This is a genomic window from Vibrio sp. Vb1018, from assembly GCF_033338775.1.
GTDB classification, from domain to species: domain Bacteria; phylum Pseudomonadota; class Gammaproteobacteria; order Enterobacterales; family Vibrionaceae; genus Vibrio; species Vibrio alginolyticus.
The window spans coordinates 1-57,671 of record NZ_JAWOTI010000021.1; the positions used below are offsets into that span (position 1 = coordinate 1).

General features: G+C 44.1%; 46 protein-coding genes, 1 tRNA gene and 1 other RNA gene (1 of these 48 running past the window's edge). 28 read left to right on the forward strand and 20 right to left on the reverse strand.

Translation table 11 applies throughout. The annotated features are described in order from the left end of the window. A tRNA-Tyr gene (locus tag R7Z10_RS18870) sits at positions 1-67 on the reverse strand. 292 nt (positions 68-359) lie between these two features. Between R7Z10_RS18870 and R7Z10_RS18875 the strand changes: the two genes are divergently transcribed. Both R7Z10_RS18875 and vmeF read left to right on the forward strand, forming a co-directional pair. Next, positions 360-1,454, forward strand: coding sequence for an efflux RND transporter periplasmic adaptor subunit (locus tag R7Z10_RS18875; RefSeq protein ID WP_318105631.1), 1,095 nt, complete (start codon positions 360-362; stop codon positions 1,452-1,454). Then, positions 1,454-4,567, forward strand: a complete 3,114-nt coding sequence (gene vmeF, locus R7Z10_RS18880) for a multidrug efflux RND transporter permease subunit VmeF (RefSeq protein ID WP_064353731.1) — start codon at positions 1,454-1,456, stop codon at positions 4,565-4,567. Before R7Z10_RS18875 ends, vmeF begins: the two co-directional genes overlap by 1 nt. An 80-nt stretch (positions 4,568-4,647) precedes the next feature. Here the strand turns inward: vmeF and R7Z10_RS18885 are convergent, their stop codons facing one another. Beyond that, entirely contained in the window at positions 4,648-5,223 is a 576-nt protein-coding gene (locus R7Z10_RS18885; RefSeq protein ID WP_033905033.1) for a porin family protein, read from the reverse strand. Positions 5,224-5,437: 214 nt separating this feature from the next. On the opposite strand from R7Z10_RS18885, the gene R7Z10_RS18890 reads away from it, so the two are divergent. Beyond that, entirely contained in the window at positions 5,438-5,755 is a 318-nt protein-coding gene (locus tag R7Z10_RS18890) for a DUF1244 domain-containing protein (protein ID WP_005378586.1), read from the forward strand. A gap of 61 nt (positions 5,756-5,816) precedes the next feature. On the opposite strand, the gene R7Z10_RS18895 is transcribed toward R7Z10_RS18890, so the two are convergent. After that, entirely contained in the window at positions 5,817-6,911 is a 1,095-nt protein-coding gene (locus R7Z10_RS18895) for a PLP-dependent cysteine synthase family protein (RefSeq protein WP_005389952.1), read from the reverse strand. A gap of 140 nt (positions 6,912-7,051) precedes the next feature. Here R7Z10_RS18895 and R7Z10_RS18900 point away from each other — a divergent pair, with 140 nt between their 5' ends. After that, on the forward strand, positions 7,052-7,516 hold the full coding sequence (locus R7Z10_RS18900; RefSeq protein WP_025998626.1) for an Lrp/AsnC family transcriptional regulator: 465 nt from the start codon (positions 7,052-7,054) through the stop codon (positions 7,514-7,516). A 456-nt stretch (positions 7,517-7,972) separates the two neighbouring features. Then, positions 7,973-11,014, forward strand: coding sequence for a cadherin repeat domain-containing protein (locus R7Z10_RS18905; protein WP_318105634.1), 3,042 nt, complete (start codon positions 7,973-7,975; stop codon positions 11,012-11,014). 68 nt (positions 11,015-11,082) lie between these two features. On the opposite strand, the gene tesB is transcribed toward R7Z10_RS18905, so the two are convergent. Then, positions 11,083-11,943 (reverse strand): acyl-CoA thioesterase II, encoded by an 861-nt coding sequence (gene tesB, locus R7Z10_RS18910; protein ID WP_005378575.1) that lies wholly within the window; start codon positions 11,941-11,943, stop codon positions 11,083-11,085. 240 nt (positions 11,944-12,183) lie between these two features. Between tesB and R7Z10_RS18915 the strand changes: the two genes are divergently transcribed. After that, the gene (locus R7Z10_RS18915) at positions 12,184-12,618 is read left to right on the forward strand and encodes a YbaY family lipoprotein (protein WP_005378572.1); all 435 of its coding nucleotides are present in this window, start codon (positions 12,184-12,186) and stop codon (positions 12,616-12,618) included. Positions 12,619-12,648: 30 nt separating this feature from the next. Here R7Z10_RS18915 and R7Z10_RS18920 read toward each other — a convergent pair whose 3' ends face one another. Further along, positions 12,649-12,951: a DNA base-flipping protein gene (locus tag R7Z10_RS18920; RefSeq protein ID WP_005378570.1), complete on the reverse strand. Its 303-nt coding sequence runs from the start codon at positions 12,949-12,951 to the stop codon at positions 12,649-12,651. Positions 12,952-13,208: 257 nt separating this feature from the next. On the opposite strand from R7Z10_RS18920, the gene R7Z10_RS18925 reads away from it, so the two are divergent. The 7 genes from R7Z10_RS18925 to udp all read left to right on the forward strand — a co-directional run bounded on the left by R7Z10_RS18925 (position 13,209) and on the right by udp (position 21,505). After that, the gene (locus R7Z10_RS18925) at positions 13,209-13,952 is read left to right on the forward strand and encodes a hypothetical protein (RefSeq protein ID WP_318105637.1); all 744 of its coding nucleotides are present in this window, start codon (positions 13,209-13,211) and stop codon (positions 13,950-13,952) included. Positions 13,953-14,104: 152 nt separating this feature from the next. Further along, on the forward strand, positions 14,105-16,108 hold the full coding sequence (locus R7Z10_RS18930; RefSeq protein ID WP_138940035.1) for a GGDEF domain-containing protein: 2,004 nt from the start codon (positions 14,105-14,107) through the stop codon (positions 16,106-16,108). Between the two features lie 137 nt (positions 16,109-16,245). After that, an RNA gene (gene ffs, locus R7Z10_RS18935) (signal recognition particle sRNA small type) lies at positions 16,246-16,342 on the forward strand. Between the two features lie 212 nt (positions 16,343-16,554). Continuing rightward, positions 16,555-17,289 carry an RNA methyltransferase gene (locus R7Z10_RS18940; protein WP_005378485.1) on the forward strand — a complete coding sequence of 245 codons (735 nt, stop codon included), beginning with the start codon at positions 16,555-16,557 and terminating at the stop codon, positions 17,287-17,289. Positions 17,290-17,533: 244 nt separating this feature from the next. Next, on the forward strand, positions 17,534-17,953 hold the full coding sequence (locus R7Z10_RS18945) for a CBS domain-containing protein (RefSeq protein ID WP_005378483.1): 420 nt from the start codon (positions 17,534-17,536) through the stop codon (positions 17,951-17,953). A 172-nt stretch (positions 17,954-18,125) separates the two neighbouring features. Beyond that, positions 18,126-20,432 carry a zinc/cadmium/mercury/lead-transporting ATPase gene (locus tag R7Z10_RS18950; protein WP_318105641.1) on the forward strand — a complete coding sequence of 769 codons (2,307 nt, stop codon included), beginning with the start codon at positions 18,126-18,128 and terminating at the stop codon, positions 20,430-20,432. Positions 20,433-20,746: 314 nt separating this feature from the next. Then, a complete protein-coding gene (gene udp / locus R7Z10_RS18955; protein WP_005378479.1) occupies positions 20,747-21,505 on the forward strand; it encodes a uridine phosphorylase in 759 nt (252 codons plus the stop codon). Positions 21,506-21,661: 156 nt separating this feature from the next. On the opposite strand, the gene R7Z10_RS18960 is transcribed toward udp, so the two are convergent. Then, complete coding sequence (locus R7Z10_RS18960) at positions 21,662-22,822, reverse strand: DUF1887 family protein (RefSeq protein WP_005378476.1); 1,161 nt, start codon at positions 22,820-22,822, stop codon at positions 21,662-21,664. 163 nt (positions 22,823-22,985) lie between these two features. After that, positions 22,986-24,977 (reverse strand): methyl-accepting chemotaxis protein, encoded by a 1,992-nt coding sequence (locus tag R7Z10_RS18965; protein ID WP_005378474.1) that lies wholly within the window; start codon positions 24,975-24,977, stop codon positions 22,986-22,988. 269 nt (positions 24,978-25,246) lie between these two features. On the opposite strand from R7Z10_RS18965, the gene hinT reads away from it, so the two are divergent. The 7 genes from hinT to R7Z10_RS19000 all read left to right on the forward strand — a co-directional run bounded on the left by hinT (position 25,247) and on the right by R7Z10_RS19000 (position 31,460). Then, on the forward strand, positions 25,247-25,597 hold the full coding sequence (gene hinT / locus R7Z10_RS18970) for a purine nucleoside phosphoramidase (RefSeq protein ID WP_005378473.1): 351 nt from the start codon (positions 25,247-25,249) through the stop codon (positions 25,595-25,597). A 69-nt stretch (positions 25,598-25,666) separates the two neighbouring features. Then, positions 25,667-27,064 (forward strand): COG3014 family protein, encoded by a 1,398-nt coding sequence (locus R7Z10_RS18975; protein WP_025766940.1) that lies wholly within the window; start codon positions 25,667-25,669, stop codon positions 27,062-27,064. Further along, positions 27,064-27,456, forward strand: a complete 393-nt coding sequence (locus tag R7Z10_RS18980) for a YcfL family protein (protein ID WP_005378469.1) — start codon at positions 27,064-27,066, stop codon at positions 27,454-27,456. Before R7Z10_RS18975 ends, R7Z10_RS18980 begins: the two co-directional genes overlap by 1 nt. A 66-nt stretch (positions 27,457-27,522) precedes the next feature. After that, entirely contained in the window at positions 27,523-28,113 is a 591-nt protein-coding gene (gene lpoB, locus R7Z10_RS18985; protein ID WP_005378467.1) for a penicillin-binding protein activator LpoB, read from the forward strand. Between the two features lie 24 nt (positions 28,114-28,137). Further along, a complete protein-coding gene (gene thiK / locus R7Z10_RS18990; RefSeq protein WP_318105643.1) occupies positions 28,138-29,019 on the forward strand; it encodes a thiamine kinase in 882 nt (293 codons plus the stop codon). Between the two features lie 75 nt (positions 29,020-29,094). Then, the gene (gene ycfP, locus R7Z10_RS18995; RefSeq protein ID WP_318105645.1) at positions 29,095-29,637 is read left to right on the forward strand and encodes an alpha/beta hydrolase YcfP; all 543 of its coding nucleotides are present in this window, start codon (positions 29,095-29,097) and stop codon (positions 29,635-29,637) included. Between the two features lie 533 nt (positions 29,638-30,170). Then, positions 30,171-31,460, forward strand: a complete 1,290-nt coding sequence (locus tag R7Z10_RS19000) for an NAD(P)/FAD-dependent oxidoreductase (RefSeq protein WP_005378463.1) — start codon at positions 30,171-30,173, stop codon at positions 31,458-31,460. A gap of 76 nt (positions 31,461-31,536) precedes the next feature. Here the strand turns inward: R7Z10_RS19000 and R7Z10_RS19005 are convergent, their stop codons facing one another. The 4 genes from R7Z10_RS19005 to R7Z10_RS19020 form a co-directional block, all read right to left on the reverse strand. Then, positions 31,537-32,085 (reverse strand): GNAT family N-acetyltransferase, encoded by a 549-nt coding sequence (locus tag R7Z10_RS19005; protein ID WP_005387823.1) that lies wholly within the window; start codon positions 32,083-32,085, stop codon positions 31,537-31,539. Positions 32,086-32,245: 160 nt separating this feature from the next. Further along, a complete protein-coding gene (locus R7Z10_RS19010; RefSeq protein ID WP_080773703.1) occupies positions 32,246-33,013 on the reverse strand; it encodes a peptidoglycan binding protein CsiV in 768 nt (255 codons plus the stop codon). A 7-nt stretch (positions 33,014-33,020) separates the two neighbouring features. After that, on the reverse strand, positions 33,021-36,482 hold the full coding sequence (gene mfd, locus R7Z10_RS19015) for a transcription-repair coupling factor (RefSeq protein ID WP_053303252.1): 3,462 nt from the start codon (positions 36,480-36,482) through the stop codon (positions 33,021-33,023). 5 nt (positions 36,483-36,487) lie between these two features. After that, the gene (locus tag R7Z10_RS19020) at positions 36,488-37,057 is read right to left on the reverse strand and encodes a PilZ domain-containing protein (RefSeq protein WP_318105648.1); all 570 of its coding nucleotides are present in this window, start codon (positions 37,055-37,057) and stop codon (positions 36,488-36,490) included. Positions 37,058-37,306: 249 nt separating this feature from the next. On the opposite strand from R7Z10_RS19020, the gene lolC reads away from it, so the two are divergent. The 3 genes from lolC to lolE are packed head-to-tail and all read left to right on the forward strand — an operon-like array spanning position 37,307 to position 40,462. Continuing rightward, positions 37,307-38,515: a lipoprotein-releasing ABC transporter permease subunit LolC gene (gene lolC, locus R7Z10_RS19025; protein WP_025998625.1), complete on the forward strand. Its 1,209-nt coding sequence runs from the start codon at positions 37,307-37,309 to the stop codon at positions 38,513-38,515. Beyond that, entirely contained in the window at positions 38,508-39,215 is a 708-nt protein-coding gene (gene lolD / locus R7Z10_RS19030) for a lipoprotein-releasing ABC transporter ATP-binding protein LolD (RefSeq protein ID WP_005378457.1), read from the forward strand. The genes lolC and lolD overlap by 8 nt, the downstream gene beginning before the upstream one ends. A 2-nt stretch (positions 39,216-39,217) precedes the next feature. After that, a complete protein-coding gene (gene lolE, locus R7Z10_RS19035; RefSeq protein ID WP_025766930.1) occupies positions 39,218-40,462 on the forward strand; it encodes a lipoprotein-releasing ABC transporter permease subunit LolE in 1,245 nt (414 codons plus the stop codon). A gap of 148 nt (positions 40,463-40,610) precedes the next feature. On the opposite strand, the gene R7Z10_RS19040 is transcribed toward lolE, so the two are convergent. Beyond that, on the reverse strand, positions 40,611-41,120 hold the full coding sequence (locus tag R7Z10_RS19040; RefSeq protein WP_005387834.1) for a DUF2062 domain-containing protein: 510 nt from the start codon (positions 41,118-41,120) through the stop codon (positions 40,611-40,613). A gap of 8 nt (positions 41,121-41,128) precedes the next feature. Here R7Z10_RS19040 and R7Z10_RS19045 point away from each other — a divergent pair, with 8 nt between their 5' ends. Genes R7Z10_RS19045 through kdsB form a run of 5 tightly spaced genes read left to right on the forward strand, consistent with a single transcriptional unit; the run spans position 41,129 to position 47,092 of the window. After that, the gene (locus R7Z10_RS19045; protein ID WP_318105653.1) at positions 41,129-43,384 is read left to right on the forward strand and encodes a DNA internalization-related competence protein ComEC/Rec2; all 2,256 of its coding nucleotides are present in this window, start codon (positions 41,129-41,131) and stop codon (positions 43,382-43,384) included. 31 nt (positions 43,385-43,415) lie between these two features. Further along, a complete protein-coding gene (gene msbA, locus R7Z10_RS19050) occupies positions 43,416-45,164 on the forward strand; it encodes a lipid A ABC transporter ATP-binding protein/permease MsbA (RefSeq protein WP_042522131.1) in 1,749 nt (582 codons plus the stop codon). A gap of 5 nt (positions 45,165-45,169) precedes the next feature. Then, positions 45,170-46,177, forward strand: a complete 1,008-nt coding sequence (lpxK, locus tag R7Z10_RS19055) for a tetraacyldisaccharide 4'-kinase (protein ID WP_047100862.1) — start codon at positions 45,170-45,172, stop codon at positions 46,175-46,177. Continuing rightward, a complete protein-coding gene (locus R7Z10_RS19060) occupies positions 46,158-46,337 on the forward strand; it encodes a Trm112 family protein (protein ID WP_005378451.1) in 180 nt (59 codons plus the stop codon). The genes lpxK and R7Z10_RS19060 overlap by 20 nt, the downstream gene beginning before the upstream one ends. Further along, complete coding sequence (gene kdsB / locus R7Z10_RS19065; RefSeq protein WP_318105656.1) at positions 46,337-47,092, forward strand: 3-deoxy-manno-octulosonate cytidylyltransferase; 756 nt, start codon at positions 46,337-46,339, stop codon at positions 47,090-47,092. The genes R7Z10_RS19060 and kdsB overlap by 1 nt, the downstream gene beginning before the upstream one ends. Positions 47,093-47,171: 79 nt before the next feature. Here kdsB and R7Z10_RS19070 read toward each other — a convergent pair whose 3' ends face one another. The 8 genes from R7Z10_RS19070 to pflB all read right to left on the reverse strand — a co-directional run. Then, on the reverse strand, positions 47,172-48,731 hold the full coding sequence (locus R7Z10_RS19070; RefSeq protein ID WP_005378449.1) for a SpoVR family protein: 1,560 nt from the start codon (positions 48,729-48,731) through the stop codon (positions 47,172-47,174). Between the two features lie 11 nt (positions 48,732-48,742). Then, entirely contained in the window at positions 48,743-50,014 is a 1,272-nt protein-coding gene (locus R7Z10_RS19075; RefSeq protein ID WP_005378448.1) for a YeaH/YhbH family protein, read from the reverse strand. Between the two features lie 47 nt (positions 50,015-50,061). Next, on the reverse strand, positions 50,062-51,996 hold the full coding sequence (locus tag R7Z10_RS19080) for a PrkA family serine protein kinase (RefSeq protein WP_005378447.1): 1,935 nt from the start codon (positions 51,994-51,996) through the stop codon (positions 50,062-50,064). Positions 51,997-52,490: 494 nt separating this feature from the next. Then, entirely contained in the window at positions 52,491-52,991 is a 501-nt protein-coding gene (locus R7Z10_RS19085) for a YfbU family protein (RefSeq protein ID WP_005378446.1), read from the reverse strand. A gap of 136 nt (positions 52,992-53,127) precedes the next feature. After that, positions 53,128-53,793 carry an energy-coupling factor ABC transporter permease gene (locus R7Z10_RS19090; protein WP_064353743.1) on the reverse strand — a complete coding sequence of 222 codons (666 nt, stop codon included), beginning with the start codon at positions 53,791-53,793 and terminating at the stop codon, positions 53,128-53,130. Between the two features lie 154 nt (positions 53,794-53,947). Beyond that, on the reverse strand, positions 53,948-54,688 hold the full coding sequence (pflA, locus tag R7Z10_RS19095; RefSeq protein ID WP_005378444.1) for a pyruvate formate lyase 1-activating protein: 741 nt from the start codon (positions 54,686-54,688) through the stop codon (positions 53,948-53,950). A 211-nt stretch (positions 54,689-54,899) separates the two neighbouring features. Then, complete coding sequence (locus tag R7Z10_RS19100; protein ID WP_005387855.1) at positions 54,900-55,877, reverse strand: lipid A deacylase LpxR family protein; 978 nt, start codon at positions 55,875-55,877, stop codon at positions 54,900-54,902. A 153-nt stretch (positions 55,878-56,030) separates the two neighbouring features. Next, on the reverse strand, positions 56,031-57,671 hold the 3' portion of the coding sequence (gene pflB / locus R7Z10_RS19105; RefSeq protein ID WP_005378442.1) for a formate C-acetyltransferase. Its footprint extends 636 nt past the window's final position; 1,641 of the gene's 2,277 nt are visible here — the last part of the coding sequence; its start codon lies beyond the right edge, outside the window — the gene reads right to left on this strand; the stop codon is at positions 56,031-56,033.

The following is a 57,671-nucleotide window of genomic DNA, read 5'->3' on the forward strand; positions in this document are numbered from 1 at the left end:
GGACGGATTCGAACCATCGAAGGCAGTGCCGGCAGATTTACAGTCTGCTCCCTTTGGCCACTCGGGAACCCCTCCAGAGGATTTTTATACTTAGTAAGATGTTTTCCCAACTCATCTCCCAAGTGCGGAGCGAATCATAGCAAACTCGCTCAGGCTGTAAAGCGTTTTTCTTACGTTTTTACGTTGAATGCTGTCTTTTTGGGCAAAGATGGTAGAAAGTCAGCGTTTTGTTTGTCCTTTGAACAGAAGAGAAGCGCGCTTTTTACTTGAATTTACACTACTTGACGTTAAACACCGTATCTACTGATAAACTGTAAGCAGTTTAATGACATAAGTTTATTCGTTTAGAAGTCAATATCATGAGCATGAAAGCCACGTTATCGTTATCTGTTTTAACGCTTTCTATATTACTGAGTTCTCCATCGGTTTGCGCTGTGATGCGAGGAGGCTCAGCGGTTACCGTTGTGACTGAACAAGTAGAAACGCACGAGATCAATCAATCCTTAACTCTTATCGGCAAATTAAAGGCAGCGGAGTCTGTGGTTGTCGCATCGGAAGTCGCCGGCAAAGTGAATCAAATCGCTGTTAAAGCGAATCAAAATGTCCAGCAAGACCAGCTATTAATTAAGTTAGATGACGATAAGGCTCAAGCCGCTTTGATTGAGGCAAAGGCGTACCTTAAAGATGAACAGCGTAAGTTAAAAGAGTTCCAACGTTTGGTTAAGCGGAATGCGATTACTCAAACTGAAATCGATGCACAAAAAGCCAGTGTTGAAATAGCACAAGCGAGGCTTGATGCTGCTCAAGCCAATTTAGCTGACCTCCATATTACTGCCCCATTTTCTGGCACTGTTGGTTTTATCGATTTTAGCCGCGGCAAAATGGTCAGTGCGGGTACTGAACTTTTGACGTTGGATGATCTTTCCGTCATGGAACTGGATTTACAAGTACCGGAGCGCTATTTATCGATGCTTTCTATTGGTATGGAAGTCATCGCTAAAACCAGTGCATGGGGTAGCCAGACCTTTACTGGTCAAGTCACAGGTATTGATACGCGGATCAGCGCCGAAACACTGAATCTTCGCGTGCGTATTGAGTTTGATAACCCAGAAAATCAATTGAAGCCGGGCATGTTGATGAACGCTTCACTAGCATTTCCTGCTATTAAGGCGCCAATCATTCCTGTTCAAGCACTTGAATACTCCGGAACTAAACGTTTTGTATATGTAATTGATGAAAATAACAAAGCTACTCGTCAAGAAGTGTCGCTAGGTGCTCGTGTTGGTAACGAGGTGGTGATCGAATCTGGTGTTGAGATTGGTGACAAGATTGTGGTTCAAGGCATTGTTAACATGCGTGATGGTGTCGAAGTGAAAGAAATTGTCGCGCCACTAAAAGCGAACACCACGGATGTGACACGCAATGACAGTGAATCGGATGAGGAAGAAAACTAATGTTACTGTCCGACGTTTCAGTTAAACGCCCTGTCGCGGCGTTGGTTCTGAGCATGCTGTTGTGTGTGTTTGGCTTTGTGTCATTCACCAAATTAGCCGTTCGTGAAATGCCTGATATAGAAAGCCCAGTCGTTTCTATCAGTACGCGTTATGAGGGTGCATCGGCGACTATTATTGAAAGCCAAATTACCTCTGTTTTGGAAGACCAGCTTTCTGGGATCAGTGGAGTTGATGAAATTAGCTCCACTACTCGTAACAGCATGTCGCGTATCACGATCACGTTTGAGTTAGGTTACGATCTCAACACAGGTGTGAGCGACGTGCGTGATGCCGTAGCTCGTGCTCAGCGCTCGCTACCTGATGAAGCGGATGACCCTATTGTTTATAAGAACAATGGCTCGGGAGAGGCGTCGCTCTACATCAATCTCAGTTCTGCAGAGATGGACCGTACTCAATTAACCGATTATGCCGAACGTGTATTGATGGACCGCTTTAGCCTGATCTCTGGGGTTAGCTCCATTGATCTCTCCGGTGGTTTGTACAAGGTCATGTACGTGAAGCTTAAGCCAGAACTAATGGCTGGACGTTCAGTTACAGCTTCGGACATTACATCAGCTTTACGAAGTGAGAACCTAGAAAGCCCAGGTGGTGAAGTTCGCAACGACTCAACAGTAATGTCCGTGCGTACGGCTCGTACTTATAACACGCCTGAAGATTTTCAATATCTTGTCATTAAACGCGCAAGCGACAATACACCTATCTATTTAAAAGATGTAGCAGATGTCTTCATTGGTGCAGAAAACGAAAACTCAACCTTCAAAAGTGATGGTGTAGTAAACATCAGTCTTGGTGTGGTACCGCAGTCAGACGCAAACCCGTTAGAAGTAGCGAAGCTGGTTAGGTCTGAAGTCGATAACATCCAGAAGTTCTTACCAGAAGGTACACGTCTTGCGATAGATTACGACGCGACAGTGTTTATCGAGCGTTCAATCGAAGAGGTGTACAGCACGCTATTTATCACGGGCGGCTTGGTGATTTTGGTATTGTACATTTTTATCGGCCAAGCTCGTGCAACCTTAATTCCTGCGGTTACGGTACCTGTTTCTCTGATTTCTTCGTTCATTGCCGCGTACTACTTTGGGTTTTCTATCAACTTGATCACCTTGATGGCGTTGATATTATCGATTGGTTTGGTGGTGGATGACGCAATTGTGGTTGTAGAGAATATCTTCCACCATATTGAACGCGGTGAATCGCCATTACTCGCCGCATATAAAGGCACAAGAGAGGTTGGTTTTGCTGTTATAGCAACAACATTAGTGCTGGTGATGGTGTTCTTACCGATCTCTTTTATGGATGGCATGGTAGGTCTACTATTTACAGAGTTTTCTGTATTGCTGGCTATGTCGGTCATATTCTCCTCTTTGATTGCCCTGACGCTGACTCCTGTATTAGGTAGTCAGATTTTGAAAGCGAATGTAAAACCAAATCGATTCAATGAAGCGGTTGATCGCTTGTTTAGCAAGCTTGAGAGTGGCTATCGCGCATTATTGAAAGGTGCATTGAAAGTACGTTGGGCTGCTCCGCTGGTGATTCTAGCTTGTTTGGGCGGTAGCTATTTCTTGATGAATCAGGTACCGGCCCAGCTGACCCCACAAGAAGATCGCGGTGTGATATTCGCGTTTGTGCGCGGTGCAGACGCTACGTCATACAATCGTATGTCAGCCAATATGGATATTGTCGAAGACCGATTGATGCCATTACTAGGGCAAGGTTATCTGAAGTCATTCAGCATCCAAACGCCAGCGTTTGGTGGCCAGGCAGGAGACCAGACAGGCTTTGTGATCATGATTCTAGAAGATTGGAACGAACGTGATATCACGGCTCAGCAAGCCCTTAACAAAGTACGGAAAGAATTGGCAGGTATCCCAGATGTTCGAGTGTTCCCATTTATGCCAGGTTTCCAAGGTGGTTCGAGTGAGCCAGTTCAGTTCGTATTAGGCGGCTCTGATTACGATGAGCTCGTTGTTTGGGCTGAAATGCTAAAGAACAAAGCAGAAGAATCACCAATGATGGAAGGAGCAGAGATAGATTACTCGGAAAAAACGCCTGAGTTATTGGTTACAGTTGACCGACAGCGTGCCGCAGAGCTAGGAGTCAGTGTTAAAGACATTTCTGACACCCTAGAAATCATGCTCGGTGGTAAAAGCGAAACGACTTATGTTGAACGTGGCGAAGAGTACGATGTGTATCTTCGCGGTGATGAAAATAGCTTTAATAATGCTGCAGATTTAAGTCAGATTTATCTGCGCACGAATAGCGGTCAGCTAGTGACGTTAGATGCGGTCACAAAAATTGAAGAAGTGGCGGCCTCTATTCGTCTTTCTCACTACAACAAACAGAAGTCCATCACTATTACTGCCAACCTGTCGGAAGGTTATACATTAGGAGATGCGCTGAATTACCTAGACCAGGAAGCCATCGACAACTTACCGGGTGACATTTCGGTGAGTTATTCGGGGGAGTCGAAAGACTTTAAAGAGAACCAAGCGAGTGTTGCTGTTGTGTTTGCATTGGCACTACTAGTGGCGTATCTCGTGTTGGCGGCTCAGTTTGAAAGCTTCGTAAACCCGTTAGTGGTCATGTTTACGGTGCCGATGGGTGTATTTGGTGGCTTCCTTGGTTTGGTTATTATGGGCCAAGGTATGAATATTTATAGCCAGATCGGCATGATCATGTTGATTGGTATGGTGACGAAAAACGGTATTTTGATCGTAGAATTTGCCAATCAGCTACGTGATCGTGGCGTTGGGTTTGAAAAAGCGATCATTGATGCAGCTGCGCGACGTCTACGTCCAATCTTGATGACTGCGTTTACCACACTTGCTGGCGCAATTCCGTTGATAGTATCGACAGGGGCGGGTTATGAGAGCCGTATTGCCGTGGGTACGGTAATCTTTTTCGGGATGGGGTTTGCGACATTGGTGACCTTGTTTGTTATCCCGGCAATGTACCGATTGATTTCGGCGAAAACACAAGCACCAGGTCATGTAGAAGCAGAGTTAAAAAAAGCAATTAGCCATGATACGAAGGGCCGTATAGCGCACCCTTAAATCAAACGTTAAAACATAAAAGCCGAGGTAATAACCTCGGCTTCTCTTTATCGGTTTAAAGTTAGCTCGGAAGCGTTCGATTAGAAGCGTTTCCCTAGGCTGATTTGTACACCTTCGTAGCTGTCGTAAAAATCTTCAAAACCCATATCCGCGACATTATAAATGTACTCTGCGCGTAACCAGATATCTGTACTCATATCCCAATGGACACCAGCACCGATGTTGAATAGTGCGCCTGAATCATCTGTGACTTTTTGTTCGTTTGGTACGTACATTTCGGCTTGAGTGCCAAGCGCTGTTACGCGACCGAATAGTGATAGTGGCGTATCGCCTAAGTCATCACTCGTTACAACAGCAGACATACCTGCTTGGTAATAGTGAAGATCTAAGTCAGTTTTTAGAGCATCGTTCTTAAGTTCATTTTGTGAATAGCGCAGAACCCCTTCAAACGCGAGGTATTGGTTTACATGGTAACCCCAGCCAACTGTGATATGTGGTGTTGACCACTCATTGTCTCTATCCGAGCCGAAATACGGTGTATCAAAACCAACGTTACCAGTACCCAGATAAAAATAAGATTGATGAGCTTGTTCTTGAGCAGCTAAAGTTGGCACGCTAATGGTCAAGGCAGACAATAATAGAATGGCGTTTTTCATAACTAGACGATAACCTTGGTAAAAGACCGTTGTAATGATTTGTTTAAATGTTAATTTAATCAATAGGATGGATGGTAATTATCATATCAGCTTTTATCAAAGGTAGTGATTTTAGAATGGGAATTGTTGCGCTAAAGCATACTTATTACTCATGACTACCGACTAACTAGATATGGTGACGAAAGCTAGCTAAAGAAGAGAGAAGGAAAGGAAAGTGGCTGAATTCAAATACAAAAACTTGACTCAAGAAGAACAAGATAAGTTAGACGCGGCGACATTTCGCCGTTTATTGGCGCATTTAGATGCCAACAAAGACGTACAAAACATCGACCTGATGATCCTTGCGGGCTTCTGTCGCAACTGCTTTAGCAAATGGTATAAATCTGAGGCTGAAAATCTCGGTTTGGATTTAGATATTGATGACGCTCGCGAACGTGTTTACGGCATGACTTACGATGAATGGAAACAAAATCATCAACCAGCGGCAACGCCAGAACAATTGGCTGCGTTTGAAGCGCGCCAGAAAAAGTAAAACCCAACGATAAAAACAGCCCGCATGAAGTTGGGCTGTTTTTTAAAGTCCAGTTTGCACGTTAAGCGTTAGTTGAGCCGCAACAAGCTGGCTCAACGCAACCTTTTGCTTGAATGACTTCGAGTTGAGCTAAGTAAGGTTGAATATCGCCGATGTTCTCTTTTACCCATGTTAAGTCATAATACGTATCTAGGTAACGCTCTCCAGAATCACATAGAAGCGTCACGATAGAACCCTTCTCACCGCGTTGTTTCATCTCACAAGCCAATTGCAGCACACCGTAAAGATTGGTGCCTGTTGATGCGCCGACTTTACGCCCAATCAGCTGAGATACCCAATGGGCGGTTGCCACACTGGCTGCGTCTGGAATTTTGCGCATTTCATCAATGACACCAGCAATAAAACTTGGTTCGACACGTGGTCGCCCGATACCTTCAATTTTGCTGCCAGTATCGCCTTTCAATGAGTGATTTCCTGACTGGAAAGCATCGTAAAACACTGAGTTTTCAGGGTCTACCACGCAAAGCTTAGTGTCGTATTTTTGGTAACGAATAAAACGGCCAATGGTTGCTGATGTGCCGCCTGTTCCAGGACTCATCACTACCCAGCTAGGAATCGGGTGATCTTCTAACTCCATTTGGCTAAAGATAGAGTTCGCGATGTTGTTGTTACCGCGCCAGTCAGTAGCACGTTCAGCATAAGTAAACTGGTCCATGTAGTGACCATTTAGCTCTTGAGCCAAGCGTCGAGACTCGTCATAAATCTGATCTGATCGTTCAACAAGGTGCGCTTTACCACCGTAAAATTCAATTTGTTCGATCTTTTTACGTGCAGTGGTTTTCGGCATAACAGCAATGAACGGTAAGCCAAGTAAACGCGCAAAATACGCTTCCGAAACGGCAGTGCTGCCTGAGGACGCCTCGATTACAGTGGTTTCAGGACCAATCCATCCATTACAAATAGCATAAAGAAACAATGAGCGCGCCAATCGATGCTTAAGAGAGCCTGTAGGGTGCGTACTCTCATCTTTTAGATAGATATCGATACCATCAAGAGAAGGTAGTTCGAGTTTAAATAAGTGAGTATCAGCAGAACGTTGGAAGTCTGCTTCAATTTTACGCACTGCATTGTTGATCCAATTGTGGTCAGTACACATGGCGTCTCTCCTTGGGAAATCGATAGATAAGTATTAGATAGGGATAATTTATCTATAATTTCCGAGAAAAACTTTGCTATTGTTACTCTTAATAAAGATTTTTGTAGAAAAAATTTCTACATTTTATGGGTTTTATGGAAATGAGTTTAGATCGAATAGATAAGCAGCTGCTTGCTTTACTACAAACCGACAGCACCTTGTCATTAAATGACGTGGCTGAGCGAGTCAATCTTACTACAACACCATGCTGGAAGCGCTTGAAAAGGTTGGAAGAAGAGGGCTACATCGAAAAACGCGTGGCGTTGTTAAGTGCAGAAAAGCTCGAGCTATCTTTCATTGCATTTGTTCAGTTAAAAACGATTGATCATTCCGAAGGTTGGTATCACCATTTTGTTACAACTGTGAGTGACTTTCCTGAGGTAATGGAGTTTTATCGTATGGCTGGCGAGTATGACTACATGATGAAAGTACTAGTCAAAGATATGAAGTGTTTTGACGAATTCTATAAGCGGTTAGTTAATAGCGTAAAAGGGCTATCTAATGTGACTTCAACATTTGCTATGGAATCCATTAAATACACAACAGAGTTACCAATCCTAAAATAACTCGCCCTATAAGAATTCTATCTAATGTTAATTCTACCTTTTAGTTTTTTAAATGTTAAAAGGTAGTTTGATTATGCTTTTAAAACTATTTCCTACCAGATTTTTATAAATATAAACGATATTTATTCTCTCTTCTATTTTTCATTAACCATTTGTTTTTACAGTCCATTAATCCTGTACATCATAATGAAAGAAAAAATAACGCAATTTTTTCTCTTTCTTTTTCATGTTTTATTTTATTGAATATTAATTTTTACTAAATTAATGGAAGAGTTTGATTTAAACGTTTGCTTTTTGTTTTTTCATGTAATTTGGTCGCTATTTTTGAGTATTTGTTTTTAGGATTAATACAGTAGCAATTACTTAAGTAATAAAGTACTCAAAAATGGGGATAGTGATTAATAAAACATCGTATTATTATCGCCCCATCTTGTATGTAACAAAGTATTACTAAAAATGAACAGAAATTACTATTTGCTTTTTCTCGCAGCTTTACTCGCTGGCTGTGGCGGTGGGGGAGACTCTAAGCCGAACAATACGAAGACACCAACTACGATAACAAAGCAGAACCGTCCGCAATTAAAAGTTGAAGACACGGTATTGAAGTTTGAAGGAGTGGGAACGGTTACTGAAGCAAAACTGAGCAATGTACATGGGTCGGTATCTTACCAAGTCATTGACTCTAATCCGCCAAATGTCGTGAAAATTAATGACTCAGGAATACTACAAATTCTGCGCCCAGGAACGGCGACTATTCTTGCTACAGATAGTAGCTCTGCTTATGAATCTTCTGAAGCAAGATTTTCTGTCACTGTAGAGCGAGGCATCAATACTGAACTTTCAGTGAGTGATCTGAATTTCAATGCGATTGAGTCAGAAGGAAAAACGTTGATCGTCCGTGGCCAAAAAGGCGAACTGAGTTATGAGGTAGAAAGTGGTCATAACTTGATTCGTGTTGATGAGAACGGTTCGGTATATTCATTAGGTTCAGTTGGTCAGGCATCGGTGCTGATTACCGATTCAGGTAACGACTTTTACTTGCCGAAACAAGTTCGCGCTGCGGTTAAACTGCATGCAGTAGCTCCGGGGCAATTACAGTTCGCTTTGCTTGAAGACGAGTATCGAGAAGGGTTGACGTTAGAACCAGTGCGTCTAGATAAAGCTCAAACGCAACGTATTTCTTACAAAATTATAAATAGCGTACCAGACAGCAAGGTGGCCGAGTTGCTAGATCCTGAAACGGGTTTGCTTCTTGTTCATAATGTTGGTCGATTAACGGTTGAAGCGACTGCAACTTACAGCGACGCGTTTCTGGATAAACAGCAAACAGCGCAATTTTTTGTGGATATAAAACAAGGCAAGCGTCAAGAAATCAGCGCAGCGGATATCGTCACAACTTATGAGGAAGGTGGACGAATTTTCCCTAAGGTGACGAACGCCTACGGTGACTATGAGCTGAGAATCATTCGTGGTGAAGACGTTGTTGCTAAAACTGAAAATGGTGAAGCATTACTGATCAAAGGTGTTGGTGCTGCTGAAGTGGAAATTTACGAGCATGACATGCGTAATTATCCTGCAAGTAAAACTCGTTTTGATCTTGAAGTTAATCGCGCGCCTCATCCCGTTATAAAAGACATTGAAATGCCGCTTACCTATCAACCAAATCTTTCAATCCCTCTGGCGTTTAAAGGGCAAAAAGGTAACGTAAATCTAGTTAGCAGCTTACCTAATGGCTTACGAATGACTGACGGCAAGTTGGAGGTAGTGACTGCGGGTGAGTACGACCTTAAGTTTGAAGACGATGGTGGGGAGTTCTACCAACCTATTCAATTTAATGTCGTCATTAAAGTTGCAAAGGCTGAAGGCCAACCCATGGCAACGCACGATTATGACGTTGTATACAGCAACAAATACAGTTTTGATCTTCACCGTGATTTTGGTTTGAGTGCTGACGAGCAAATTGAGATTGTAGATAACTCCGCACCAGATGTTGTCGGTGGTTTTAGTGAAGGACGTCTCCATGTGTATAAAGCGGGTAAAGCGACGCTAACTGTGTGCAGAAAAGAGAGCGCGAATTATACTGTTGGTCCTGATCAAAAAGTCTACGTGACAATTTTGAGTGCGCCGAGCCGAATTGAAGTTCAATCCGATGTGGAAGAGATTTGGAAGGTTGGCCAAACATTTGTTGCGCCGAAAATCTCTGGTACGGTTGGGGAAGTTACGTACCGATTTGCAGACAACGCAGCAACAGATGTAGTTTCCTTAAACAGCCAAACGGGTGCCATGCAAATTCTTAACGCGGGTAGCACAAAAATTATTGTTTCGGATGCGGGGGACGACAAAGTGGATCCGGGTGAAAGTAGTTTCTCGGTCACGATTAAACAAGGCACAAACCCTGTATCGGTTACTTACCCAACGGTAGAATTCTCCGCTGGTAGTGTTATCTCACCAGTGATGAGTGGTGGGACTGCGAAGGCAAGTTACCGTCTTATTAACCAAAAAGATCCTGTGGTCGAGCTAGTTTCCCCTGATACGGGGCGTTTGAAGATTTTGCACGCAGGCGAGTACCAAGTAGAGGTTACTCTTACTGGACGCAACTACAAAGCTAAAACAATCGTCGTAAATGGCACTATTAACAAAGCGAATCACCCTGGTTTAAGTGCTTCTACAATGAAGGTGGAATTTGAACCATTTAAAAAGGTTAAGCTAGACTTTGGTACACCAATAGGAAACCGCAGCTATCAAATATCCAGCTCAACAATTAAAGGAGTCGCTTCATTAGATGTTGATAAGGAAGAGCTGACGTTACTTGACCTCCCACCAGTAAAAAGACGTTGGATTTCTCTCGACGTTTCGGAAGGAGAATCTCGAGATTACAAAGCGTTGGAAAGTAAGAAAGTCCAGCTGTATCTAAGCTTTGCAGATGAAGGTGTTGCGGATCAATATACATTACTTGAAACTGAACAAACAGTATTGTTTAGCACGCTAAATGCACGTGAGTTTTCTAACTTAGAAGAAAGTGAGTTTGGTTTGATGAACGTTCGTTCAGTGCGTGAGCCAACGGACGAAGAATTGAAATTATACGGCAAAGGTAAGATTGCACTACTTGCATTCAAGCCGGTGGGTAACGATGACCAAACTCTAATAAAAGGAGCGTGGGTACACTTAGCTCGATTTGATGGATGTACATCAGAGCTGTTCGAAGATGATCTCAAGCCTTTTGAAGCAATTGACTATGATGACCCAGGGTACTGCACCAACGGCAGCACGATTCGTATGACTCGGTTCTTAATAATTGATGACTCGAAGATGGAAAAGGTAGAGTATGAGTTAGTAGCACCTGTGATTACTTACCGTCGTGGGGTTCGTGAATTTTTAGCAACGAATAAAGGTGGATTCTATGCCGACCCAAATGTCATTTACGGGAAAGGCGAATATGGTTACCCGAAATCACTTTACGAATGGTCGGTTATTAACATGAAGTATCAACCAAATTAATCATCGTTTGATACCCATTAAAAAAGGAGTGCGGAACAGCACTCCTTTTTTCGTCTGGCGAACACGAGCTATTTCGTGTAGCGCATCACCCCTTCTTGCACGGCGGTCGCCACTAAGTGACCTTGCTGGTTGTATATTTCGCCACGGACCAACCCACGAGTATTGCTCGCCGTTGGGCTCTCTATCGCATATAGAAGCCATTCATCCATCTTAAACGGACGATGGAACCAGATAGAGTGGTCAATGGTGGCCACTTGAAAGTTAGGCGTCATTAATGAGACTTCATGTGGATGCATTGCTGTCACAAGGAATCCCCAATCGGATGCGTAGGCCAGAAGGTACTGGTGAATTAGCTGATTCTCTGGCATTTCACCATTAGCACGAATCCAAAGGTACTGTTTGGGTTCTGCTTTTTTGGGCTTCAAAGGGTTGATAACAGTAACGGGGCGAGTTTCGATAGGCTTTTCCCCGCAAAATGTTTTGCGTAAGCGTTTGGGTAGAAATTCTGCAATATGGCTTGCGAGCTCACTCTCTGAGGCAAAGTTTTCTGGACCAGGGATATCTGGCATTTCTTTTTGATGATCAAACCCAGGTTGATCGCCATGGTAGGATGCGGTTAGGTAAAAAATAGGGCGTCCATTTTGAATTGCTTTTACGCGTCTAGTGCTAAAGCTACGGCCATCTCTCAGATTTTCTACATCATAAATAATAGGTTTTTCTGGATCGCCAGGGTACAAAAAATAGCTATGGAAGGAGTGTACCGTGCGTGTTTCTTCAACGGTGTAGCGCGCAGCAGAAAGCGCTTGCCCAATTACTTGACCGCCATAAACTTGAGGCAAACCTAGGTTTTCACTTTGGCCACGAAACAAGCCTTCTTCTAATTTTTCGAGTTGTAGTAGGCTGAGCAATTCTCGTAGTGGTTTACTCATTGTGTCTCCTCACCGTTGTCTTTCATTCCAAGTTACCTCAACAGCCTCACTCTTGTGAAGTGGCATAGTTAAGAACTATTGAGTAACTTAGAAATAGTATTGTTCCAATTATGAAACAAAATCAATTGTTTGATAAATTCTAACTCAGTCAAACTATTGTCAAATAAAGTGACAGGAAGCAGACAGTTTTATATTCCACACCTATAATTGCCTCGGTTTAACGCTCTTTTCGAGGAATATATGAAAAAAACACTACTACTTGTTACTTCTCTACTCTTTGGGGCTGCGTTAGTGGGTTGCCAAACTTCTCAAAATACAGAAATGGAATCTACAGAGGCGTCAATGAAGACGATTACAGGTACAGTGGCTTATCGCGAGCGGATTGCCTTGCCACCAAACGCAGTGGTTACTATTGCGTTAGAAGATGTGTCCTTGGCGGATGCGCCAGCAAAAGTGTTGGCGAAACAGACATTCGAAACAGAAGGTAAGCAAGTTCCTCTTTCTTTTGAGTTGAGTTACGACAGCAATGAAATCAAACCAAACCATCGTTACAGCGTTCGTGCTCGCATTGAGGTAGATGGAAAGCTGCGTTTTATCAGCGACACACATAACGGTGTTATTACAGATGAAGCACAAACTCACCAATTAGATATTCGTCTAGTTGGAACACGTTAATACGACGTACTGAGAACAAAAAATGGCAGCTTAAGGCTGCCATTTGTATTTTTTAAGTGAAGTTTTGCCAACTTCCGATACTTCAATCCCTTCTGCTTCTAATTTCTTTTTTTGTCGCTCTAAGTCTCTGCCTTTTAAAGATATTTTTCCTTGGCTATTTACCACTCTAAACCAGGGGAGTTTGCTGCCTTCTGGTAGGTTACCCAGTGCTTTACCAACATGTCTCGCATAGCCCGGATAACCGGCCATTTTTGCAATTTCCCCATAGGTGGAGACTTTTCCTTTTGGAATTTGGTGAATTACAGCAAAGATTTGCGCTAAAAATTGGTCCATACTCAAAAGTGTCTATTTTGGATTACTAAGGAATGGTAAACCATTGGACTTGTATATTGCTAACGGTTCTTAACCCTTGTGTTGCCAGCGACTCACTTTGAAGAATTACATTTTCTGTTCTTTAGTGTCGTTGGTTGATGAGCCTTAAACAGCATGAAGCAAACGCAAGCTAAGCTTGAATCTAGACCCTCTCAACGACTTTCAATCCCAGTTTTTGCCGTTGAGTTACCAAGTAGGTGGGGAAGCCAGGAGGCGCTATGATTTTATCGACACTTCAATTTTTCGTTACGACCTTACTCGCTGTTGTCTGCGTTCGGGCGATGAGTTTGAGCGAGGGTGACATTCCCGTTCTTGCACTTATGATCCCCGCGCTGTGGGTTCTGCCACAAGGTGGGTTCGCTGGCTTAGTATTGCTGGGCGCGATGATGGCTTTTGGTGCGACACTCTCAATGCAGCCAATTGCTTTGTCGGTTGGTGTTTTGATCCTTTTCCCACTTTTAATGGTGGTGTTTTCTCGTAGAAGCTCTTTAGGCGTGTTGCTCACCGCTGGTCTTATTTTACTTACACTGCAAGTTGGTCTTATGGTCACACAGCAAGGCGGTAAGCTGGATGGGTCTGCTTGGGTTACAGTGGTTCAAACCATTGCGGTTATGGCGATGTGGTGGTCGGCTGCGCATTGGACGCCATCCAATAAACACAGCTGGTGGCCGTTGTTTTTGTTGCTCCCATTGTGGATTGCAGGCCTACCGTACGCCGTTCTTATGGCGTTAAGTTTGACGGGAATGTTAGCGTCAATGGAAGCACTTGCGAAGCTTCAACATACCATTCGTTGGAGCAAATTATTATGTTGGACATTGCCGACTGTGGGTTTTGCCGCTTTAGTCGTCAGCCCGACCACGGATGTGCCAAACCCTGTTTTCGTGGTTTGGATCTGTTTGTTAGGGACGGCTTGGATGACTGACTATATTTTACGTAGTAGCGATGAACAGGCTGAATTATGAGTTTTTAGTCAGGTAAAAAGTGACATGTGCGGCAGAGTATCGAATTGGTTGTGGAACAAAATGGAGATTAGTATATGTTCTTCATTTCATATTTACTACACTTCCAATAATAATAACCACAATATAAGTGGTTGATTTAAGATAAGTTTGTCATGACAACTTTTGCTCGAACACTGTTGCTTTTTGCATGTTGCCTCTTGAGTTTGAATGTAAAAGCCGAAGCCCCTTTAATTGCTCATTATAAAGTCGCGACTGAAGCGGATGATGTCGTCACTCGTGTTCTTTTCAATGCTGCTTCAGAGGAGTTTGGCTTTACCGTTCAATACGTGAACTACTCCAGCTTTGATGCCATTCTAAATTCAGTAGCGAATGGGGAAGCGGACTTTGCTGCGAATATCACTTACACACAAGAACGTGCTCAACGTTTTAGTTATTCCCGCCCAACAAATATCGAATATACCTACCTCTTTGGTTTAAAAGATTCGACGTTGAGTGACATTTCGCGTGTTGGCGTCCCCAAAGATACAGTTTATGCCCAATTACTTAAACAACACTACCCTGAGCTAGAACAGATCTCTTATCAAGGTCACGAACAAGCAGTAACACTGCTACGTTCAGGTGCTGTGGACGGCGTTGTCGATGCCATTAACCAGCTCAAGCCGATGCTGATGGAGGGGTTTGACGCCAAGATGCTCAATGATCAGATTTCGATAAAGCCCGTATCCATCATCAGTAAAAAAGATCATCATCTTGAAGAGTTGGACACGTTCGCTACGTTTATTCACGGGGAAGCGGTGCAAAAGCAGCTTCGCGAAGAAATTTCCCAGTATCAATTTGAATTAAGGCGAGCAGCGTTGCGTGATTCTATTCGTTTATTACCCCTTGATTTTAATGAACCAATACGGATTAAGCTCGAATCTATCTTTCCATATGTTGTATACAACGCAGATGGTAGTGTCGAAGGGATGACGGCTGATGTAGTCCTGAGAAGCTGTGAGATCTTGGCTTTAAACTGCTTGATCATTAGTGAGCCTGGTGAAAGCTGGGGTTCTATGTACCATGAGTTTATCCAAGGTAATTTCGAAATTTTGGCGCCGTTAACGGTCAGCCGTGAGCGGCGCGCATTTAGCTACTTTCCAAAGCCCCATTACGCGCCAGCATCGGTGATGGTCAAGCGTTTAGGTTACAAACCGAGCACATACTCTCATGTTTCACAGTTGATATCTGAGCGGATTGGCGTAGTTAAGGATGACTTTTTCGATCAAATGATGACGCAACTGTTACCGCTAAAAGAACTCAAACGTTATCGTACCCAACAAGAGCTCATTCAGGGGCTACTAAATGAAGAAGTCGATTACATTCCGATGGATACGGCGATGCTCAATCATTTTTTACGTCTCAGTGAATTGGTTCCGATAGAGCAGGATACCGCTATTGGCGAGTTTTATGAGTCACAACTCTCTGTTGGATTGGTCGCGAATGAAAAAGGAGCCATGCTTGCGCCTTTCTTCAGTCGAGCGATAGCGATGTTAGAAGTTGATAAGATCATTGCTCAGTACGATGTACGCCCAGATTGGCGTACCGCACTTGAATATGAGATTCGATTAGCGACGCAAACACAAGCTGTGTTTATCTTTGTATTATTGTTTGCTATTTGTGTTTCGCTTTATCTTTACCGTCAATCGAACACTGACAACTTAACAGGGTTAAGGAATCGTCGTGCGTTGCAAGTAAAGTATCGAAAAGGAGTAAACAAAGATCTATCCATACTTTACTTAGACATTAATCATTTCAAACGAATCAATGACACTTATGGTCATCGCGCTGGGGACGAAGTTTTACAACTACTGGCGCTAAAAATTCATTATGTCTGGTCGGGAAGATGTTATCGAATTGGAGGGGATGAGTTCATATTACTGGGTTATCCTACGCAAGCCGAGTTAACTAGAGCAATGAGAGAGCTCAGTAGAATCGATGTGAAAGGCAAATTATGTAGTGATTTGGAGTCTATAAGTATCTCTATTGGTTTCTCTGCAAAAAGGGAACGGCACATGAGCTTAGAGCAAGCGATGCATTTGGCTGATGAAGACATGTACATGAGTAAGCAGTCCTCACGGCACGACTCCTCTTATCGTGACTGCACGGTTTCATCATAAAGGAATGAATTGATCGAGTTTTGTTCAAACGGTAATGAAATGATGAAATTCAAGGTTTTTGCTCTTGCATTATGAGAGCTGATACTGAATAATCGCCCCATCGATTGAGGCAAGACCTCTCGAAAAGAATTATGGGGCTCTGGTCCTCTCGCAACAATAGCTCGTGAACTCGGTCAGGTCCGGAAGGAAGCAGCCGCAGCGTGTGACTTGTGTGCCGGGATGTGGCTGGGGTCCCACCCTTTGAAAGCCCTGCGTTATCGCAGGGCTTTTTTCGTTTTTGAGCCTTCTTTTATTTTGGCTACGCTTGGTGTTCAACGTCTTCTGATGATCAAGCTTCTTGAGGTTATTTAGGTATAATTTATAATCTCATCCGCTCGATACCGAACTTTCGTGAAGATTGTTTAGGGTACACTCGCCGAATAACCATTTTCACCTGGGATACTTTAATGATTTCAAAAAACCAATTAAAACTGCTTCGTGCTTTAGGTCAAAAGAAACAGCGTAAAGCGCATGGCTTATTCCTAGTTCAGGGTGAAAAGAACGTACTAGAGCTAGCAAGTAGTTCATTGAAGGTGAAGCAGGTTTTTGCAACAGCGGCATTTCTCGAACAAAATGCTGGTACGCTAAATCGTTTTGATTGTGTTGAAGCATCGCTTGATGAATTGACCAAAGCGAGCACGCTTGTGAGCAATAATGCGGCCATTGCTGTGGTTGAAATTCCGAGTGTAAAAGAGCCTCAAGCGAAAGGCTTGATGATTGCGCTAGATGGTGTATCCGACCCTGGTAATCTAGGTACGATTATTCGTGTTGCAGACTGGTATGGCATCAAGCACATTATTGCGAGTACAGATTGTGCTGATCCTTATAATCCTAAAACGATCAGTGCGACCATGGGCAGCTTTGGCCGCGTACAAGTGAGTTTGGTGGATTTGCCAAGTTACTTGGAACACGCCAAATTGCCAGTATATGGCGCGTTTTTGGAAGGAGAGAGCGTTCATAAAACGGATTTCGCTGCTGAAGGTATTTTGTTGATGGGCAGCGAATCTCATGGTGTGCGTGAAGCCGCAGCAAAATTCGTGACAGATAAGATCACGATTCCGGCGTTTGGCGGTGCCGAATCACTGAATGTCGCGATGGCGACTGGCATTATTTTAGACAACATGCGCCGCCAACATAGCTAACGCAACAATTACATAATAACAAAGCCAGTCAATTGACTGGCTTTGTTGTATTTTGCCTAGAAAAATCAGCCTGGCTGAATCTTGCGTTTAACGAAATACAGTGAATGTTGTTCGGTGAGTTAATTTTGTTTTAGTTCAATAGGCTGTGCCTATAAATAAAATTACTCCTTTCCATTTAGTAAAATCAGGAAATTAGGCGACACTTATCTAAAGGCCGCAATAAAATGCCCTTAAGGAGATAAGAATGCATTCATTAAAAGTAAAAGATTACATGACGTTGCAAGCGGTGACTTTCACGAAAGATATGTCACTTTCGGCAGCTTTAAACAAAGTAATGCAAAGTGTCACACTAGGTGGCCCTGTCATTGATGAAAATGAAAAAGTGGTTGGGTTTTTATCGGAGCAAGACTTATTAGATAAGTTGGTGAAAGCAAGTTATCACTGCCAAGATACACATACGGTACAAGAGTGTATGCATGATGATGTCTTATCTGTTTCTCCAGAAATGTCAGTAATTGAACTGGCTGACATGATGAAAGTTGGAAAGCCGAAAATGTATCCAGTGGTGGATGGCAAAGGTAAGTTGGTTGGTGTTATCACAAGAAGAGACGTGCTGCGTGCCATAGGAATGACATTAAATGAGTGTTTTAAGCATCCCGTTTAACCTCTCTGTTTAAACTTTACGGAATATTGCTTTTAAACTGGTTTGGAAAGACGCTTCGGCGTCTTTTTTATTTTCTATCGCCGAACTGTACAAATTTATCTTGACCTTGGAGCTTACTCTAAGGTTTATCCTTAGCAATAGGTAAATCACCGATACCAATAAGGAAAAAATTATGTGTACAAAACATCAAGGTTGCCAATCTAGCAAAATCAAAACTGCGGTGCCGCTTGGTGCAAGCGAGTCATGCTGTGCGCCAGTAAAATCTTCGCTCAATATCTCTCAGGCCAGTGTTGATGTTTCTGAAAGCTCTTGCTGTAGTGGAGGAGGCTGCAGCGTTGACACAGGCGAGGAAGACGATCCCACAAGGGAGAGTAATTCCTCCGTTCGGAACGCTTGGCTTGTGTCAGGTATGGATTGCCCATCTTGTGCGCAAAAGCTTGAGAAAGCCATTACGTCTTTACAAGGCGTCAGCCAAGCCAAGGTTTTGTTTGCAACAGAAAAACTGGTCGTCGATTTTGATGGTCTAGAGCTGATAGCTACGATAGAGCAGACAGCCCAAAAAACGGGTTTCCCGCTCTTTTCACTTGATGCTCCAAAACCAAGCACTACAAAGAAAGGCTGGCTTGGCGTCATAAGAGACAACATCCAAATTCTCTCGATTGCTGGTGCAATGGCTACTGCGGCAGTAATTTCTAAGATCGACCCTCAAATAAGCGCTTGGTTATTCACTTTGACGTGTTTACTTGGTTTATACCCAATCGCGCTCAAAGCATTTAAGTTGGCGCGTAGCGGTACGCCTTTTGCGATTGAAACGTTAATGAGTGTAGCGGCGCTCGGCGCTTTATATTTAGGTGAAACCGCCGAAGCCGCAATGGTGTTATTGCTTTTCCTTATTGGTGAAAAGTTAGAAGCATATGCATCATCTCGCGCGCGAAGCGGTGTCCAGGCGTTAATGGACTTAGTCCCAGAAAATTCAATTTTAATTATTGATGGTGAACGCAAAGAAGTACCAGCTGCGCAGCTTAAACCAGGGGATATCATAGAAGTCGCACCCGGAGGTCGTTTGCCTGCCGACGGTGTTTTGCAAGATGCGCTTGCGAGTTTTGACGAAAGTGCGTTAACGGGAGAACCTGTTCCCGTTGAACATCAAACCGGTGGCAAAGTGATGGCCGGGGCTGTGGTTGTCGATAAAGTGGTTCGTTTACAGGTGACTTCCCGTCAGGGCGAGAATGCGATAGATCGAATTCTTCATTTGATTGAAGAAGCAGAATCCCGTAAGGCACCATTAGAACGCTTTCTTGATAAATTTAGCCGTTGGTATACGCCACTAATGATGTTGGTGTCTCTGATGGTTATCGTTACGCCGCCATTACTATTTGCCCAACCGTGGGAAACGTGGATCTATCGAGGACTCGCCCTGCTGTTGATTGCTTGTCCATGTGCATTAGTCATTTCAACGCCTGCGGCGATCACTTCTGGCTTGGCGGCAGCGGCTAAGCGGGGCGCATTGATCAAAGGTGGAGCGGCGCTTGAGTTGCTTGGCAAGGTTGAGTCTGTCGCATTTGATAAAACTGGGACACTGACGCAAGGTAAACCAGAAGTGACCGACGTCTTTGCTTTTGATATGGATGAAGACAAGTTACTTAGCCTAACTGCGTCAATCGAGGTTGGTTCAAGTCATCCTCTAGCGGTTTCTTTAGTTACCAAAGTGCAAGAGCAGGGGCTTACTATTCCTGAAGCGTTGGATAAAACCGCGCAAGTAGGCTCTGGTGTCACTGGTTACGTCGATGGAAAAATGGTCCAAGTGGTCACGCCTTCAAAGGCAGACTTTCCACTTTCTCAAGAAGCCAAAGAGCAAGTGGTTACGTTGGAACAACAAGGTAAAACGGTTGTCATTGTTCGTTACGATGACGAGGTCATTGGCGTGATCGCATGGCAAGATACATTGCGCTCAGATGCCCAGCAAGCCATCGCAATGTTGAAGGAACTTGGGGTCACGTCGGTGATGCTAACGGGTGACAACCCGAGAAGTGCAGAAGCAATGGCAAATAGAATAGGCTTGGATTATAAAGCGAGTTTGTTACCTGCAGACAAGGTGCATTACGTCGAGAAACTATCACAACAACATACCGTTGCGATGGTGGGAGACGGTATCAATGATGCTCCAGCCATGAAAGCTTCGAGCATTGGTATTGCGATGGGAGGCGGTACGGATGTTGCGCTCGAGACTGCTGATGCGGCGTTAACACACAACCGGTTGATTGAGCTACCTGCCATGATAGAACTGTCGCGTGCGACGCTAAGTAACATTCGTCAGAATGTCGCGTTAGCGCTAGGTTTGAAAGGTGTATTCTTAGTGACAAGTTTACTTGGGGTTACTGGGTTGTGGGTTGCAGTATTAGCTGACAGTGGTGCAACAGCACTGGTGACATTGAATGCGTTGAGATTACTTCGTTTTGAGTCCAAACAGATCAAATAGCTGACCTAACCAATGATCCCACTCATTAATAGCCCGAGGCATTCGTGTATCGGGCTTTTTTTAACCGTATTCACCTGATGCGATCAGACGTTTTTCTCGTCCTTGAAATCACGCATTGCTATGCAACAAAATGATCTAACGCCCCTTAAAGTGTGATCAATACCAGTTTTGTTTGAAATTTCATTTTCATTACATTTTGTCATTGTGATTGTGATCACTCTATGTTGGTGAAAGGTTCGCTACAGTGCATCTGTACCCAATAACTGATTAATGAGCTTATTGTTCATAAAATAAGCCACAATAAGGAGCGACTTATGTCTCAAGCTGTATTCCATTTAGGTGTTACTGAAGCTGATCTTAATGGTGCGACTCTAGCGATCATTCCTGGTGACCCAGCGCGTGTTCAAAAAATCGCAGAACAAATGGAAAATCCAGTATTTCTAGCAAGCCATCGTGAATACACGCTATACCGTGCAGAGCTAGACGGTAAACCTGTTGTGGTTTGTTCTACAGGTATTGGTGGTCCTTCTACCTCTATCGCAGTTGAGGAATTGGCACAGCTTGGTGTTCGCACTTTCCTACGTGTTGGTACAACGGGTGCAATTCAACCGCATGTAAACGTGGGTGACATGATCGTAACGACGGGGTCAGTTCGTCTTGACGGTGCGAGCCTACACTTTGCTCCTATGGAATTCCCAGCAGTTGCTGACTTTGAAGTAGCAACCGCAATGAAAGCAGCGGTAGAAGAGTCTGGCGCTACAGTTCACATGGGTGTGACTGCATCAAGCGACACGTTCTACCCTGGTCAAGAACGTTACGATACGTTCTCTGGTCGTGTTGTTAAGCGTTTCCAAGGCTCTATGCAAGAATGGCAAGACATGGGCGTACTTAACTTCGAGATGGAGTCTGCAACACTGCTAACAATGTGTGCGAGCTCTGGTTTAAAAGCGGGTTGTGTGGCTGGTGTTATCATCAACCGTACACAAAAAGAGATTCCAGATCATTCAACTCTGAAAGAAACGGAAGCGCGTTCAATTAAAGTGGTTGTAGAAGCAGCGCGTAAAATGCTTTAAGCCGCTATAGTTGGCATTTAAACAAACAGAAAAAACCAGAGGCTAACCTCTGGTTTTTTTCTACTTATAGAAATGCGTACAGCTAAAATTTAGGTATAAAAAAGCAGCATTAATGCTGCTTTTTATCGTTGTGAATTTTAGCTTTTCTTAATGGCACTATATCTCGTCTGAACCGCCCGCGTCTTTAAACCAAGCAGTTAAGTGCGTTCTTAAATCTTTAAGCTCATCAGGGCCAATCAGGGCTAGCCCTAAGTCTTCAGCACGAGTAATGTCATTGTGACGAAGAGGACGGAAGCTCACCAACATTGCGCGCGCTTGTAAGCCACCTAATAGATCGCGAAGCGATTCTAACTTATATAAAGTATCGTCGCCGTCATCTCTCATGCCTTTGGTTTTGCATTCGATGATGTGCAGCTTGTTGTTTACAACTGTTGCGACATCTAACTCATTGCGTACTTCACTTTCACCAAGTTTGCGATAAACCTGAACATTTAACGATCGATCTTGGATCGTCGGCATGGTGTCTTGGATTTGCTTCACGGTGCTGTGAACCAAAGTTTCTAACCACTCACCGTTTGAAAAGCGTCGAGCATCTTCATCTGCAAACGTTAAAACGCCATTCTCATAGGTGGCGATTTCTGCTTCTACTAAATCTGAAAGCAACATGTTGAGCTCACGGTAGCCCTGCTGTTTTTCGGAGAGCTCGACATCAAGCTTTTGTTCTTTGCGGCATGTGGTTGCAAGGTAGTTAAGTGTTGCTAGACCTGGCCCAAGTTCAAGCGCATTTGAGGCCCATCGTTCACCAAGTTCATACAATTTTTTATCAAGAAGAGGTGGTAAATCAACGTGGTGAAACTCGCCGCGTGCACCAAAGATAGTGAGGTAATCTGCAATCGTAATGTGATCTTCGACTTGGGTATCTTCTTTGCCATCAGGGTATAACCAACAAAGCTTATCGCTACTAGGCTCAACCACAAAAATTGGCCAGCGATAGGTACGGAAAACTTCGTACACCGACAACAAGCGATGACGAAGACCACAGCTCGCGTTCAATTTTACATCTTCGCCGCGTTCATGGAGATCTTTTGCCAGTTTTTGAATTGCTTGTTTGATCAGAGATGTATTAACAGCGGATGGAATTTCAAAAAATTCAGAAGTAATTTCTCGTTGATCTAAAACGGCACTCAGTCGGTCAAATATATCTAACTGGCTCTTGTCTCCGATGAAGACGATATGTGTGCTTAGCGTACGATTATCTAATAGAGGAGTGACCAATCTCACTGGGTCTTGGTCGATAATACCAACATGAACAGCCATAGATTTTCCTTTTTATGAGGCCGCTCGAAAAGAGTTGTGCAAGGGGATGAGCTGGCCTTATTAATCATATGTAGACATGGCCGACAAAAAACAAGGGCGACTTAACAAAAAGTCGCCCTTATACAGTTGATTGCACTAATTAATGCTCTTAATTATAAAGTATTTATAACTTAAAGCGGTGGACCAATTCATTTTGCTGATGAGCCAAGTGGGTCAGTGATTCACTAGTTTGTGCGATACTCGACATGGCTTGGAAACTTTCATCGGCGATGCTGTTGATATCTTCAATACTGCGAGCAATGTCTGTTGATGTTTCACTTTGCTCTGCTGCTGCTTGTGAAATGTGCGTACTCATTTGGCTGATCTCAATGATTAGCGCCTGGATCTCTTCCATTGAGCTGTTCGCTTTTGACGCTTGCTCAACCGACATCTCCATATCGCTCATACAGCTTTGTATGACTTGGTTTGCTGATTGTGAGCTAGATTGCAGATTACTGATCATGGATTCAATTTCAGTGGTTGATTGAGTCGTTCTTGATGCGAGTACTCGTACTTCATCTGCCACTACCGCGAAGCCGCGACCTTGTTCACCAGCGCGAGCCGCTTCAATTGCCGCGTTCAATGCCAGTAGGTTGGTTTGCTCCGCAATGTTGCGGATCACATCAAGGATAGACCCAATTTGACCACTCATCTTTTGTAGCTCAGAAACTGCGGAGACCGATTCGTTCAAACGTGTTTCTAGTTGATTAATGGTTGAGATGTTACTGCTCATAACATTTCTGCCTTCTTCAGAGGCAGATTCGACGCGTTGCACCATTTCTAGCGAGCCTTGCGCACTTTGCGCGACTTCCTGCACTGAATGGGACATTTCTGTCATCGCGGTAGCGACGTTTGCCGTTTGTTCGCGTTGAGAGCTCAATTTGATTTGTGCTTGCGAAGAGGTGCGTTCGTTGGTTGTCGCGGTTGACGATAGGTTTTCTGACGCTTCGTTGAGTTTCACCAAGATCTCGTGAAGGTTGTCGGCGAGTGAGTTAATGTGTCCACTCACACGGCTGAATTCGTTGTTATAGCGAATGTCGATACGCTGTGTCATATCACCTTCAGTCAGGCTTTCTAACACTTTTAGAATACGAGTCAACGGTTCGCGAACGCTTTGTGCGATGTGGTAGCCAATAGCTGTCGCGAGTAAAACGACAATAACGCCAATGATGATGGCTTTCGTTACACCCGCCGAATATATGTCACCTGCGTCTGCCAATGATTCATTGAGCTTATCTGTTGCGGTTGTCGTGAATTGCTCAAGAATCGCCATGGTTGAATCCACTTTATTTGCTAGGTTGGCGATATTGTTATACAAAGCGGCGCGGGCATTGAGGTAATTATTATGTTGGTCTAGCACACCGCCACGCATACCAACGTCACGAGTAAATTGCTCTACAGATTCGCCAAAAGCTTTTTCTAGCTCAGGAAGCTGAGTCACCAACCCGCGGAATGCGTAATTCAAGTGCGTTACTGCTTTGCGGTTTTTAGCTACGGCTTGCGTAACAAACTCAGGGTTGGAACTGGCGAGGGCATCAGAGGTAATTACTTCGGCATCTTTTAACTTGATAAAGTAGCTCTTTGCCATGACTTTGACAGAAATGCTGGTTTGATCTGCCACATATTCTTTAAGACCAACCGAAAGTTCGGTATTCAGTTTTTGGAAGCGGCGTGAGGATTTTTGCACTTCTTCTTGAGCCGCAAACATTGCTTCGTAGTTGTCCATGGCCTCTAGAGCTTCTGTAAAATAGCTCTGCTCTAACGTTTTTAACTGTGAAAACGGTTCGGCAAGAGAAGGGTAGATTTGGCTTGCGGTTTTCAGTTGAGCCAATGTGGATTCGAAGCGCTGTTGAGATCTAGCAAATTCCTGACGCATTTCATCCATGCGTTGTTTATTCTCTGTCGTCAGGAAGTCTTTAAATGATTTGTCGGCAGAAAGCAGCTCAACACTGGTTTGATTAGATAACGATACCAACGGTAGGGATGATTTAGAAACCGTGCCAAATTTTCCGTGAATATCACTCATTCCTCCCATCATAATGGCAATTGTGACGGCAAATAGGATGATGATCAGTGCAAAGCCGGCATACATCCTTTTAATAACTGAACCTCGCATAAGTGAGCTTCCTCTCCCAGAAATAGACAAGCTACCCAAGTATTTTTGAATTTACTTGGGTATAAAAATAATAATTGTCTTAAAAAAGTAACAAAATTCATTGGATTGTATTCAGTTTGTGATGCGCATTTTATGACGCACACGACAAAAAAAGCTTCGTTAATTAGCATTTGATTAATAATGTTAAGTGAACACTGTTTTTATTGAGCTCCGCTTTTGGTTGGCGCATACTAATTGGGGTCTAATTACGTTTATAAAATGGAGTCCTCATGGCGGAAGAAACGATCTTTAGTAAAATTATTCGCAAGGAAATCCCTGCCGATATCCTTTATCAAGATGATTTGGTGACTGCGTTTCGCGACATTAACCCTCGCACACCAAGCCATATTCTCATTATTCCGAATAAACTGATCCCAACAACGAATGATGTAGAAGCTGAAGATGAAGCAATGATGGGGCGTTTGTTCACTGTTGCTAGAAAGTTAGCGAAAGAAGAAGGTATTGCTGAAGACGGCTATCGCCTGATCGTTAATTGTAATCCACATGGTGGCCAAGAGGTTTACCATATTCACATGCACCTACTAGGCGGCCGCCCTCTAGGTCCAATGGTATTGAGCTAAGCTTTTAAAAGTGGGTGGTGATTCACCCACTTCTTTTTCCTGTCGAATGACACATTTGTGGAGATAAATGTGAAACTAGGTGTAAAGCTGTTAGGGCTGATGAGCTGGGCTTTAATGGCCTCTGGCTGCGCGAACTTATCTGCGGGCAATCTGTTTAGCCATTACAGCAACCAGAATCAAGAAGTTTATCAAGCCGTTGTTGCAGGGGAATATGCCAAAGCAAAACAACTTCAATCAAGTGAAGTGGGTGGCGAGATACTTGGCAATTTTGAAAAAGGTCGCATCTCTTTTCTTGCTGAAGATTACCCAACAAGTTTGAATGCGCTAGAAAGCAGCGATCGTGCCGTACGTGTTCAACAAGATCGAGCGACGATATCTGTGTCAGACACGGCAACGAGCGTCGGCTCTCTCGCAGTGAACGACAATCTCCAAGACTATCATCCCGCCGATTACGAACTTGGCTTTTTGCACCTGTATCTAGGACTAAATTACTTACAGAAAAACGATTTAGAAGGGGCACTAGTTGAAGTGCGTCGAGCTAATCAAGTTCAGGAAGCAGCAAGAAAGGCGCGTGAAAAAGAGCTAAAAGCAGCAGAGAAAGACCTTAACAAGCAAGGCATGTCTGCCAATTTAGGCAGTGTGTTAGCGAACTACCCTGATGCTGGTAAAAAACTAAGCGCGGTACAAAATGGTTATCTGTTCTATCTTTCTGGCTTGTTATATGAAGCGTCGCGAGACTTAAACAGTGCTTATGTTGATTACCGACGAGCACTCGCTGTAATGCCAGACAACAAGCAAGTTGTGGAAAGCACCTTATACGCTGCTAAGAAGCTGGGCATGCGTGAAGACTTGCGCATGCTAGAGAAGCGGTATGGTAAAGCACCTTCTGGATTAACTCAGTCACAAGGGCGAGTCATCGTTATTGATGAGCAGGGTGTTGTTGAGGCGATGAAAGGGTGGCGTATTGATTTACCAATTTACGACAGTCGCGATAATGGCGCGATTTATTCGTTGGCGCTTCCTTATTATCAGAACCGAGGTGCTCAACGTTTTAGCGATGTTGTTTTAAATGGTCAGGTATTGCCTTCCAGTACGCTGACTGATGTTAATGCGATGGCGCAAAACGATCTTAATGAACGTCTTACTACAATAGTGATCCGTCAAGCTCTTCGTGTTTGGGCAAAAGATCGAATCCGAAAAGAGGCGGCGAAAAAAGGCGATGATGTGGGCAACATACTTTTCAATGTATGGAACACATTGACCGAACAGCCAGATACGAGAAGTTGGCAAACATTGCCAGCGCAAGTGAAAACGGCTTCAAAAATCGTGAAACCGGGAACACAAAGTTTAAACTTGGGTGATCAAACCTATCAGTTTGAAGTGCCTGCACAGCAGACTACATTGGTATGGGTATCTCGTCAGGGAGCACACTCAACCGTGTGGCATAAACAGCTAGGGAGACTGTAATGAAAGCATGGCTTGTTTGTTTAGCAATGGCTATTGGTTTAGTTGGATGCGCCGAAAACACGGCTGGTATTCGAATTGATGGCCAAACGCAAAAAGTATTTTTTAATGATAACGTTTTAGGTAGTCGCTTATTAGTTGACAACATCACCACCACTTACGTTGATGATCGCCCACGAGGAGTCGTGCAGCTGAGTAGCAATTACAAAGGTGATCAGCACATTCTTTACCGATTTTATTGGTATGACAACAATGGTTTAGAAGTGAATACCAAACCTGGTCCGTGGCGAAAAATGATTGTGCGAGGATTTGAGCAAGTCACGTTATCTGAAGTTACTGTGAATCCAAATGGCACAAAATTCCGTGTGCAAATTAGAGAAGCACAAGACGATTAATCTTAACGGCTCTGCCGAAGCTGCCGCGCTAACGATGCGCTGGTATTGAAAAACTAAGGAACTCTCATGAAAAAAAGTATTATTGCTCTTTTAGGTCTTGCCGTCATTTTAGGTGGCTGTTCTAACAAAGTCTCTTACGGCGATGCGCAAGCAACAGAAACCACGACTATCGATTTTGGCTCAACAGATTTACAAAAAATCGCGGCTGAAATGGTGGATAGCATGATGATGTCGGGCTCTGTAGCAGCAATTACTCGTGACCAACGTCCTATCGTTTTTGTTGAGCGAATTAAGAACAAAACCAGTGAACATATTGACACTGAATCCATTACTGACACGATCTCTACTAAGATGTTGAACTCAGGTAAGTTCCGCTTTGTTGATATGGATCGTGTTGAGTCTGTGCGTGAACAACTTAACTTCCAAAACACGGATGAGCTTGTTAACCAAAGCACAGCGATCCAATTTGGTAAAATGGTTGGTGCTCAATACATGCTTTACGGCAACCTATCTAGCATTGTGAAAAATGCAGGTAGCGATAAAGATGTATACTACAAGATGACCATGCGCCTAATGGACCTAGAAACAGGTTTGATTGAGTGGGCGGATGAAACTGAAATTCGTAAAGCGCAATCTAAGAGCCTATTCGGTCTTTAATCGAACAGGGTGGAGAAGTCATCAATGGCATGGTTTTCTTGGCAACAAGCAAAACAGTTAGATCCGAGTCTTAACGCTCTCGATGGCTTCTTTACGGAGCCTCCGGTAAAAGTACAAACTGTTACCGGGGGGCTAACCAACCGCTGTTGGCGGTTGGAATCTTCTCAAGGCCTTGCATACATCTGGCGACCGACCAGTCATGTCTGCAAGGCTTTTTCAATTTCTCGTCACAGTGAATATCAAGTGCTGAATGCAGTCTCTTCATTGGAAATTGGCCCCAAGCCAGTTTTTATTCATGAGCAAGGGTTGCTGGTGGAATGGATAAAAGGAGAGGCGCTGACGGAGTCAGGCTTAGCACTAAGCGATTTATTATCCATTGCGGCGAAGATTCATCAATATCCGATAAGCGCAATTCCTTTGGTTCCATTTTCATATATTTCTCGCATCGATCATTATTGGCTTGAGCTTGATGGTCAGTATGTGGGTACGGAGTTTGATGCTTTGTACATGAAGTGGCGCACGGAACCGAACGTTGCACCTGTTCCACTTGCCCTATGTCACTTCGATCTGGGGTGTTATAACCTAGTGCGAGGAGAGAATGGGGTGAAAGTCATTGATTGGGAGTATGCCGGGATTGCTGACCCTAGGCTTGATTTGACCTTAACTATTCAGGTCGCGAATGCGCCTGTGGAAGAAGCGGTAAAGCAGTATTGCCAAATTCGAGGTATCGAAGATGTGTCTCTTTGGCTGAGAGGTGTACACGCTTGGCAACCAAGAACCTTGGTGATGGCGATGCTCTGGTATCTACTTGCCTATAAATTGTGGGGAGGTGAACAATACTTAAACAGTGCGTATGAGTTGAAAGGCTCATTGTGTATGGAAGATCACTGTTTTGAGAACTCGTGATGTTTTCCCCTTTAATAGTAAGGAAATAGTGGTAGTTTTAATAAAAGTACCAGATACACACAGGGAGAGGTACAGATGATTATTTACTTACACGGCTTTGACAGTACAAGCCCGGGTAACCACGAAAAAGTTCTTCAACTGCAATTTATCGACGAAGACGTTCGTTTTATCAATTACAGCACCCTTCACCCAAAGCACGACATGCAACACTTGTTAAAAGAAGTGTCTAAAGTTATCGATCAATCTGATGACCCAAACCCGTTAATCTGTGGGGTAGGTTTAGGTGGTTACTGGTCTGAGCGAATTGGTTTTCTATGCGGTATCAAGCAAGTGATGTTCAACCCGAACTTGCACCCAGAAAAAACGATGGCTGGTCGAATCGATCGCCCAGAAGAGTACGAAGATATCGCAACAAAATGTGTTGATCAGTTCCGAGCGAAAAACCAAGCGCACTGCTTAGTGATTCTCTCTAAAGATGATGAAGTGCATGACAATTCGAAAACGGCAGCTGAGCTAGAAAAACACTATCAAATCATTTGGGATGAAACTCAGTCTCATAAGTTCAAAAAAATCTCTCATCATTTACAAGCGATAAAGGCATTTAAAAATACTTATTAATGTTGAGTGTAGACAGTAAAGCGGCGTTTTTATCGGCTGCTTTGCTGCGATTCCTTCTCTTGAGTATGCCGAGCCACTGTCTCTTTGAAAGGCACATTTTCTTGGTTTAACGCTTTGAATATTGTGTTCTCCTTACCGTTTTCTTACTTCCCTCCTATGTAGCACGAACACCTTGTTGTAGAGTAGTCGAAAAGTAGTCAATCCGTACTCGTTACACGGATTTTGGTTGCCTTCAAAGTTGGTCTCTATATAATGAACCGGACTAAAATAATTTGATAAATATCAAAAAAAATTGAGAGCGAGTAATAAACTTGCCCAAAAAATTCTGGCGTCGTATGCGTACCAGATAAACATGCCAAACCCTGACAAGTCATTGATAGATAAAGAATCAAGGTGAGTGGCAGTTTTTTAATCCAAGTAATTGAGACACCTCTAAGAACCAAGAATTCATCGGTTGGATGGATGCCACAAATGTTTGTGAGTCATGCATCGAGCTGAACCCCATATATTCATTTTTGTAGAGGAAAATCATTGTGACACGCATTATCGTTGTAGGCGGCGGTGCAGGTGGTCTTGAGTTGGCAACTAAGCTTGGTCGAACTCTAGGTCGCAAAAACCGTGCGCAAATTACGCTAGTCGATCGAAAAGCGAGCCACTTGTGGAAGCCATTATTGCATGAGGTTGCTACAGGTTCTTTGGACGAAGGAGTAGATGCACTGAGCTATCGAGCTCATGCAAAAAACCACAGCTTCGACTTCCAAATGGGTAGCCTTCAAGACATCGACCGTGAACGTAAAGTGATCATCTTAAGTGAGCTTAAAGACGAACACGGTGAACTTCTTATGCCAAGCCGTGAGCTAGAATACGACATTCTAGTGATGGCGATTGGCTCGACATCAAACGACTTCAACACGCCTGGCGTTCGTGAAAACTGTATTTTCCTAGACAGCCCTGAGCAAGCACACCGTTTCCGTACAGAAATGAACAACGAGTTCCTAAAGCTGCACGCGAAAAACGGTAACGGTACGGTCGATATTGCGATTGTTGGTGCTGGTGCAACTGGCGTTGAACTATCAGCTGAGTTACATAATGCTGTTAAAGAGCTGCGCACTTATGGCTTCGGTGATCTTGATTCTAGCAAGTTGAACGTCAATCTGATTGAAGCAGGTGAGCGTATTTTACCAGCGTTACCTCCACGTATTTCTTCTGCTGCTCATCAAGAGTTGGTGAAGTTGGGCGTAAACGTGCGCACCGCCACTATGGTGACTAAAGCTGAAAAAGATGGCCTTACTACAAAAGATGGTGAGAAGATCCCAGCTCAAATCATGGTTTGGGCTGCGGGTATCAAAGCTCCAGACTTTATTAAAGATATCGCTGGCTTAGAAACGAACCGTATCAATCAGCTTGTAGTGAAAAACACACTACAGACAACACGAGATGATGACATCTTTGTTATTGGTGACTTAGCACAATGCACCCAGTCTGACGGTTCGTTCGTGCCGCCACGCGCTCAAGCTGCACACCAAATGGCAAGCCAGGCATTTAGTAACATCGTCGCGAAGATCAACGGGCGCGAGTTGAAAGACTATGTATATAAAGATCACGGTTCATTAGTGTCTCTAAGTCGCTTTTCAACCGTTGGTAGTCTGATGGGGAACCTAACTAAAGGGTCGATGATGGTAGAAGGCCGTATTGCTCGTGTCGTTTACATCTCGTTGTATCGCATGCACCTAATGGCGTTGCACGGTGTATTCAAAACCGGTCTGATGATGCTCGTCGGTCGCATTAATCGCGTGCTGCGTCCAAACCTTAAGCTGCACTAAGGTTTTAAATCCACTCTATGTGGATGTGTTGTATCTTAAAAAATGCAGAAGCCACCGCAAGTCGGTGGCTTTTTGTTTATGTTAGATCTGTCGGTAAAAGTGAGAACACAACGCCATCTTTAGGCTTACCCTGAAAAATAAACCGGTTTCTGGCGATGGCTTCTTTTTGTGCACCGACGGACTCAATTAAGGCTTGGCTAGCTTCGTTGTCGGGGTCACAAACAATCTCTAGTCGAGTTAAACTTAGCTTTGCGAAGCAGAATTCTGCTAAGGCTTTAACGGCTTCTTGGGCATAGCCTTGCCGTTGATAGCGGTCGGCAACCCAGTAACCAATACTCGCCATATTAAACGTATGATATAACTCATTAACCGCTGCCATTCCAACCAAAGTGTTACTTTGCCGCTCATAGATACCGAAACCAAAAGCCTCAGTTTTGACCCAGTTAAGACGGGTTGCCAACAGAAAGTCCTGCGCGGTTTTCAATGTGACGTTTTTATCACACCAGTCAAGCCATTGGTGCAGCGAAGGGGATTCTGCAAGTAATCGTTGTAGTGAATGTGCTTCTTCAGCAGGGATGAGCTTGAGCGCTAAGCGGGGCGCAATGATTTCAAAGTCTGGACTCATGAACTAATACGACTTCCATGTTGAGTGTAAGTAAATTGAAAGCTGTCTATTTATACTTGAACGCAGCTATTTTCCTTGCTCTGCGTTGGTTAGGAATAACTGAGGTATAGCAGATAAAAACAAAGCGCAGCTTTGCTGCGCTTTGTCGAACCGCTCGTGCTTATCGAACCCGACGAACTTGAATGATCATACCCATCAACGGGTTATCTAGGTAATGAGTCTCGCTGCTACGCATACGACGTTTTTGATCCATTCGATAACTCTTCAGGAATTTCTCTTCGGTTACTGTCGGCGATATTTCTGCCAAGTTACCGACTTGGACGTTACCATCTACTTCACCTAAGTCATCCGCCAATTGCTCAGTTGAGGTTGGTTCAAAACGCACCTCTCTAACACTTGGTTCGCGGAGATCTAGTGTTGTTTCGGCGAAGAGGTAATGCTGTACGTATATTTGGAATCGACCATCTAGTTCATATAAAGGACCATTGACCGTCTCTTCACTGTAACCGTCGCTGGAAAATGTTTGATTGCCATTGAGTGGGCGGCCATCTGCTTGATAAGAATCAGAGAAATCTCGCCCGCCAACGATGCGGAAAATTGGGGCGCTAGATTTACCTCGGTCACCTTGACGCCAGGCTACGTGTTTAAGCACTTTAAAGCCGGCATGATTATTTAGTGCCGCTTCTTGCGCGTTGAGACGGAAAGAAGAACTTGGCAAAAGTGTCACGCCTTTAGAGCGGCGGTAGGATTCACTCTCTAGGCTACCGACATTTTCCATATCGATTTTTGGCAGTTGATTCGGCCAAGATTCTGTTGTGCTTTCAGCGTCGACTGCTCGCTTGAAAATGATCACTTCAATATCAAATTGGCGCTGTGCCCAAGAGGGCATTGAGACACATAGAAGCAATAACGGGATCAGTATTCTCATTCGACTATTAGCTCGTTGGTAATAAATTCTGTTTAAAATCATTCAGTAAGTCTTGAACAAACTGAATGCGTTTACGTCGGTCCACCAATGGTACGCTAAACTTGAACTTAGTTGGACCTTCCATTGCAAATTTTTGCGGCTGTGATTGCAGCAGTTTAACTAAATACGCTGGATTTATGTCAGCATCAGGGTAAAACTCGATAAATCCACCTTTATCATGGGCTTCTATCTTTTTCGCTTTTAAACTACCAGCCGAAATTTTCAATTCTGAGACGGCAAGTAAGTTCTTTGTTGCGTCTGGAAGCAGACCAAAGCGATCAATCAGTTCCACTTTTAGCTCTGATAGTTCATCACTGCTTGTGACACTCGCAATGCGTTTGTACATCGACAGTCGTGTGTTTACATCCGGAATGTAATCATCTGGTAAGAGCGCTGGGATTCGCATTTCCACTTCAGTTTGCTCACGAAGCAGCTCATCCAAAGATGGCTCCTTGCCTTCTTTTAATGCTTGCACTGCTTGTTCCAGCATTTCCATATAAAGTGTAAAACCAACGGATTGAATTTGCCCACTTTGCTCATCACCAAGCAGCTCACCAGCACCACGGATTTCTAAATCGTGGGTTGCTAACGTAAAGCCAGCACCTAAGTCTTCCAGTGAAGCAATCGCATCAAGACGCTTGATGGCATCTTTGGTCATGGCTTTTGGATGTGGCGTTAATAAGTAAGCATAGGCTTGATGGTGCGAACGTCCAACACGGCCACGCAATTGATGCAACTGCGCCAAGCCAAGATTGTCCGCACGATCCATGATTATGGTATTCGCCGTTGGTACGTCGATACCGGTTTCGATGATGGTTGTACACACCAACACATTAAAGCGCTGATGGTAGAAGTCATTCATGATTCGCTCAAGTTCGCGCTCGCGCATTTGACCATGAGCCACGGTAATGCGTGCCTCTGGGATGAGTTTCTGTAAGTCTTCTGCCGTTTTTTCAATGGTTTCAACCTGATTGTGCAGGAAGTAAACCTGACCACCACGCATAATTTCACGCAGTACCGCTTCACGGACCACTGGCTCTTCTTTTTGTCGAACAAAGGTTTTAATGGCTAAACGGCGTGCAGGAGGTGTCGCGATGATCGACAGGTCTCGCATGCCACTCATTGCCATATTCAGTGTGCGTGGAATTGGTGTTGCGGTGAGGGTAAGAATGTCCACATCCGCACGCATTGCTTTGACTTTTTCTTTTTGACGAACCCCGAAGCGGTGTTCCTCATCAACGATCAACAAACCTAAATCTTTGAATTTAATGTCGCTCGAAAGCAGCTTATGCGTACCAACGACAATGTCTACTTTACCATCGGCAACGTCTTGCAGAATGACTTTTTGTTCTTTGGCAGATTTAAAACGAGACAGTACTTCAACTCGGATTGGTAAGTTGGCAAAACGGTCACGGAAGTTTTCGAAATGCTGCTGAGCAAGCAAGGTTGTTGGTACGAGTACGGCGACCTGTTTACTGTTATCCGTTGCGACAAATGCTGCGCGCATAGCGACTTCCGTTTTACCAAAGCCCACGTCACCACATACTAAGCGATCCATTGCTTTTGCCTGGCACATGTCTGACAATACGGCATTGATGGCCATCGCTTGGTCATCTGTTTCTTCAAACGGGAATGTTGCTTTAAATGTTGCGTATTGCCCACGATCTAGCTCAAATTTGAAGCCCGGTTTTAATTCTCGTTTTGCATACACATCCAGCAATTCTGCCGCGACGTCACGCACTTTTTCTGCCGCTTTACGACGTGCTTTTGCCCACGCTTCACCACCTAATTTATGCAGTGGCGCACTCTCTTCAGCGCCGCCAGAATAACGGCTGATAAGATTCAGTGATGAAACTGGCACGTAGAGCTTGGCATCGTTTTGATACTCAAGGGTGACGTATTCCGTTTTCATACCACCGGCTTCAAGTGTTTGTAAACCGATGTAGCGGCCAATACCGTGATCAATATGAACCACAGGTTGGCCGGGTTTTAGTTCGGCAAGGTGGCGAATAACGGTGTCACTGTTGACGGCTTTTTTATCTTTGCGGCGTCGCTGGATAACACGGTCACCGAGTAGATCACTTTCACAGATCAGAGCGAAGTTCAGATCTTCGTGAATGAAACCATGCTCTGCTGCGCCTAAGACCAAGCTGAATCGATCACCCGAGTCTAGAGCTTGGTAAAGTGAGCCATGTACGACTGGCCGAACTTTGATGCCTTGCAACAGCTCCGTTAGTGCTTCACGACGACCTTCTGACTCTACCGAGAAAACGATTTTGCCGCTGAATTGCTCACTAAACTGACGAAGGCGCGAGAGCGGCTCTTTATTTTGTTGTTGAACGCCAAGCTCGGCTAACGATTGTACTGGTAGGTTTTGACGACCGGCACGCTTAACCACTTTATCTAGGCTCAATTGAGCGATAGGGAGCTGTTTTAGTTGACTGAAAAGTTCGTCTTTTTTCAACCAAAGCTGTTCAGGAGTCAAAAGAGGACGCAGCGGATCAACTTTTTTCTGGTCGTATCGATATTCGACATCGGTTAAGAAAGTATCGACCGCAGATTCGATATCACCATATGTGATGACTTGAGAGTCTTCTGGCAAATATTCAAATAAAGTCTCGGTATGGTCAAAAAACAGCGGCTGCCAATACTCAATACCAGCGGGCCACGTGCCTTTGGTCACTTGCATGTAGATTGATTCAGGCTCGCGGCGTGCGTCGAACTGGGTGCGCCAACGTGTACGGAAATCTTCAATCGCTTCTTTAGTGGTTGGGAACTCATGTGCAGGCAGCAATTGGATTTGCTGAATATCGTCGATAGAGCGTTGGTTCTCTGGATCAAACGTGCGAATGGTATCTATTTCATCATCAAAGAAGTCGATGCGGTACGGGTCATTGCTGCCCATAGGAAAGAGATCCAGAATAGACCCACGACTTGCATATTCACCTGGTCCAAATACTTGATCTACATGGCGGTAGCCTGAATTTTCAAGTTGTACACGTAACTTCTCTAGCGAGAGCCGATCACCAGTTTTCACCATTAAAGTGTGTTGCAACAGAAAATCACGTGGCGATTGGCGTTGCAATACTGTACTGACCGGGACGATGGTTATGCCATCACGTTGACTTGGCAGTTGGTATAGGCGTGCGATACGTTCAGAGATGATTTCTTGATGCGGAGAAAAGTTATCGTAAGGCAGCGTTTCCCAGTCGGGGAACAGGCTTACCGTTTGGTCGGTGAATTGCTCAATCTCTGCCTGAAGCTTTAAAGCGATTTGCGGGTCAGGCACAACGAGTAGCGAGTGACTCGAATGCTGTTTGGCTAGCTCTGCAATGGCTAGAGGTAGAGCTGCGCCCGGCAAATTACCTAGCTGTTTTTTGTCGCCACGCTCTGAAGGGTTGGTGACGGAAAGAATCGTTGCTTTTGTCATAGGAATTATTTTTTATCTCGCTCCATCGAGCGCTGACGTAAAAGTTTTTGTTGTTGATACAGTGCCGCCTTTATCAGTAAATCTTGATCAGATTCTCGGAGCATCTTGTATCTAAGCGTGATAATGAAATCTTGCTCTGAAGCATCACATTCTTCTACTTGAGCGTAACAGTAAATCGCCGCAGCAGGGTGATCGAGGAACAGTTTAACACGAACGAGTTGTTGAGTAGTTAACGCTGTATCTGAGCGGAAACTGAGTTGACTAGCACCAAACTGCGTCGTTTGATAGCGAATGGAGGCGTCATCTTGTTGTGAAAGCATAAAGCTCAACAAGAGGTTAAGTTTCGCGTTTTGCGTATCAAGCAAGTTGATCACATGCTTTAACTCTTTGTTTTTCAGCTCTAGACGCGCGTTGTCTGCCAACATATCTAAGTGACTAAATTCACTGGCGACAATAAATGGTGCTGGAATTTCGGAGGCAAATGTTTCTTCATCTGGCGAAGCAAAGTCCGCACTCAACGTTTCGACGTTGATGGTGAGGTTATGATGGACGGTAAAGTATTCTTGCTCTGTCATATAGTCGATCCTTTTGCCAGTGAGCGCTCCCTGTTCACTCAACAAACAAAGAGAAATAGGGCACTGATTATCGCTAACTGAATGAAGTTATCAAGTTTAGCCGATTTGTCCTTGAACTTTTTGCCCTAAATACAGACTTATTGCATGTCGTTGACAAATTTAGCGATTCTCTTGTCTTCTTAATGAGAAGAGTAAGGTAAGATAATCCGCTAAAGCTTTATATCAAAACAACCAGTTGGTTTGTCTTATATGTATCATCCTATCTCATTGTTTATTGGCTTAAGGTATCTTCGGGGACGCTCTGGAGATAGGTTCAGCCGATTTGTTTCTTATATGTCGACGGCGGGTATTACGATCGGTGTAATGGCGTTGGTGACGGTTCTTTCTGTGATGAACGGGTTTGAATCGCAGTTAAAAGAACGCATTTTAGGTGTGCTACCTCATGCCGTGGTTTCGCAACACGATGGAAAAGCGCCTATGACCGAGTCTGCCCCTCCATTTGTTCAAGCGATGTCGAGTGAATCTCAGCCGGAGCCTATCGTTAGAGGAGAGGCTGTTATTCAGAGTTCTGCACAGCTGACGGCTGGTTACCTCATCGGTATTGAACCTAAGAAAGGCGATCCGATTAGCAACCATTTGATTGCCGGACGATTATCGTCACTTCATGCAGGTGACTACAATGTATTTTTGGGTCACAGTTTGGCGCGTTCACTAAAGGTCTCAATCGGGGATAAAGTACGCTTGATGGTGACCAACGCGACGCAGTTTACCCCACTTGGTCGTATTCCTAGCCAGCGAAACTTTACTGTCTCAGGCATTTTCAATACGGGATCGGACGTTGATGGTCAATTAATGATTGTGAACATGACGGATGCATCTAAGCTGATGCGTTTCCCTAAAGACACGGTTTCTGGTTGGCGTGTCTTTTTCTCTGACCCATTTATGGTGACGGATTTTGCTGACCAACCCATGCCTGATGGATGGGAATGGAGTGATTGGCGCGAACAGCGTGGTGAGCTTTTCCAAGCGGTGAAAATGGAAAAGAACATGATGGGACTTATGCTAGGTCTAATTGTGGGTGTCGCTGCATTCAATATTATCTCCGCTTTAATCATGGTGGTAATGGAGAAGCAATCAGAAGTCGCAATATTGAAAACTCAAGGCATGACTCAATCTCAAGTGATGACCATTTTCATGGTGCAAGGTGCAAGCAGTGGTGTAATTGGCGCGATTGTTGGTGGCGCTGCGGGCGTGATCTTGTCACTTAATCTAAATGCGATTCTTGAATCTGCTGGTGTGGCGCTATTCAGCTTTGGTGGTCATCTACCCATCTTGATTGATTCACTGCAAATTCTTTTAGTGGTGGTGTTGGCGATTGCTCTTAGCCTTGCTGCTACACTTTATCCTTCTTATCGAGCATCTTCTGTTAAACCTGCTGAGGCACTTCGCTATGAATAAGCTATTAGAATGTCGTGATATTCGTAAAGTCTACCGAGAGGGTTCGTTAGATACGGAAGTGTTGAAAGGCGTAAGTTTCGATATCGACAAAGGGGAGTTGGTTTCTATTGTTGGCTCTTCTGGTTCGGGAAAAAGTACCTTATTGCATATTTTAGGTGCGTTAGATGACGCAACTCATGGTGAAGTTGATTTTCTAGGGCAAAACCTATCAGCTTTGAGCTCGAACAAACAGGCGGCATTACGCAACAAGCACCTTGGTTTTGTATACCAGTTTCATCACTTGTTGGCTGACTTTACTGCGCTTGAAAATGTGGCGATGCCACTGATGATTGGCGGTGCTAAAGTAGCGGATGCAAAACAGGCGGCTAAAGCGCTGTTAGATAAAGTTGGTTTGAGTCATCGGATGCAACATAGACCCTCCGAGTTATCGGGCGGTGAGCGTCAGCGTGTTGCGATTGCGCGTGCATTGGTGAATAAACCTGATCTGGTCTTGGCTGATGAACCTACGGGGAACTTAGATCACAATACGGCACTGTCTATCTATGATTTGATGCGCGAGCTCAATAAAGAGTCAAACATTGCATTTTTGGTTGTCACGCATGACAAAGAGCTAGCAGCAAAAATGGATCGTCAAATGCACATGCAAGATGGTTTGCTCGTAGATCGTTTTGTGACTGATACAGCATCTGCGGAGGGCTAGTTTTGTTTACCTCTTTAGCTTTGATGATTGGTGGTCGCTTCAGTCGAGCGAAAAAGCGCAACAAGATGGTGTCTTTCATATCGCTTTCTTCGACTATTGGTATTGCGGTTGGCGTTGCTGTGATCATTATCGGTTTGTCTGCAATGAATGGCTTTGAGCGCGAGCTGCAATCGCGTGTGTTGTCTGTGATCCCACACGGCGAGTTAGAAGGTGTTAATGGACCACTTCATGACTACACCAAAACGATGAATCAAGCTCTAAAACATGAACATGTTGTTGCGGCAGCACCGTACGTTCGTTTTACGGGCTTGGCAGAAAAAGGCAGTAAGCTAAAAGCGATAGAAGTTCGTGGTGTAGAGCCTACTTTCGAGCAAGCGGTGTCGAGCTTATCGAATTTTATTGACCAAGAAGCTTGGCAAAACTTTTATGCCGGTCAGCAGCAAGTGATCTTAGGACGAGGTGTAGCAAACGAGCTAAATGTCGCCGTGGGGGATTACGTTACGTTGATGATTCCGCAAACAGGCGGCGCAAATAAAGTGCAGGCTCCTAAGCGAGTGCGCGTGAAGGTGTCAGGGTTCTTAACATTGAATGGCCAAATCGACCACTCTCTAGCGTTAGTACCATTAGCGGATGCTCAGCAATACGCGAGATTAGGGGAAGGGGTCACTGGCATTTCACTAAAAACTGACGATGTTCTCAATGCGCCTTCTATTGTTCGCGAGGTTGGTAGCATGGTTGATGTTTACGTGTATTTGAAAAGCTGGCAGCAAAAGTTTGGTTTTTTGTATCGCGATATTCAGCTCGTGCGCACCATTATGTACTTGGTGATGGTACTGGTGATTGGCGTGGCATGTTTTAATATTGTGTCTACGTTGATGATGGCAGTGAAAGACCGAGCGGCGGAAATTGCAATTTTGCGAACAATGGGAGCAAAAGATAGCCTAATCAAACGGATCTTTGTTTGGCAAGGTGTATTCTCTGGTGTATTTGGTAGTCTCGTCGGCAGTGTTATCGGTGTCTTAGTAGCGTTAAACCTGACTCCGTTAATTAAAGGGCTAGAGAGCTTAATCGGTCATCAGTTTTTATCGGGTGATATTTACTTTGTTGACTTCTTACCATCACAACTACACTGGCCAGATGTCGCATTGGTGTCAGTGACGGCGATAGTGCTTAGTTTACTTGCGACTTGGTATCCTGCTTCTCGTGCCGCAAGGTTGAATCCGGCGGCTGTACTGAGTTCTAAATAGCTGATTGTTTTACAATATGCGAAAAACAAAAAGGACCGAATTCGGTCCTTTTTTGTATTTATCCGACTTGAGTAACATCGCGTTTCATTCTAACTGTTAGATGCCCCTCAACTGATAGCTCAAATGCTGATTTTTACGCAGTAAGGTCTTATCTTATTTTGCGTTTTTGCCAGCTCCGTACCACTGAGTAGCGCCAAAGCCCTCGAATTCCGAAGTAGCCAATAATCGCGGATACAACCCCACAAATTGCGCAGCCCAATAGAAATGGAGGTCCAATGGTGCTCATTTGCTGCATGATGAATTCCCACGATAGTTCAAAGTGAAAAGGTTGCGGGGGAAGACGCATCACTAGAGCACCTAGCTTGTACGCAAAGTAAAATAGCACAGGCATAGTGATAGGGTTGCTGATCCATACCAAAGCGACGGAGAGGGGCAGATTGACACCCAACATAATGGCCAAGCCAGCGGCCATGATCATTTGGCTCGGCAGCGGAACAAAAGCCATAAATAACCCGACAGCAAAAGCCCCTGATGCCGAGCGGCGGTTTAAGCACCACAAGTTCGGGTTGTACAACACATTGCCGAAGACCTTCAATGCTTTTTGGCGTTTGATCAATTCATGATCTGGCATGAAGCGTTTTATCAGCTTTCTAGGCATAGGACAGCATGACTCTCTCAGAAAAAAGTTGGACCTTGGCGTTATTTGTAGCGAGCGTAATCTCGTCAGCTTGGTGGCCGACAATACCAGATTGGCGTTGGTTGCTGCTGGGAATAATAACCACTGGCTCAATAATCAAATTACGTCGTGGCTTAATTAGCATAGGCGCAATTGCGGGCTTTATGGTTGTCATCGTCCACGGCAATGTATTGGAGTCTCAGAGACAAGCCCTTTTTCAAGCAGGGGAGAATATTACCATAATTGGTAAAGTTGACAGCCCTTTTACGCAAATAAGTCACGGTTATGAAGGTATTGTCGCTATAGAAGCGGTAAATTCTCAAACTCTGTTACCTTTTCTTAAACCTAAAATCCGTCTTATTACGCCTTTTCCACTCGATGTTAACAGTGAGTTTACGACATCCATCTCGTTAAAGCCGATTACAGGTCTACGCAACGAAGCTGGCTTTGATGCTGAAAAGCACGCGATGAGTAAAAATATTATCGCCCGAGCGGTTGTTAACAAAGATGCTAAGTGGATTGTTCGTTCTAATGTATCTCTGCGTCAATCCATTATTGCCGATGTCGCTGATGATGTGTCTTCCCTTCATCATTTCTCGTTAATAAGTGCGTTAGTTTTTGCTGACCGTTCTTGGTTGTCTAAGGAAGATTGGCAAGCGCTCAGGGACAGTGGTTTACTGCATTTGGTCTCCATTTCTGGTTTACATATTGGTATGGCGTTTACTTTTGGGCTAGTCGTGGGCGGTACCGTTCGTTATCTATTACCCCAATACCAATTGTTACCTAGCTTATATGGGCTGATCTTCGCTGTTGCCTACGCTTGGTTAGCGGATTTCTCTCTGCCTACTACGCGAGCAGTGTCGGTATGCGTTGTTTACGTTCTCCTGAAGTATACTCTGGTGCTCTGGACTTCTTGGCGAGTTCTTTTGCTTGCAGTATCTCTACAACTGCTTGTCCAACCTTTTGCATCCTACAGTATGAGCTTTTGGTTATCGTACCTCTCCGTTTGTGCGGTATTGTTCGCAATTAATTTGATTCGACATCAAAGGGGAGGTTGGAAAGCGAGATTAAAAGCGTTATTGCTTACTCAATTGATGTTGAGCGCTTTAATCGTACCTGTTAGTGGCCATTTCTTCTCCGGTTTTAGTTTGTCCTCAATAGCCTACAACTTGGTATTTATTCCTTGGTTCGGATTTATCGTTGTACCTTTGATGTTTCTAGCCCTGTTCTCATCTTTGTTTCTTGAAATGATAGCGAAGCCTCTGTGGCATTTGGTGGACTGGTCATTACAGCCATTGAGCACGTCAATACAGTACGCAATAGGTTCTTGGCAACCTATTAGCATGGAAATGACAATGCTGGTTATGGCGATAGTGGTTTGCTTAATATTTCAACGGTTCATGTCTCAGTACGCATGGTATTTGTTACTCGGCATCGTTATTAGTATCAAGCTTGCATCGGAGTATGAACCGCATTGGCGTATCGATGTATTAGATGTAGGTCATGGCCTTGCAGTGGTTGTAGAAAAAGACGACAAGGTGTTGCTGTATGACACTGGTAAAGCATGGCAAAGCGGCAGTATCGCAGAGCAGGTCGTCACTCCGGTTTTGCATCAACGAGGTTATGAAAGCATAGATACACTGATTCTAAGCCATTTCGATAATGATCACGCAGGCGGCCGCTTTTTCATTGAAGATGCCTTTTCTCCACAACGTAAACTTAGTAGTCAATTCTTTATCGGATATGAGCCTTGCACTAGAGGCGACCAAAGGAAATGGCAAGGATTAAACATGGAAGTGCTCTGGCCTCCTGAACTTGTTCAACGTGCGTATAATCCGCACTCCTGTGTATTACGACTTACTGACCCTATTTCTAACTTTAGTATGCTTTTTACTGGTGATATTGAGGCCATTAGCGAGTGGATTTTGCTTAGAGAACCCGGAAAGTTACAAAGCGATGTGATGCTAGTCCCTCACCACGGGAGTAAAAGTTCATCGAATCCTCGATTTATCGAGGCGGTGAGCCCGAGTGTGGCGGTTGCTTCTTTAGCAAAAAACAATCGATGGGGAATGCCAGCGGAAAATGTCGTTGCTTCATACCGAAAGCTTGGCATTACTTGGCTTGATACTGGTGAGGGTGGTCAGGTAAGCTTCTTTATTCACCGTGATAATTGGCGCTCAGAAACCAAACGTAGCGATACATTTGAGCCTTGGTATAGGCAGATGCTGCGTAAGGGAGTAGAATGAGAGTCTTAATGTAAGAAAATAAAGCACTTCTATGTCGATAAATACTGATGAAACGACTTGGCAGACGTTTAAGCGTCTATGGCAATTTATTCGCCTTTATAAGTCAGGTCTTGTCGTTGCAGTCATTGCATTAGTTATTAATGCCATATCAGATACCTATATGATTTCCCTACTAAAACCACTACTCGATGAAGGTTTTGGGAACGCTGAATCTGATTTTTTACGCACGCTTCCATTGATTATTTTTGCCATGATGTTCATCCGTGGCATAAGTGGATTTGTCTCCACCTACTGTTTGAGCTGGGTATCTGGCAACGTAGTTATGCAAGTCCGTCGCATGGTGTTCAATCACTTTATGCATATGCCAGTGTCTTACTTTGATAAGGAAAAGACGGGCAATTTATTGTCGCGTATAACCTACGACTCAGAGCAAGTGTCAGCGGCAACTAGCCAAGCGTTGGTGAGCATTGTCCGTGAAGGCGCAAGTATCATTGGTCTGTTAGTTTTGATGTTTTACAACAGCTGGCAATTGTCGCTAGTGCTGTTTGCTGTTGCTCCCGTTGTAGCATGGGGTATTGGTGTTGTTTCTAAACGTTTTAGAAAAATATCCAAAAATATGCAGACCATGATGGGTAACGTAACTGCATCAGCAGAGCAGATGCTGAAAGGCCATAAAGTTGTGTTGAGCTATGGCGGCCAAGACATCGAACGTAAACGATTTGAAAAAGTCAGCAACCAAATGCGTCAACAAAGCATGAAGTTGGTGACGGCTCAAGCGGCGGCTAACCCTATCATCCAAATGATTGCATCACTTGCAATTGTTGCCGTTCTTTATTTAGCAAGTATTGATTCGATTAAAGAGCAACTGACTCCAGGTACATTTACTGTTGTCTTCTCTGCAATGTTTGGTCTGATGCGCCCACTTAAAGCGCTGACTAACGTTACTTCTCAGTTCCAACGTGGTATGGCCGCGAGCCAAACGCTCTTCGCGTTAATTGACCTCGAGCCTGAGAAAAACGAAGGTAAGTTGACAGTTGAACGCGCAAATGGCGACGTTTCAGTTAAAAACGTAAGCTTTACTTACACTGGTGCAGAAAAACCAGCATTGGAAAATGTCAGCTTCGATATTCCAAGAGGAAAAACGGTGGCGCTAGTTGGCCGTTCTGGTTCAGGTAAAAGTACCATCGCGAACTTGTTCAACCGCTTCTATGATGTTGACAGTGGATCTATCACATTAGATGGGCATGATATTCGTGATTACGAGCTAAAGAATTTACGTCAGCAATTTGCACTAGTATCGCAAAATGTTCATTTGTTTAATGACACGATAGCAAACAATATTGCGTACGCAACGGATGGCCAATATGAGCGCAGTGATATCGAGAAAGCGGCAACACTCGCGCATGCGATGGAGTTCATCGGCAAAATGGATGATGGACTTGATACCATGATTGGTGAAAATGGTGCTAGCTTGTCTGGTGGTCAACGCCAACGTGTTGCGATTGCGCGAGCTCTATTGCGTGATGCTCCAGTGCTGATTCTTGATGAGGCAACTTCGGCTTTGGATACCGAATCCGAGCGAGCTATTCAAGCTGCACTTGATGAGCTGCAAAAAGACAAAACGGTACTTGTAATAGCGCACCGCTTATCCACAATCGAGAAAGCCGATGAAATTCTTGTGGTTGATGATGGTGCCATCATTGAACGTGGCAACCACGCTGAGCTTATTGAGAAAAATGGTGCGTATGCACAATTGCACCGTATTCAGTTTGGTGAATAAGCGCGGTGATTGAAAAAATCTGGTTTGAAAACCATCCAATAAAATATCTCTTGTGGCCGCTTTTGTGGCCACTGAGTTTATTATTTGGAGCGATAAGCAAGTCAAAGCGAAAGCAATACCAAACTGGCCGCAAGCAAGCTTATAATGCGCCTATACCTGTTGTTGTGGTTGGCAATATCACTGCTGGTGGCAATGGTAAAACACCAGTTGTTGTGTGGCTTGTTGAGCAACTACAGCAAATGGGCTTTAAGCCGGGGGTTGTTTCTCGTGGTTATGGGGCAAAGGCTCCTGCCTATCCGTTAGTGCTAAAAGAAGATACGCCAGCGAAGCATTGTGGCGATGAACCTAAGTTGATTCATCGCCGTACAGGAGCACCTGTTGCGGTAGATCCTGTGCGTTCAAATGCAGTGAAAGCACTGCTAGATTTGGATGTGGATATCATAATTACGGATGATGGATTACAACATTATGCGTTAGGCCGTGATATTGAGTTAGTGATTGTGGATGGGAATCGCCGGTTTGGGAATGAAAGCCTGATTCCATTAGGTCCTTTACGTGAAGGTATTGAGCGACTTAAAGAAGTCGACTTTATCATCACCAATGGCGGTCAAGCTCATACGGGCGAAATCGCAATGGCTTTAGCACCCTCTAAAGCTATTAATCTTAAGACTAAGCAACATGTGGATGTCTCGGAGTTGAAAGATCTCGTCGCATTTGCGGGCATTGGGCATCCACCGCGTTTTTTTCATACACTAAACTCGATGAACGCAGATGTTAAAGTCACAAAAGGTTTTGCTGACCATCAAGACTTTGATCAACAAGAATTAGAAGCATTGGCTCAACAAGGGACCAATGTGGTTATGACCGAGAAAGATGCCGTCAAGTGCAGCCATTATGCGCAAGATAATTGGTGGTATCTGCCTGTATCTGCCCAGTTTGAATCAAACGATGCAGAGCAAATTTTAAATAGAATAAAAGAGGTTAAAGCGGCTTATGGATCACCGTCTACTTGAGATTGTAGCTTGCCCTGTTTGCAAAGGTAAGCTGACGTACGATAAAGATAATCAAGAGTTGATCTGCAAATTGGATCGCCTTGCTTACCCGATCAAAGAGGGTATTCCAGTTCTGCTAGAGCCTGAAGCTCGCACTATGAGCATGGATGAGGGACGCTAATGTCTTTTACGGTTGTCATCCCTTCGCGCTACGCATCGAGCCGTTTGCCTGGTAAACCGCTAGCGGATATTGGTGGTAAGCCTATGGTTCAGTGGGTTTATGAACAAGCGCTACAAGCGGGTGCGGAAGATGTCATCGTTGCAACTGATGACGAGCGTGTTGCGAAAGCGGTTTCGTCATTCGGTGGTAAAGTTTGTATGACCTCTCCCCACCACGAATCAGGTACGGAGCGTCTTGCAGAAGTTGTTGAAAAGATGGCTATTCCGGCAGACCACATCATTGTTAATGTGCAAGGGGATGAGCCTTTGATTCCGCCGTCCATCATTCGTCAGGTTGCTGATAACTTATCAGGGTGTGAAGCCCCGATGGCGACGTTAGCTGTAGAAATAGACTCGGAAGAGGAAGTGTTCAACCCGAACGCTGTTAAAGTTGTCGCAGATGAGCAAGGCTATGCGATGTACTTTAGTCGAGCAACCATCCCTTGGGATCGCGATAACTTTGCTAAACAAGACAAAACCATTGCCAACCCATTAATGCGTCATATTGGTATTTATGCTTATCGAGCTGGTTTCATTAATACGTATGTCAACTGGGCACCAAGTGCATTAGAGCAGATTGAGTGTCTTGAGCAACTGCGAGTGCTTTGGTACGGTGAAAAAATTCATGTGGCGGTAGCGAAAGAAGCACCAGCAGCAGGCGTTGATACGCCCGAAGATCTAGAAGCCGTGCGCGCGATTGTTGCAAAGCAAGCGTAACAAATGCTCATATAGATTTAAGAATAAACAAGGCTCCTGAATTAGGAGCCTTTTTGTTTTACTTGTATCGCGGTATTAGTTAAATGTTAGTGTCGTATTGGTTCCGTTTAGGGCAGGTTGCTAACACCTCTCGGTGACCGGTGTCTTTCACTTCTTGGAGAATGACATCAAAGCCCCATAATCGGTACACGTGCTTTAGAACTTCTTCGTAACTATCATCAAGTGGGATGCGGTTGTGAGGAACGTACTGCAACGTAAGCGATCGATCACCACGGACATCGACATTAAACACCTGAATGTTTGGCTCAAGATTAGATAAGTTATACTGAGCGGCTAAGGTTTCTCTAATGCGTTTATAACCCATCTCATCGTGTATAGCAGCGACTTCAATAAAGTTCTTATGGTCATCATCGTTGATCGCAAACAGCTTGAAATCACGCATTAGTTTCGGAGAAAGGTATTGGCTAATAAAGCTTTCATCTTTGAAATTATGCATCGCGAAATGCACTGCATCTAACCAGTCGGTTCCTGCTAAATCTGGAAACCACTCCTTGTCCTCATCAGTTGGTTCTTCGCAGATACGCTTAATATCTCGGAACATGGCAAAGCCTAACGCGTAGGGGTTAATGCCATTAAAGTAAGGACTGTTATAAGGCGGCTGAGCCACGACACTGGTGTGGCTATGTAAGAACTCTAGAATGAACTTTTCAGACACCAAGCCCTCATCATAAAGATGGTTGAGTATGGTGTAGTGCCAGAACGTTGCCCAGCCTTCATTCATGACTTGCGTTTGTTTTTGCGGATAAAAATACTGACTGATCTTACGGACGATCCGAACAACTTCACGTTGCCATGGCTCTAACAACGGAGCATGTTTTTCGAAGAAGTAGAGCAAATTTTCCTGAGGCTCGCTTGGGAATCGCTCTTTAATGTCTTCCTCTTTCGTCTTGGCTGTTGGTACCGTGCGCCAAAGCTCATTAACTTGAGATTGTAGGTATGCTTCGCGTTCTTCTTGTCTTGCTTTTTCCTCTGTAATTGAGATTTTCTCTGGACGCTTGTAGCGGTCTACACCAAAGTTCATTAACGCGTGACAAGAGTCGAGCAGCTTTTCCACTTCTTTTACGCCATATCGTTCTTCACATTCGGCTAAGTACTTTTTGGCGAACAGCAGATAGTCGATAATAGAACTGGCGTCAGTCCACGTTTGGAATAGGTAATTACCTTTGAAAAAAGAGTTATGGCCGTAACACGCGTGTGCTATCACGAGCGCTTGCATTGTTACCGTATTTTCTTCCATCAAATAAGCAATACAAGGGTCGGAGTTAATCACAATCTCGTAGGCTAGCCCCATTTGACCATGTTTATAGTTCTGCTCTGTTTGAATGAATTTTTTACCAAATGACCAGTGGTTGTAATTGATTGGCATGCCGATGCTTGAATAGGCATCCATCATCTGTTCTGAAGTAATCACTTCTATTTGGTTAGGGTAAGTGTCTAGGCGATAATGCTCCGCGACACGCTTAATTTCTTTGTGGTATCGCTCTAACAGCTCAAATGTCCAATCTGGTCCATCTGGCAACACTTTACTGTTACGCTTCTTAGGCGCCTCTCCTGAGAGGTTTCTCGTTGCGGTATTCATCGCTAGCCTCCTTACGCCGTTTCTTTTTGGAATAGTTCACGAAAGACTGGGAAAATATCCTCCACAGAGCGAATGTTTTTCATTGCGAAATTAGGAAACTCTTCAGTGAGTTTTTCGTACTCATGCCATAGAGTTTGGTGCGAGCGCCGCGTGATCTCTATGTAAGAGTAGTACTGACAGTTTGGAAGTAATTTGTTCACTAACAGATCCCGGCATCTTGGCGAATCATCTGCCCAGTTGTCACCGTCGGATGCTTGAGCTGCATATATGTTCCACTGACCAATCGGGTATCGCTCTTTTACTATTTCATCCATTAACTTGAGCGCGCTAGATACAATGGTACCCCCGGTTTCTTGTGAGTAGAAAAATTCGTGCTCGTCCACTTCCTTCGCTTGGGTATGGTGGCGGATAAAGACGACTTCGACATTCTCGTAGGTACGAGTTAAGAACAAGTACAAAAGAACATAGAAGCGTTTTGCGATGTCTTTCGTTGCCTGATCCATAGAACCGGATACGTCCATTAGACAGAACATGACCGCTTGGCTCGATGGTACAGGGCGTTTCTCATAGTTCTTGAAGCGTAAGTCGAAGGTATCGATGAACGGCACGCTTTCGATTTTCTTGCGCAGTTCTTCAATTTCAGCCTTCAAGCGGTTCTCTTCAAACTGCTGAGCAGGCTCAATATTTTTGATGCGAGCAAGTTCGTCTTCTAGCTCTTTGAGAAGTCGTTTCTTACCAGCAGTCATTGCAGTACGGCGCGCAAGAGATTGTTGCAGAGAGCGTACTACGGCGATATTGGAAGGGATACCGGCAGTTTGAAAGCCTGCACGGTGCGTTTTCCATTCTGTGATTTTGGCAATTTGGTTTTTTTCTAGATTAGGCAGCTCGAGATCTTCGAACAAAATATCGAGGTACTCATCTTTTGATATTTGGAATACAAATTCGTCTTGGCCTTCTCCATCTGGACTGGCGTTCCCTTCTCCAGAGCCGCTACCTTGACCGCCACCTTTGGGACGCTCAATTTTATCACCAGTAATGAATTGATCGTTACCGGGATGAACTCGTTCGCGAACACCACCTTTGCCTTGATGAAATATAGGCTCATTGATGTCTTTGTGAGGGATAGAGACGTCTTCGCCCGTTTCCGTATTCGTAATCGAGCGTCGATTCACTGCGTCTGCTACCGACTCTTTTATTTGCTCTTTGTGGCGCTTCAAGAAGCGCTGTCGATTAACAGCGCTCTTGTTCTTGCCATTGAGCCTTCGGTCTATAAATTGCGCCATGAAATAGCCCTCTTCATGTTTCACAAGCGACCTAACTCAATACTGGGTTAGGATGACTTACGTACTCGTAGGTACCACTCAGAAAGTAGGCGAACCTGTTTCTCGGTATAGCCTTTTTCCATCATGCGAGCGACAAAGTCGTCGTGCTTCTTCTGATCTTCAGAAGAGGTTTTCGCATTAAATGAGATAACCGGAAGTAGCTCTTCGGTATTGGAGAACATTTTCTTCTCGATTACTGTGCGCAGTTTTTCGTAGCTGGTCCAAACCGGGTTTTGACCATTGTTATTCGCTTTCGCACGAAGCACAAAGTTAACGATTTCGTTTCGGAAATCTTTCGGGTTAGAAATACCAGCTGTTTTTTCGATCTTCTCTAGCTCAGCATTCAGTGAAGAGCGATCAAATAGCTGACCAGTTTCTGGATCTCGGTACTCTTGGTCTTGAATCCAGAAGTCTGCATAGGTGACATATCGGTCGAAGATGTTTTGGCCGTATTCAGAGTAAGACTCAAGATAAGCGGTCTGAATCTCTTTACCGATAAATTCAACGTATCGAGGTACTAGGTAGCCTTTCAAGAACTCGAGATATTTCTCTGCTGTTTCAGCAGGGAACTGTTCGCGCTCAACCTGTTGTTCAATCACATAGAATAGATGTACAGGGTTGGCTGCCACTTCGGTTTGGTCGAAGTTAAATACGCGTGACAAAATCTTAAAGGCAAAACGTGTTGAGAGACCGTTCATGCCTTCATCGACACCAGCATAATCACGATACTCTTGATAGCTTTTTGCCTTTGGATCCGTATCTTTCAGCGTTTCACCGTCGTATACGCGCATCTTAGAGAAGATGGACGAGTTTTCAGGCTCTTTAAGTCGAGAAAGAATACTGAATTGTGCCAGAGTCTCGAGCGTGCTTGGTGAACAAGGGGCTTGAGACAACTCACTGTTTTCAAGAAGTTTTTGGTAGATTTTGACTTCTTCTGAAACACGTAGACAGTAAGGTACCTTCACAATATAAACACGGTCCAAGAACGCTTCATTGTTCTTGTTGTTACGGAAGGTCTGCCACTCAGATTCGTTTGAGTGAGCCAGAATCATACCGTCGAATGGAATCGCAGAAAGGCCTTCTGTACCGTTGAAGTTGCCTTCTTGCGTTGCTGTTAACAGCGGGTGAAGCACTTTGATTGGTGCTTTGAACATCTCAACGAATTCCATTAAACCTTGGTTTGCTTTACACAGCGCACCGGAGTAGCTGTAAGCGTCTGGATCGTCTTGCGAATAGTGTTCAAGCTTACGAATATCGACTTTACCAACCAATGATGAGATATCTTGGTTGTTTTCATCGCCTGGTTCAGTTTTGGCAATACCGATTTGGTCAAGGATAGAAGGGCGTACTTTCACTACTTTAAATTTGGTGATATCACCACCAAACTCGTGAAGACGTTTAGCGGCCCAAGGAGACATGATCGAGCGAAGATAACGGTGCTCGATGCCATATTCTTTTTTCAAAATATCGCCATCTTCTGTGGCTTTGAATAGGCAGAATGGATGGTCATTCACTGGGCTGCGTTCGCCGTTAGCAGTAAGAACATAAATAGGCATCTGTTCCATCAGAGCCTTAAGCTTTTCTGCAAGCGAAGACTTACCACCACCTACAGGGCCGAGTAGGTAAAGAATCTGCTTACGCTCTTCTAGGCCTTGCGCCGCATGTTTTAGGTAAGACACAATTTGTTCTATGGCATCTTCCATGCCATAAAAGTCTTTAAAGGTTTCATAACGAGAGATAACACGATTCGAGAAGATTCGGCTTAGTCTCGGATCCTTTGCCGTATCGATTATCTCTGGTTCACCAATCGCCATCAGTAGGCGTTCTGCTGCATTAGCATAAGCGCTTTTGTCATCTTTACACAGGGCTAAAAACTCCTGTAACGACATCTCTTCATCTTTTGCAGCTTCATATCTTGATTGATAGTGGTCGAAAATACTCATGTCGCTTTCCCCTTTAATAGTCAGTCTACCGACGAACGTTGATTCAGGCTTTCCACCAACAGTTATGCTCGTTGTTGTTTGAATATACGTCCTGTTATCACATTTGGTTCGTACAGAATGTAAGATTGGCGACACCAAAGACTTTGCTTTATGGACGGTTTTTTCGTTACAACGGTGAGCGGTGGATATGAATTTTTCAATCACAGCCTTTCTCTACTTAAGCCTAGTCGGGGATTTGCAATTTTGCTTAACAATTATGAATTTATTGTAAAAGTGACATTTGAATCACTCTTTTATTAAGGACGAATTTATGTCGTGAATAGGTGCAATAGAAATCAAATATTTGGCAAAGACAGAAGAGTCTCAGTGATTCGTTGTTCTACATTGAGCAAGGTAAGTGAAAGAGGTAGGAAGAGAGCAAAGTCTTAGATAAGTTTGTGACAGGGTAAATAACAAGGAGAGCGGGCGCTCTCCTCATTCTTAGACGACCATTTTTATGCGCTGAAGATTTGCGCTAGTTCGTTTTCACATAAATGATACTGACGAGGGCAGTTACGCCAAGTTTGCAGCATACGGCGGTATTTATCTAGCATCGGCATTTGGCTGTTAAAGTGATGATCTGCCTTGTCAAACTGAGGGTACAAACCTTCAGAATCGATGAGAAAACGTACGTAATGTACTTGTTGCGCTTCTGAAGCGATATCAAATCCCAAGAACTTCAAGCGACGTTGATCCACGTTGCTACGATCTTCATCGTCTAGCATGTTGTAAGATTCTTGCATCGCATGATACATCTCCATAACGTCGATGATCTCACGACATTCTGCTTCTGAGAGGCAGCCGAAATCTTTGTTCAACTCTCGCATTTGTAGTTCATAACCACGTTCAACGATCGTTTGTAAGCGTTTGTATTTGGCCGCATTACTTGGATCAAGTTGAGACATAAGGTTGTATTGGTTTGATAGAATCAAACGTTGAGCGTTTGACATTTCCATGGTGACCTCACTAGATATCTAATACATTTTTAATGTGCTTAGGTTAACGCTTAAGACATGAGTGAAACATGATCTCAACACATATTTAATACTAAAAAATGGCAAGAACTGTCACTTTTGACCAGTTTCAAAACACTTATTTATGGTAATGATTGTATATGTAGTCTCGGTCTGAAAATACTCTCAGCCACTCTGGCTTGAATACGGTTAAAACCGCCAGTGCCATACCATTTAGTAGACCTTCAGGAAAGGCGAGCAACGGCACAAAAACAAAGTAGTTATGTTGAATGGTTTCCCAATCGTAGTGACCAACTGATAGGTGATAAAAAGAGTTAATGATGAGGTGCAGACTTCCTGTTATCGCGCCATTGAAAAATCCAGCAACGAAGATGAAAACAAAAATGTTTCGTGGTAAGTAGTGGTAACTCAGAAGAAACACTAAGTAACTAATGAAAATCGGAATTAGGGCAGATAGAACTAACGACGTGGGTAAGAGTAGCAAGGACACATCATGTAGTAGGTGGTTGACCAACATAGCGGGAATGCTGAGTAGAAATGCCATGCGCCAACCATACATCATCGTCAGCGTTGTTAGTGCAAGAAAATGAATCTGTAATCCTTCTTTTACACCTGCTTGAGCGGCCCATAAAATACTGAAAAAGAAGAGCGTTGCAAAAACGAGGTGCTGAAATCCTTTTTCTTTTTCCAGTTTGAGCCAAACGACTTTTTTCCAATCTGGTAGGCAGTAGACAGCTACTATCCAAATTGAGACAACAAGAGAGCCTAAGTTAAACAAATCCATGTTACTTCCTTCCTATGCGAACATGACGCAATCATTTCTATCGTTCTTTTTATACCTAAATGACCGCAGAGAAACTCACTGATAAGGCTTAGATATAATCAAAAAAATACCAGCAATAAGCTGGTATTTTAAAGAGGTTAGTCTTGCGGTTCACTTAGTATTTTACGTTATCGTTGTATTGAGCAAGAATGGATTGAATTTCATCCATGGTTTCTTTCGGTGGCGGGTTTACGCCTTCGAGTGGGTATTCTAAGCCTAACGCTTCCCACTTATGAGCCCCTAATTTGTGGTAAGGAAGTAACTCGACCTTTTCGATGTTATCCATGTCTTTAATAAATTCACCAAGCATGTGTGCTGCTTCTGGGTCATCTGTGTAACCAGGCACGACGACATAGCGAATCCATGTTTTCTTTCCGATTTTTTGCAAGTAACGAGCAAAGTCCAATGTGCGTCGGTTGGATACACCGATGAGATCTTGGTGCACTTCGTCTTTCATGTGTTTGATGTCAAGCATGACTAAGTCTGTTGCATCCAGTACTTCATCGATAACATCAGTGTGCTTACGAACATAACCGTTAGTATCTAGACATGTATGAATGCCTTCGGCTTTAGCAGCGCGGAAAAAATCACGTACGAATTCCGGTTGAAGCATCGCTTCGCCGCCAGAACAAGTAACGCCACCACCTGATGCATTCATGAAGTGGCGGTAACTTTTCGCTTCGGAAATGATTTCTTCAACCGTGACTTCTTTGCCATCATGCGTGTCCCAAGTATCGCGGTTATGGCAATACTTACAGCGCATTAAACAACCTTGCAAGAAGACGATAAATCGAATACCAGGTCCGTCTACGGTACCACATGACTCAAATGAGTGAATACGACCAGCTGTTGACATCTTTTGCTCTCATTACTAGTAAATTCTAGCTGTTATTTTATTACAAAAAGCAGGGTTAAAACAGCTTTGTCGGTACTAAAGGCAAGGTTATTTGAAGAAAGAAAATAGATGGAGCCAATCTACATAAACGCTTGAACACGAGGTGGTTAATACCTACCCCGAGAACTTGCCGTGTATCTAGATTGGCTTCGATACTGGGATAATCCAGTTTTTAGAAAAAGGCAAACACGGAGAACGAGCCTGTCCCATAAACATCGGTTTGGGCTTCTTCATAATCCGGTGTTTTAATCGTAAAGGTGATGCTTGCACCGTAATTTTGGTTGTACCAAGATACCCCCGCGACGGCACTTGCTTGCCAATTTTGCAGTGTGACGTCGTATGGCGCTGACGGTTCAGGAATGCCAGGACGATCTCCTTCGATAGTCATGTCATTAAAGCGGTAACGACCTTCAAACCCGGTGAACAAGAACCAACTCGACGTGTTCTGAGCGATCATACTTGCTGAGAAAGGGCTTTCGACACTGATATTGGCTGCTCCGATGCTATTCGCTAGGTTTGTACCCCAACGAAACATGACGCCTTGAGAGACATCACTACGGAAGTTACCCGCATTGATGTCGTTAATGTTGGTGATCTCCCATTGTGTTTTTTGTTCTTCGCTGCGCATCAATTTGTTAAATACGCGGTAACCAAGGCTGAACGCAACTTTATCTTCAATCTGGTAATCCCAACCTTGAGGGTCCGTCGATCCTGTTATGCCGTGAACGATTTCTTGCGCCTTTTCTGATAGCGAACTTTCACCCGTAGCTCCTATGGTGAAATTGTACCGTACAGCTTTGTCACTCGTTAGGGAAAGGTAGTTGATTTCGGTGTGTAGGTAACCGGCATATGGGCGATCATTGATTAGTGGATAATCGGCTTCAATGTCGCTTGGAGTCCACATCTTGTGGCCAAGAACCAACTCTATTTTATCGATATTGGCGTGCTCTGAGTTAGCTAGACTCAGCCATTTCCATTGGCTTTCTTGTGTCAGTTGGTCTGTCGCGTAAGAAAGGAAAACACCATTCGTATAGTCTTGATCGACGCCAAAAATACCATCGTTGTCGATGGTAAAAGAAACCGTAGACTTAGTGGATGCTATTGCAACTGGAGAAAGAAGGGTAAGAATAATTAATTTACTAAATCTCATAGACTTTATTTGCTAACTTTTTTCGCATCATACGTAAGAATGCGGGCAAAAGTCTTTCGCGATATCACAACTTTCATTCAAGAAATAAAAAAAGGCTGATGCTACTTAGCATCAGCCTTTGTTGTATTACTAGAACGTTATTTCGCTATAGTCTTATAGAGACTCAGTGAATGTACGCGCGATTACGTCAGCTTGTTGCTCTGCAGTTAGAGAGTTGAAGCGAACAGCGTAACCAGATACACGGATTGTTAGCTGAGGGTATTTCTCTGGGTGCTTAACTGCGTCTTCTAGAGTTTCACGGTTAAGAACGTTCACGTTTAGGTGTTGACCACCTTCGATACCCGCTTCGTGGTGGAAGTAACCATCCATAAGACCAGCAAGGTTAGCGCGTTGTGAACCCTCATCTTTACCTAGTGCGTTAGGTACGATAGAGAATGTGTAAGAGATACCATCTTGTGCGTCAGCAAACGGCAGTTTAGCAACTGAAGTTAGTGATGCTACAGCACCTTTCTCGTCACGACCGTGCATTGGGTTTGCACCTGGAGCAAATGGAGCACCAGCACGACGACCGTCAGGCGTGTTACCAGTTTTCTTACCGTAAACCACGTTTGAAGTGATAGTAAGAATTGACTGAGTAGGGATTGCATCACGGTAAGTCTTAAGCTTACGGATTTTGCCCATAAATACAGAAACAAGTTCACATGCAATGTCATCAACGCGTGGGTCGTTGTTACCGAATTTAGGGTAATCGCCTTCGATTTCGAAGTCGATTGCTAGACCGTCTTCGTCACGAATTGGCTTAACTTTTGCGTATTTAATTGCAGATAGTGAGTCAGCCGCAACAGATAGACCAGCAATACCACAAGCCATAGTACGTTTAACGTCACGGTCGTGTAGAGCCATTAGTGCCGCTTCGTAGCTGTACTTATCGTGCATGAAGTGGATAGCGTTTAGTGCAGTCACATATTGTTTCGCTAGCCAATCCATGAAGTGGTCCATTTTCTCCCACAGTTCATCGTAGTTAAGAACATCGCCTTCGATCTTAGGCATTTGCGGGCCAACTTGGATTTTTAGCTTCTCATCCACACCACCGTTGATGGTGTAAAGCATTGTTTTCGCAAGGTTCGCACGAGCACCGAAGAACTGCATTTGCTTACCAACAACCATTGGAGATACACAACATGCGATCGCGTAGTCGTCAGAGTTCATGTCTGGACGCATTAGGTCGTCATTTTCGTACTGAATAGAAGAAGTATCGATAGATACTTTCGCACAGAACTTCTTGAAGCCTTCAGGTAGTTGCTCAGACCAAAGAACAGTGATGTTTGGCTCTGGAGAAGGACCCATAGTGTATAGTGAGTTTAGGAAACGGAAGTTTGTACGAGTAACTAGCGTACGACCGTCAAGACCCATACCACCCATAGACTCAGTTGCCCAGATAGGGTCGCCAGAGAATAGATCATCGTACTCAGGAGTACGTAGGAAACGAACCATACGTAGTTTCATTACGAAGTGGTCGATCATTTCCTGAGCTTGTTCTTCAGTTAGCTTACCAGCCGCGATATCACGTTCGATGAAGATGTCTAGGAACGTAGAAGTACGACCTAGAGACATAGCCGCACCGTTTTGAGATTTAACAGCAGCTAGGTAACCGAAGTAAGTCCACTGAATAGCTTCTTGCGCAGTTTCAGCAGGACGAGAAATATCACAACCGTATTTTGCAGCCATTTCTTTGATTTGACCTAGAGCACGGTGTTGCTCTGCGATCTCTTCACGAAGCTGCATTGTCATTTG

What these genes read in the sequence shown, in the direction of transcription:
- R7Z10_RS18875 (WP_318105631.1), top strand. Translation starts at nt 360, where the DNA reads ATGAGCATGAAAGCCACGTTATCGTTATCTGTTTTAACGCTTTCTATA.
- vmeF (WP_064353731.1), top strand. Translation starts at nt 1,454, where the DNA reads ATGTTACTGTCCGACGTTTCAGTTAAACGCCCTGTCGCGGCGTTGGTT.
- R7Z10_RS18885 (WP_033905033.1), bottom strand. Translation starts at nt 5,223, where the DNA reads ATGAAAAACGCCATTCTATTATTGTCTGCCTTGACCATTAGCGTGCCA.
- R7Z10_RS18895 (WP_005389952.1), bottom strand. Translation starts at nt 6,911, where the DNA reads ATGTGTACTGACCACAATTGGATCAACAATGCAGTGCGTAAAATTGAA.
- R7Z10_RS18900 (WP_025998626.1), top strand. Translation starts at nt 7,052, where the DNA reads ATGAGTTTAGATCGAATAGATAAGCAGCTGCTTGCTTTACTACAAACC.
- R7Z10_RS18905 (WP_318105634.1), top strand. Translation starts at nt 7,973, where the DNA reads ATGAACAGAAATTACTATTTGCTTTTTCTCGCAGCTTTACTCGCTGGC.
- tesB (WP_005378575.1), bottom strand. Translation starts at nt 11,943, where the DNA reads ATGAGTAAACCACTACGAGAATTGCTCAGCCTACTACAACTCGAAAAA.
- R7Z10_RS18915 (WP_005378572.1), top strand. Translation starts at nt 12,184, where the DNA reads ATGAAAAAAACACTACTACTTGTTACTTCTCTACTCTTTGGGGCTGCG.
- R7Z10_RS18920 (WP_005378570.1), bottom strand. Translation starts at nt 12,951, where the DNA reads ATGGACCAATTTTTAGCGCAAATCTTTGCTGTAATTCACCAAATTCCA.
- R7Z10_RS18925 (WP_318105637.1), top strand. Translation starts at nt 13,209, where the DNA reads ATGATTTTATCGACACTTCAATTTTTCGTTACGACCTTACTCGCTGTT.
- R7Z10_RS18930 (WP_138940035.1), top strand. Translation starts at nt 14,105, where the DNA reads ATGACAACTTTTGCTCGAACACTGTTGCTTTTTGCATGTTGCCTCTTG.
- R7Z10_RS18940 (WP_005378485.1), top strand. Translation starts at nt 16,555, where the DNA reads ATGATTTCAAAAAACCAATTAAAACTGCTTCGTGCTTTAGGTCAAAAG.
- R7Z10_RS18945 (WP_005378483.1), top strand. Translation starts at nt 17,534, where the DNA reads ATGCATTCATTAAAAGTAAAAGATTACATGACGTTGCAAGCGGTGACT.
- R7Z10_RS18950 (WP_318105641.1), top strand. Translation starts at nt 18,126, where the DNA reads ATGTGTACAAAACATCAAGGTTGCCAATCTAGCAAAATCAAAACTGCG.
- udp (WP_005378479.1), top strand. Translation starts at nt 20,747, where the DNA reads ATGTCTCAAGCTGTATTCCATTTAGGTGTTACTGAAGCTGATCTTAAT.
- R7Z10_RS18960 (WP_005378476.1), bottom strand. Translation starts at nt 22,822, where the DNA reads ATGGCTGTTCATGTTGGTATTATCGACCAAGACCCAGTGAGATTGGTC.
- R7Z10_RS18965 (WP_005378474.1), bottom strand. Translation starts at nt 24,977, where the DNA reads ATGCGAGGTTCAGTTATTAAAAGGATGTATGCCGGCTTTGCACTGATC.
- hinT (WP_005378473.1), top strand. Translation starts at nt 25,247, where the DNA reads ATGGCGGAAGAAACGATCTTTAGTAAAATTATTCGCAAGGAAATCCCT.
- R7Z10_RS18980 (WP_005378469.1), top strand. Translation starts at nt 27,064, where the DNA reads ATGAAAGCATGGCTTGTTTGTTTAGCAATGGCTATTGGTTTAGTTGGA.
- lpoB (WP_005378467.1), top strand. Translation starts at nt 27,523, where the DNA reads ATGAAAAAAAGTATTATTGCTCTTTTAGGTCTTGCCGTCATTTTAGGT.
- thiK (WP_318105643.1), top strand. Translation starts at nt 28,138, where the DNA reads ATGGCATGGTTTTCTTGGCAACAAGCAAAACAGTTAGATCCGAGTCTT.
- ycfP (WP_318105645.1), top strand. Translation starts at nt 29,095, where the DNA reads ATGATTATTTACTTACACGGCTTTGACAGTACAAGCCCGGGTAACCAC.
- R7Z10_RS19005 (WP_005387823.1), bottom strand. Translation starts at nt 32,085, where the DNA reads ATGAGTCCAGACTTTGAAATCATTGCGCCCCGCTTAGCGCTCAAGCTC.
- R7Z10_RS19010 (WP_080773703.1), bottom strand. Translation starts at nt 33,013, where the DNA reads ATGAGAATACTGATCCCGTTATTGCTTCTATGTGTCTCAATGCCCTCT.
- mfd (WP_053303252.1), bottom strand. Translation starts at nt 36,482, where the DNA reads ATGACAAAAGCAACGATTCTTTCCGTCACCAACCCTTCAGAGCGTGGC.
- R7Z10_RS19020 (WP_318105648.1), bottom strand. Translation starts at nt 37,057, where the DNA reads ATGACAGAGCAAGAATACTTTACCGTCCATCATAACCTCACCATCAAC.
- lolC (WP_025998625.1), top strand. Translation starts at nt 37,307, where the DNA reads ATGTATCATCCTATCTCATTGTTTATTGGCTTAAGGTATCTTCGGGGA.
- lolD (WP_005378457.1), top strand. Translation starts at nt 38,508, where the DNA reads ATGAATAAGCTATTAGAATGTCGTGATATTCGTAAAGTCTACCGAGAG.
- R7Z10_RS19040 (WP_005387834.1), bottom strand. Translation starts at nt 41,120, where the DNA reads ATGCCTAGAAAGCTGATAAAACGCTTCATGCCAGATCATGAATTGATC.
- R7Z10_RS19045 (WP_318105653.1), top strand. Translation starts at nt 41,129, where the DNA reads ATGACTCTCTCAGAAAAAAGTTGGACCTTGGCGTTATTTGTAGCGAGC.
- msbA (WP_042522131.1), top strand. Translation starts at nt 43,416, where the DNA reads ATGTCGATAAATACTGATGAAACGACTTGGCAGACGTTTAAGCGTCTA.
- R7Z10_RS19060 (WP_005378451.1), top strand. Translation starts at nt 46,158, where the DNA reads ATGGATCACCGTCTACTTGAGATTGTAGCTTGCCCTGTTTGCAAAGGT.
- kdsB (WP_318105656.1), top strand. Translation starts at nt 46,337, where the DNA reads ATGTCTTTTACGGTTGTCATCCCTTCGCGCTACGCATCGAGCCGTTTG.
- R7Z10_RS19070 (WP_005378449.1), bottom strand. Translation starts at nt 48,731, where the DNA reads ATGAATACCGCAACGAGAAACCTCTCAGGAGAGGCGCCTAAGAAGCGT.
- R7Z10_RS19075 (WP_005378448.1), bottom strand. Translation starts at nt 50,014, where the DNA reads ATGGCGCAATTTATAGACCGAAGGCTCAATGGCAAGAACAAGAGCGCT.
- R7Z10_RS19080 (WP_005378447.1), bottom strand. Translation starts at nt 51,996, where the DNA reads ATGAGTATTTTCGACCACTATCAATCAAGATATGAAGCTGCAAAAGAT.
- R7Z10_RS19085 (WP_005378446.1), bottom strand. Translation starts at nt 52,991, where the DNA reads ATGGAAATGTCAAACGCTCAACGTTTGATTCTATCAAACCAATACAAC.
- R7Z10_RS19090 (WP_064353743.1), bottom strand. Translation starts at nt 53,793, where the DNA reads ATGGATTTGTTTAACTTAGGCTCTCTTGTTGTCTCAATTTGGATAGTA.
- pflA (WP_005378444.1), bottom strand. Translation starts at nt 54,688, where the DNA reads ATGTCAACAGCTGGTCGTATTCACTCATTTGAGTCATGTGGTACCGTA.
- R7Z10_RS19100 (WP_005387855.1), bottom strand. Translation starts at nt 55,877, where the DNA reads ATGAGATTTAGTAAATTAATTATTCTTACCCTTCTTTCTCCAGTTGCA.